Consider the following 57,671-nt stretch of genomic DNA (forward strand, 5'->3'; position numbering starts at 1 on the left):
CCTTCTTCATCTCATTGGGGACGGATGAATAATCGGCGCTCAGGTCCGCATGGCCTTTTCCGGTCTGTACGATGATCAGGCTGTGGTTCTGTGAGCCAAAGTCAAAATCTATCTTCTCCACTGCCGGTGCGCTGGGTTCCACGAAGTCAATGGTAATCAGCCCGCCCACCGCGCAGGCCATCTGGTCCAGAAGGCCTGAGGCCTTGTCCCAGTAGTTATTCTCGGAGTATTTGCCAATATGGGCATAGGCCACGGTATCCATACGGCCCTCATTGAAAAATGTATTCAGCATGGAACACAGGAGCATCTCAAAGGATGCGGATGAACTGACGCCTGCCGCGCTGATGACATTGCTTGTTATATATGCATTAAATCCGCCCACCGAATACCCGGACTCCTCAAATCCCTTTAAAAGGCCCTTTACCAGGTCCACGGTCCCCGCCTTTTTCTCACTGGGTTCCAGATGGTTCAGATCGATGGTAAAGTCCTGGTTGTATGTCTCACTTACAATATGTACATGGCTGGAGCTGTTTTTTGCGGCAACGCCCACGCAATCCAGGTTAATGCTTCCCGCCAGCACCTTGCCGTGATTGTGGTCCGTATGGTTTCCGCTGATTTCCGTGCGTCCCGGTGAGGAAAATAAGAGCACGTCCCCGCTGTCCCCAAAGGTCTTCTCATATCCTTTCAGCAGTTCCTGATACCGCGCCACGTTCCCTGCCACGGCATCCTCTCCGTATAACTTAGCCAGAAGTGTTTTAGCGCCTTCACTTTCCATCATCTGAATGGTCTCATTTACCTTCATGCCTTACCTCTCCTTTATCATACACAAAATCAGGGGCGGGCACCCCTGTCTGGGATTAGTTTATCACAGCATGGCCTGTGCCCACAATAGAATATTTTATGTCTTTGTATCAATTTTTATGGAAATGCCCCCGGTTTCCTGCTATAATCCAAAAATGAAAAATCTAAAAAGGCGGTGCCCCTGATATGGACTGGAACGGTAAACCCTATCATTCCCTGGACTATGAGTTAAAAAAACAATTTGGCCAAAAAGTGTATAAGCTTTCCTTAAACGGCGGCATGACCTGCCCGGGCCGTGACGGGACCCTTGGCAGCGGCCCATGTATCTTCTGCAGCGCAGGAGGCTCCGGGGACTTTGCCGCACCTGTGATGGATTCTGTCCATGAACAGATTGAAGCTGCCAAGCTGCAGGTGCAAAGGAAAATGTCCGGCCCTGGTTCCTATATCGCCTATTTCCAGTCCTATACCAACACCTATGCCCCGCTGTCCCATCTCAGGGCCATATTCACAGACGCTATCCGCCACCCTGACATCGCTGCCCTGTCCGTTGCAACCAGGCCGGACTGCCTGGGGCCTGAAGTGGTGGATCTGCTGCGGGAACTTAATTCAATAAAACCGGTGTGGGTGGAACTTGGACTGCAGACCATCCACGAATCCACGGCCTGTTTCATCCGCAGGGGCTATCCCCTGCCTGTCTTCGAATCCGCCCTTCTCCGGCTTAAGGAGGCAGGGATTACGGTCATTGTCCACGTTATCCTGGGACTTCCTGGTGAAACCAGGGAAATGATGCTTGAGACGGTAAGGTATCTGGCGAAGGGTGTGGTGGATGGCATCAAGCTTCAGCTGCTCCACATCCTGAACGGCACGGACCTGGCCAGGATTTACCGGGATACCCCCTTTCCGGTGCTGTCCATGGAGGAATACCTTGACCTTGTGATTGACTGTGTGGAACTGCTCCCCCCTGACATGACCATTCACCGGATTACAGGGGACGGTCCCAAAAAGCTTTTGGTTTCCCCGCTGTGGAGCGGGAATAAGCGACTTGTGCTGAACAGCCTTCACCGGCGTTTTAAGGAAAGGGATACGTGGCAGGGAAAGCATTTTCCTCTATGAATCCCAATTTTTAGGGAATGAAACCCTTGTGCTGAAAAGCAATTCGTCGTATACTATAACATAATGCGAAAAATCAGGAGGACATAGTATGGACAAAATTAAGATGACCACCCCCATCGTAGAGATGGACGGCGATGAGATGACAAGGATTCTCTGGCAGATGATTAAGGACAACCTGCTTCTGCCGTACATAGATCTGAAGACAGAGTACTACGACCTTGGCCTGGAATACAGGGATGAAACCGATGACCAGGTAACCATCGATTCTGCCAACGCCACCAAGAAGTACGGTGTGGCCGTCAAGTGCGCCACCATCACCCCCAACGCTGCCCGTGTGGAGGAATATCATCTGAAGGAAATGTGGAAAAGTCCAAACGCCACCATCCGTGCCATCCTGGACGGCACCGTGTTCCGTGCCCCCATTGTGGTGAAGGGGATTGAGCCATGCGTAAAGTGCTGGAAAAAGCCCATCACCATTGCAAGACACGCTTACGGCGATGTCTATAAGGCGTCTGAGATGAAGATTCCGGGACCCGGGAAGGTAGAGCTGGTATACACGGCTGAGGACGGAACGGAGAGCCGTGAACTGATCCACAGCTTTAACTGCCCGGGAATCGTACAGGGCATGCACAATGTGAACAGATCCATTGAAAGCTTTGCCAGAAGCTGTTTCAACTATGCCCTTGATACCAGACAGGACCTGTGGTTTGCCACCAAGGATACCATTTCCAAAAAGTATGACCATACCTTCAAGGATATTTTCCAGGATATTTTTGATGCGGAATACACAAAGAAATTCGAGGACGCCGGAATCACTTATTTCTACACCCTGATTGATGACGCGGTTGCCCGTGTCATGAAGTCCGAGGGCGGCTATATCTGGGCCTGCAAGAACTATGACGGTGATGTGATGAGCGATATGATTTCCTCTGCCTTCGGTTCCCTGGCCATGATGACCTCTGTCCTGGTGTCACCGGACGGCAACTTTGAGTATGAGGCCGCCCACGGCACCGTACAGCGTCATTACTATAAGCACTTAAAGGGCGAGGAAACCTCCACCAACTCCGTTGCCACCATCTTCGCATGGACAGGCGCCCTTCGTAAGCGCGGCGAACTGGACGGCAATAAGGAACTGATGGAATTTGCAGACAGGCTGGAGAAGGCCACCTTGGATACCATTGAGGAAGGCGAGATGACCAAGGACCTGGCCCTGATCACAACCAATCCAAATCCGGTTGTACTGAACAGCGAGGACTTTATAAAGGCGATTGCGCGCAGGCTATAGATATTGGTATTTTCAAATTAAATTAAAAATAATAAAACAGTGTGCATGGCGTATGGATATTATATCAGCCAGGCACACTGTTCTTCGTTTGAAAGATATTCCCAACCTATTGCTGTACAGAGCTATTGCTGTACAGAGCTACGGACGCTTTAGCACTGAGGGCGGCGCCTGGTTCACCCAATCTCACCAGTCGGGATACTTGCCGGGGAAGCGTATCTAAGAACAACCCGCTGACTGCAATATCCCATAGGGATTTCAGTTTCTTTATCCACTATTTCAATCCAAATGTTAACATCATGATCGTTGCAAAATTGTGACAGCTCATAAGCAGATAGGCCTTCCCCGGTAAAATCCATATTGTAATCCCGATCGTATTCAAGTGGATAGACCACGGTTTCCTTCAAGGACATGATTTAACCATCCGGATATATTATGCCGCGAAGCCATATCTCATGACCGGCAGGATTAATATTACATTTTGAACTGGGTAAGCGGAATGTGCCTACACTGTCATCTAAAATATAACACAGTTTACCATGATGGTATTCACTTTCATAGAGAGGAACCGGTTCGCCTTCAATCGCTATGGATGCGTTTTCATTCCAGCACCGGATGCCATTATTACTGACTGCTTTCGGCCCGGCATTACATTTTCCATCCTTGTCCACCTGGTATCCATCCGGGGTTATTGTGTCAGAAAGCATATATCCATTATGATCAAAATAGTAGCATTCGGATTGTATTAGAATCCATTCATCATATGGATAAGAGCCATCATCATATTGATACCACCAGCCATTGGCGTCCTTTTGCCACTGTCCGGCAAATGCGGTAAAACTCATACTGATTGATAATAATGCGGTTAGGATGATTCTTTTCATAGTTACCCCCTTATTGATTAAAAAGAGATTATTGCTTCCATCCGCCGGGAAGTACTGCACGTATGCCCTTTACTTCCCTTCCGGCTGTCTCCCGGTTCCTACCCACTGATTATCTCTTCTACCAGCGCCTGCACATGTATCTTCATGGTATCCAGACATGGCACCGGGGAAATCCGGTCATTGAGGGCCAGCGGCAGTTCGGTGCAGCCCAGAATGACGGCCTGTATGCCATCTTCCTCCACCATCCTCCTTATGATCCTCACAAGCCCTTCCTGTGTCTCTTCCCTGACATCCGCAAATTCCAGTTCCGTGTATATTTTCTCATTGATATATTCCATCTCATCTTCCCGGGGACTTATGACCTGGATGCCGCTTTCTTCAAAAGGCCTTTGAAAAAAGCTGCCTTTCATGGTAAATATTGTCCCCATCAGCCCCAGTCTTGTCAGTCCCCGCCTGTTTGCTTCCCCACAGGCAGCTTCGATGATACTTACCAGAGGGATGGGCGTCTGCTTCTTCAGCTGGTCAAATACGATATGGGGCGTGTTGGCGGACAGTGCGCCGACCTCCGCCCCGGCCGCCGCAAGGTTCCTGACTGCGGCCAGCAGGTAAGCGGTCAGCTCCTCGTAGCGCCCTTCGTTGCAGAACCTCTGGATGTCAAATACATTCACACTTTCCAGTGAAAGAAAAGGCAGTACATTTTCTCCCATCCTCTCACGGACCCCATAGATGATCCCCCTGTAATAGGGAACCGTGGATTCCGGTCCCATCCCACCCACCAATCCCAATTTTTTCATGGCATATACCTCCGTATACTCTGCCTTTATCCATATGGCTGGATGAAGCATCCAGGGTGTGTCTGAACATACATTCCCGCCTTCTGCCCTAAGGAATCCACAGGAATCCACCAAAGGTACCCACTTAGGGTAAAGCACGCCCTGGCCCAGATCAGCTGAACCATACTGGAATTCCGGCTTTTTATGTCTATAGATACAGGATACTACTGACACCAGCTGTTTTCAAGCTGAAATGCGATTGAAATGTACCCCAAATAAAGCTATAATGGATAACATCACGATACGTTAAAGGAGAAGGATATGGATTACAGGACATATTTAAAGAACTATCCCGATAAGGATGGCCGTTTTGGCCCTTACGGCGGCGCTTACCTGACCGATGAGCTGGTTCCTGCTTTTGAGGAAATCGCAGACGCCTACCAGACCATCTGCCACTCTTCCCAGTTCATCAATGAACTGCGCAGGATACGCAAGGAGTTCCAGGGCAGGCCCACGCCGGTTTACCACTGTGAGCGTCTGTCCAAGAAAATCGGGAACTGCCAGATTTACCTGAAGCGGGAGGATTTAAACCATACCGGCGCCCATAAGCTGAACCACTGCATGGGCGAGGGCCTCCTCGCCAAGTTCATGGGCAAGAAGCGTCTGATTGCAGAAACAGGCGCGGGGCAGCACGGCGTGGCCCTGGCAACGGCCGCCGCCTTCTTTGGCCTGGAATGCGAGATACACATGGGTGAAGTTGACATTGCAAAGCAGGCCCCCAATGTTACCAGGATGAAGATTCTGGGGGCAAAGGTCGTACCGGTCACCCATGGCCTTAAGACCTTAAAGGAAGCAGTGGATTCTGCATTTGAATCCTATGCCAAAAACTACAAGGACTCCATCTACTGCATCGGTTCCGCTTTAGGCCCGCATCCCTTCCCACTGATGGTGCGGGATTTCCAGTCGGTTGTGGGATATGAGGCCAGGGACCAGTTCTATGAGATGACAGGCATGTTCCCGGATGAAGTGTGCGCCTGCGTGGGAGGAGGCAGCAACTCCATCGGCATGTTCATCCCGTTTTTAGATGACCCGGTAGACATTACCGGAATTGAACCTCTTGGAAGAGGTGAAAAGCTGGGCGACCATGCAGCTTCCATGAAATTCGGCGAGAAGGGCATCATGCACGGCTTTGAAAGCATCATGTTAAAAGATGAAAATGGTGAACCGGCTCCGGTTTATTCCATTGCCAGCGGCCTGGATTACCCATCCGTGGGACCGGAACACGCGTTCCTCCATGACCTTGGACGGGTCAGATACGAGACGGTCAGCGACGAGGAAGCCATGGAAGCATTTTTCAAATTATCCCGGTACGAAGGAATCATCCCGGCCATTGAAAGCTCCCATGCCGTTGCCTACGCCATGCGCAGGGCAAAAGAGATGAGGCAGGGTTCCATCCTGGTATGCTTAAGCGGCAGGGGCGACAAGGATATTGATTATGTGGTTGAGCATTATGGTTATGGGGAACAGTTTTTAGATGGACAGGAATAAATCATGCCAGATGCATGAAAATGGACAGGAGGCCTGAAGGGGCCTCCTGTTTTCCATATAATTCCTATTTTCGGATATTAAAATATACCTGGCCTGCTTCCAGGGGGACACCTTTGGCAGCATACATCTCGCTGACCGTGACAAGCTGGTAACCCTGGGCAACCAGTTGTGGGACCGCTGCCTCAAAGGCTTCCGCCGTGGATGGATAAAGATCATGCATCAGTATGATGCTCCCATCCTTTGCCTGGGATAACAAGGTGGAAAGAATGGCGTCCTTATCCTTACTGGACCAGTCTTCCGTATCAATATTCCACTGAATCATGGGATAGGATACAAGCCCTGATACCTGTCCCTTAAATGCGCCGTAAGGCACCCGTACCAGTTTGGGCCGGAAGCCGGTCACTGCCTCCACTGCGTCATTGGTCATCTCTACCTGGGAAATGACTTCCTCCGGAGCAAGATTTTCCAGGTTTTTATGGTTATATGTATGGTTTCCGATTTCGGACCCGGAGTTGTGGATCCGTTTCAGGGTATCTTTATAATCATTGACACGGCTTCCAACAATAAAGAAGGTGGCCCTGCCTCCATAGGCATCCAATACGTCCAAGATCCTCTGATCCACCTTTGTGAAAGGACCGTCATCAAAGGTAAATGCAATCATGGGTTTTGACGCATCCACAGGCCCTGGGATTGAGGACAGTTTTCCTGAGGGATCAACGCTTTCTGCCGATGGTGCGGCGGCTGATGGACCTGCCGCCACAGCTGGTCCATATTCATTGCCGGATCCTCCCAGCGGCTCAATGGTCTTAAGGTCCGGCGCCGTGACTTTCTCAGCGCCATCTGAAACAGCAGTTCCCGGCGCAGCGCCTGAGACAGCCCCCGTGAAAGGCGGAAGGTTTTGATTCCGGCCAGGGCCTGTGAGTTCAGCTTTTGCCTTGGAATTGCCGTTTTTGGGATTCGCACTATTAGGATTCGTACTATTGGGATCCGTACTATTGGGATTCACACTATTGTGATCTGTACTATTTGAACCTGTATTATTTATACCTGTATTATTTGTATCCGTATTGTTTGTATCCGTATTATTTATGTCTGTACTATTTGCGTCCGTGCTATTTGAATTTGCCTGATCCGCATCTGTGCGGTTTTTGTCCGTATCTGTACGGTCCGTACCCGTCCCTTCTGCGTCACCGCTGTCCGTATCCGATTGACTGGTTCCTATACCGCCGCCGGAATTACCGTTTCCATCCTCACCGCTTCCACCTGGCCCGGCAGTTCCGTTTCCTCCCATAATTCTTCCATTCCCCTCTCCCCCGTTCATGCCTGCCCCGATTACGGCTGTCCAGGCAGAGGAAAAGAAACCATGGTCCCCGGCGGACAAGTTCTTTCCGTAGTAAAATAGTTGTGCCACACAGAACACGGCCACCAGTACCAGGGTAAGCTTTCCTCCCAACTGCAGGGTTGAGTGGACGCCTTCCCTGCGGATTTTGGCACGGCGTGTTCTGCTGGGCTGCCTGCGCGGTTTGAAGCCGGCAGGTTTCTTCTTGTATAAGGATTTTGTATGGGCAGCTTTATTTGCCTTTTTCTTTGTGTTATAAATCATCTATATTTATCTCCTGTATAACCTAATGCCGCCTTGGCATAACGATACTGTTATGAGGCACGCTGCCGCCGATACAGATATCAGGCACCCTATTCACAGTTATTTGCGCAACGCGGTACTGGGTTAATCACTTTACTCTATTAGACGGAAAAACATGTGAAAAAGTTTCACATCTACGAAAATAATGCTGATTCCAGACCAGCCTTTCCATTGTAATCATATGCAGGGATTCTGTCTATGGATTTAATGAAATTGAAAGAATAGTTTCAGAAAGAGGAGTAGGGAATCTCCGGCTATCAAGCCTGGAATCCTGGAATCGTACAAAATAAAAAGGCCCGAATCATTCCATATTTATCAGGAATCATCCGAGGCCAATATTTTCTTAATTTCAGGATGTGTGACACATATATACCAGCAGGGACATCCAGTCCACATGACGGGTCAGGACAATCGGCAGCCGGGCGCATGGCGCTTCAGCTCAAACAACACCGGGCACACTGCACTCCAGCGCAAACAACATCGGACATATTGCGCTCCAACGCAAATATCACCGGACACATTGTACTCCAATACAATCAGCAGTCCGGGGACATGGCTACCCGCCCGCCCCGGACTGCTTCGGGAATGATGCTTCCCGGCCTATTCTTCAGACAATGCCTTTATCTCCTCATTAACCATGACATCATAAGATATGCTGGTCATATACTGGTAAAACTCCTGCTTTTTTGCATCTTCGGTTATGGCGCGCGTATATCCGCCGGAGGAAGTACCTGGCACCATCTCAAGTGAGAGCGCCTCCCCGTCCCAGTCAGCCTTAAGGAGCGCTGTCCTGGGAATGCTGCTGCCGAATATGAAATTACCAAGACTGTATATAATGGGCTTCCCTTTATAATATTCCATTCCCTGAAGCACATGGGGGTGGCTGCCGATTACCATGTCGGCCCCCGCGTCAATATACTGTTTCCCCATGGTCCTCTGGTACTCTTGGGGGCGTTCATCCCGCTCAATTCCCCAGTGCACATATACGATAACAAAATCGCATGCTTCTTTGGCTTTCTTTATCTCTTCCAGCAGCAGGGCCGGGTCATAGGTGGTCAGCATACCCGGGCCATTGGCAGTGGCATTCCACGAACCCACGGGGATTACCCTGGATGCTCCCAGAAAGCCGATTTTCTTTCCTTTTATTTCCATGATGACCGGCTTTTTTGCCTCATCCAGGTTGGCGCCTGCGCCTACCCTGAATATTCCGGCCTGATCCAGTGTATCACATGTGTCCAGCAGGGCATCGGTCCCAAAATCCAGGGCATGGTTGTTGGCAAGGGTCACGATGTCGATTCCCAGTTCCTGGAATATGGATACCTTCTCCGGAGGCAGGCGGAAGGTGAACTGTTTATCCGCCGCTGCCGCTCCCCTGTTGCTGAATGGAAATTCCTCATTTACCATGAATACATCGCTGCTGTCAATGATGGAACGGAACGTCCCATCCACCACACCGCTTATATTCCCGGCCTTATCATAGGCGCCCAGTACATGGTCTGATAAAAGTATGTCCCCTGCGAACACAAAGTGGATGACAGGGTCCTCTGCCCCATCCACACCAGGCTCCCCATTGTCCATGTCCTGGTCCTGTCCGTTTGCGGCTGTTCCCAGACCATCTTCCAGGGAAGCCCCATCCGTTCCAGACCCCTGGCCGTCCCCTGCTTTTGCCAGCTGTCCCTCAGATGCAGGGTCCCATGGCCCGTCGCTGTCCCAGGGTCCGTTCCCGCCCCGGTTTCCATGCAGGCTGTCCCCATCCTCCGGCCTGCCTTCCGCCTGAACCGGATTCCCTGATCCGCCGGACATTTCCATATCCGGTGCGCTGTCCTTGAAGGAGCCTATATCCTCCGCCTTCACGTATCTGTTATGGGTGGCGCTCCACACAAGATATCCGGTTATTCCTGCCAGCATGATTCCAAGGATAATCACGGCTGTCAGCATTATGTTCCTTCTGTTCATTCAAAACCTCTTACGTCAAATTGCCAGGATGATTCCTCCGTCATTGGCATATACAGTGGCTACCCCGGCCGCGGTTGTAACCAGAACGTCTTTAAACTGCCCTCTCTTCATCAGCTCTGTCCTTGTATACTCTGCCCGCTCCGCGTTGTTCACATGGCAGACCACCGCCACCTTATCCTTTGTATCTCCTGCTTCTTTTACCGCGATATCGCACATGCGCTGGAGCGCCTTGTTGATTCCCCTGGCCTGGTCCAGCTTGATGATGACGCCTGCATCGGCGCCCATGACCGGCTTGATATTAAGTGCGGTTGCAAAAAATGCCTGCAGCCCTGAAAGCCTTCCGTTCTTGCGCAGTGTATCCAGGCTCTCCAGGACAAAGTAGGTATGCATCCTGTCCCTGAACGCAAGGGCTTTCTCAAGGACCTGGTCAAATTCCAGCCCGGCTTCACACAGGCTCTGGATGAACAGACCAATATTAAGCTCGCCTGAGGACGCGGATAATGAGTCGATGACGGCTACCTGCTTTTTCTGGGCCTGTTCGCCCTTTTCCGCCTGCTCTTCCTCATACAGCTTCTTGGCCAGCGCCGCTGAATTATAACTGCCGCTCAGATGTCCTGACAGGGTGATTACAAATACTCCCTCTGCATCCGCCGCCTCATACGCTTCCTTAAATGTCTCCGGCGAAGGGCATGCTGTCTTCGGGCATTCCGGGCAGGCCTTTACCATATCTATGAATTTCTTCTGGTCAAATGTCTCATCATCCACCACGGTTGCATTACCGACCTGCAGTGTAAGCGGTATCATCTGGAATCTGGAATCCTTCTTTAACTCATCTGTCAAATCAAGACAGCTGTCTCCAATAATTTTGTAGGTCATACAAAAGTCCTCCGGTTTCTTATCCATGCTTTTAACATGTAGTATTGATTACTACTTATTATAACAGTATGCATTATAAAATGCAATCCTTAATGTAGGCAATCAATGACCGAAGGACAGACAGCACGGCATCCCTGTCCTTGCGGGCAGGAGGGACCCTGCGCCATGCCTGTTCCAGGGTGATATAGGCTGCACCGGATAGTGTGGACTCCCGGCAGACCCTGAACCCCTGTGCATCCATCTGGACCATCCATGAGGTGCCGTGGCACCAGCAGTTTATATCAGGCAGGCAGATATCGTCCGTCCTGTCTGCAAGAAACAGCCGGTAGGAGGGGAATTGTTCCATGCGCCCAGCTAATTCCTCCAGTCCCCTGGCATAGTGAAACGGGGAAATAACCACCTGGCGGCCGCAGATAAGCGACAGGCTGGTGCTTACAAAACGTGTGCGGATACGGCATTTCATCTCATCCAGCTGCAGGATCTGGATGATTTCCTCCCCGGTTCCCGGCAGATGGTTTTCCTCTGGATCTCCTCCCGGAGGCTGGCCTACCGGCAGACTCCCACCCGCCGGCTGGCATCCCGTCAATTGCCCTTCCGTCATCCGGCGCAGGAACCGGTTCACCTGCCTGCACCGCAGTGCGGCAAGCCCTGATACCCCATTTTCCTGAAGGATGTCATCCATCAGGTTTTCCCCCACTGTCATGAATGCAGGCGCGGGAAGATAGGATAAAAGCTTTTCCCCTTCCCGGGCAAGGCCGTCCAGGCCGCTGATTGATTCATGTTCCATATCAATGGTAAGCTCCGTGAACATGGGGCGGCAGCTGGCCAGCACCATATGGAACACGTTCCTGTGCTGGAGGATGGAATATGCGTCCGTATAGACCGTGGTGGAGGTCTGGTCCGTGGCCATTGACATCCCGGTGACACTCATTGCATGTTCCAGGATGAAAAAGGAAAACCAGTATATATTTTCGTCATAATACTGATGATAATACCAGTGTGCATTGCGATGGAACATAAGAGGGCTGCACAGCTGGAAAAACGATACGAACCCGTCAACGGAAACAGAAAAATGCAACGCGGCCCGGAAGGTGAATCCCCGGTCTAAAAGCTTAAGCATCCGCCTGACCCAGGTCCTGGCAAAATCCATATCCTCCAGCAGCCAACGGCTCTGTTCCGAATCCACATATAGCATTTCCCCCGGATGTTCCATGGCCTCGGCCACATCCAAAAGGTCGGATATTGCCTGCCGCCTTCCTTCCGTGCTGGTATAGACAGCTATCTCCGCCGTGCACACTGCCTCTGTCCGCAGGGTAAATGCCCTGGGTACCGTAAAATGGCGGTCAGTCAGGACCCGCCTTAAAAGGACGGCCTCATCCATTGGCGCCGCCTCGTCCTCCAGTGGGATCAGGGAGCGCAGGGCATCGCACAGGGCTGTCCTGTCCTGCTCCAGAAGCATTTCACAGATATCCTCAAAATACACGGACTTTACATTCAGGCGGCGGTTTCCGCTGCGCCATTTGCTGACCAGGCTGGCATCCACATGAAGCCTGCGCGCCAGGCCTGCCGTGGAAAGCCCCAGCCTGTCCATAAGATAGCCCAGGGTAGACAGTTTTTTCTCAGTCATGGTAATCTCCTCCTCATGATATTCCTGTTTTTACATGGCAGGCAGCTGTCACGGTACACGGTCTGACAAAAGGCCTGAATCCCTTTCCAAATGAATCTGACATTGTTATACTATAGGCATGACAGCGATATGCACAAAAATATAATTATATTTCGGGCATAATTAGTTATTTTTATTTTTTGTGTGCCTGGTCCGGAACAGGCTTCGCACCAGTCATAGGTTAAAAGCCATAGTCTAAAAAATAAGTGTCAATAATATGCGTTCAAAAGGAAAGGAGTACATACTTCATGGCAGAAAACAAGGATTATAAGTTTGTGGACCATTATGAGTTTGATGAGGAACTTCTTAAAAAGGCATTTGCTGAGGCACGTAAAATCTATAAAGAGCGTGGTTTCATGCGCAAGATGGGTTTTGGAAAGGCTCCCGCCATCACCACCGTGGACATGGCAAGGGCATGGATGAGTGAAGGCCATCCATTTACCTGCGACCACTCCGAAGAGGTCTGTGCCAATGCCCTGAAGGTGCTGGAAGCCGGACGTAAGTCTGGTGTACCCATTTTCCATACAACCACGGGATATATCGGCAAGCAGCAGTGGGACCTTCCCCGCTGGGATGAGAAAATCCCCATGAGCGCCCTGGACATCAACTCCGAATGGCTGGAAATCGACCCTAAACTGAAACCGCTTCCCGAGGAGCCTGTCATCCATAAGAAATACGCCTCTAATTTCTTCGGGACCCACCTTGCCCAGACACTTAACTTCCTGGGCGTGGACACCTTGATTGTCATGGGAGCAACCTCCTGTGCCTGTGTACGCCATACGGTCATGGATTCCACCGGCTATGGATTTAAGACCATTGTACCGGAAGGCACTGTGGGCGACCGTGTTCCCGGCGTCATTGAGTGGAACCTGTTTGATATGGAGGCAAAATTCGCGGACGTGGTTCCTGTTGACGAGGTTGTCAGGTATCTGGAGGGAATCGATTCCAGCGTATACACCAAACACGAAAGGTCCTTGGACCAGTAATGATTGATTCCTGGCGTATCATGCATCCATGAAAGGAGTTAACATGAGCCTTCTGATTAAAAATGGAACCATTGTCACAGCTACCAGCGAATTCACAGGCGACCTCTACATTGAGGGAGAAACCATCCGGCAGATTGGATTCAATCTGAAGGTGGATGCGGACCGGATTGTGGATGCCACAGGCAGATACATACTGCCGGGAGGCGTGGACGAACATGTCCACTACGGCTCCTTTGGAGGGCGGCTTTTTGAGACCGCCGAGGCAGCGGCCGTGGGCGGGACCACAACCATTGTGGACTTTGCGCCGCAGGAAAAGGATGTGCCCCTTTTAGACGCCATCCGCCGCCAGGCCGCCAAGGCGGAACATATCTCCTCTGTGGATTTTGCATTTCATGCAGTCATCATGGACCCCAAGGAATCTGTTTTTGAGGAAGTCAGGCATCTGCCCGAGGTGGGCGTGGCCACACTGAAACTGTTCATGGCATACAAAGGCACTTCTTTTTACTGCGACGACGAGGCAATCCTAAACGCCATGATGCGGGCCAAAGAGGCCGGTGTCACCATGATGGTCCATGCGGAAAATGCAGATATCATCACCATCCTGACGAACCATTATTTAAGCCAGGGCAAGACCGCCCCGGTCTACCACTATCATGCCCGTCCCCCCATTGCGGAGGAAGAGGCAACCGGCCGTGCAATCGCACTGGCCAAGGCGGCTGACTGTCCGCTTTTCGTGGTCCATGTAAGCGCCAAGGAAGCCATGGAAGCAATCCGTGAAGCACACAGCCAGGGCTGGCCCATCTTTGGAGAAACCTGTACCCATTATCTGACCCTTACCACTGATTATCTTGACAAGCCTGGCTTTGAGGGAGCCAAGTACATATGCTCGCCGCCGCTCAGGCCCCAGGAGCACGTGGATGCCATGTGGCATGCCGTGCGGGAAGGCTGGCTTACCGCCGTGGGTTCTGACCATTGTGCCCTGGACGGCGGTTACGAGGGGGCCAAGAAAAAGGGAACCAATTTCTCCAATGTCCCCAATGGCTGCCCCGGCGTCCAGGACCGTCTGGCCCTGCTGTGGACCTATGGTGTGTGCACGGGAAAAATCACACGGCAGAAATTCGTGGAATTATTTGCAACCAATCCCGCCAAGGTGGTGGGGCTTCCCGGCAAAGGCGGGCTGCGGGTGGGGGCTGACGCGGACATTGTCATCTTCGACCCAGACTGGAAAGGCGTCATCACCAACAAGGACAGCCTTCATGGAATTGATTATGAGCCATTTGAAGGATTCGAGATTCAGGGCCGTCCTGAGCAGGTTTATCTGCGCGGCAGGCTGGTAGCCCAAAAAGGTGTGTTCGTAGGCGAACGCGGCAAGGGACAATGGCAGAAATGCCGGCCCTACGGCCTGTGCTACGATTATTATCACAAATAACTGACCCCTGCATAGTATCCATATGCCAAAATAGGGTGTTGCAAAAGGCGGCCCTTCCACACTGCGCATGATCTGCTGTTTAGCAGGTACTGATTCCGCGGTGGAGGCTGCCATCCTGCAACACCCCATTTTATTTGACATTACTTTACTGCAATGGCTTCAATCTCGCAGAGCACGCCCTTGGGCAATGTCTTCACAGCCACACAGCTCCTGGCCGGCTTGGACACAAAATAGGATGCATACACCTGGTTAAATACTGCGAAGTCATCCATGTCCGCCAGGAAACAGGTGGTCTTGAATACCTTGTCAAACCCGCTGCCCGCTGCTTCCAGGATAGCGCCCACGTTCCTGCAGCTCTGTCCTGCCTGCGCCTCGATTCCCTGAGGGATGGTGCCGTCAGCCGGATCCACGGGAATCTGGCCCGATGTATAAACCAGGCCGTTCACCTCAAAGCCCTGGGAATATGGTCCGATTGCTCCGGGCGCCTTCTCTGTACTGATGATGTCCATGTTAAAATACCTCCTCCTGCATTTTATGTTATCGCGTTCACATTCAACTGTATTCAGTATAGCAGATATGCCGCCTGACTGCAAGAACAATTGGAAATACACTGTTTTTTCCTCTGTTTTTTATGGACATCCACTTTCTCCGGTGCTATAATGATACTGATTTTTGCGTCCTTACATTCAACTGAAATAACCAATCATCAATTAATCCATATAATAAGAGGTGCAGAAATGTCAGATACGAATAAAGCCGCGGAATCCCTTCCGCTTTACCACATTGACCATACATTATACCAGGGCCGCCCGGCTGACCTTACAGGCCGTCTGGAGAAAGAAATCCGTGCATATGACCTGCTGGATTCCCTTGGTGTGCCTTATACCAGGGTGGACCATGACGCCCTTCCCACCATCGAAGCATGTCTCAAAGTGGACCAGCTTCTGGGCGCTGAAATCTGCAAGAACCTGTTCCTGCGCAATGCGCAGAAAACCGATTTCTACCTGCTTCTCATGCCCGGGAATAAAAAGTTCAAGACCGCAGTGCTTTCCAAACAGATTGGAAGCGCCCGCCTTTCCTTTGGGGAACCTGATTTCATGGAACAGTTCATGGACCTTACACCTGGCTCCGTCACGGTTCTGGGCCTGATGAACGATAAGGAAAACCGGGTACGGCTGCTGATTGACAAGGACGTGCTGGACAGCGAATTCTTTGGCTGCCATCCCTGTATGAATACGTCCAGCATTTTGCTGCGCACCAGGGATTTGATTGATAAAATACTGCCTGCCATGGGGCATCCCTATACAGTTGTGGATCTGCCGTATGCGGAGTGAGGGCAGGATTCCTTATTTACAAAAAAACAACCATCCCTTTTTGGAGACTGGTTGTCTATAGTCTGAAGCTTGCCCTATCCAAGGGCTTTTTGATATTCATTCCTTCAGATAAACAGTTAACATAGCAGAACTGTTTATCTGAAGGCCAAGTATATCTTAACTTATGGGGTAAGGCCTTTTAATCCATATTAAATCACTTTTTTTTGACGAAATAATTATATAAAAGTAATGCCACTAATATGGCCGGTGAAAATAAAATAATGTTAATAAGAACCTGAAGGAATTTTCCTACAATGATAGTCCAAAGAAATTGTATTCCCATATAAAGTGGTCCTTTCACTTTTCTTTATCAATATCACATATCGTAATTCAAATAGCACTGTATCTTGTTATAATTTTCCTGGTTATCCACAAAACTTATTGTTTGTGTGAAATATACGTTTGCCGCCAGTCCATTAACTAGAAATCCAACATATCCAGTAGTATCATACCATATATCTGCATATACAACATTTGTCGTTGCGGAGGTTTTATCAACAGTACAATACTGAGCCGGAATAGCTGATACACTTCCATCATATGCGGAAAACCTAATAAATCCACCTGGAGCAAAAATCCCTATTCTTTTACATTTACAGATTTATCATCGTAACCACTCCTTTACATATAAAGATTAATTCTTAAGAAAATATATTTTGTATTACATTTATCTCAACTATCGGTCACCTAAACGATTGCTTTTGCATTGTATAAAATCATATCATGCTATCGTAGTATTATATCATAGAAATAAAAATTAAAAAAGATGAGTCCTCAATAATACAGAATAACGAACAGCATATATTCATTGCATGGCTAAATCATTGAAAACTAAAGCATGGACATTCCCCGTTTATTTATATTATTCGCATCTCATACATCCAAACAACCCATTCATTGGAACACTCCCCTTTTCCTTTAGCATACCCCAATTATGAAGTTGTTTATAATTATATTTACCTATACGATAAAGCCGATTCCATCTCAAGGCATTTTTGTTAATTTCCCAAGAGCTAAGTCCCTGATTTACTCTTACGAGGAAGTGTGATAGAATGGAACATAGGATATACGAAATCAGATGTCGGAGGATTGGATATGAAAAAATTAGATATTAAGAGTCTGGCAATAGGATTTATCATTGGGACAGTGGGAATAACCACTGCTTTTGCGGCAAACGGCATTAAGTCAGCAGATTTAAGTACTGCCAAGGTAACACTGGACGGGGCTGCTGTCCCGCTCACTAAACCTTTAGTTGCGGTTACAGCGGATAATGAGACGGACCCAAGCCTTTACATGCCTGTCAGTGAATTACTTGAATATCTTGGATATACCGTAACATGGGATGGGACGAAGGATACGGTCCATTTAGTTTCCAACGGCAGCCGCCCTCACGAAATAATCGGCAATGTTGTTACCGATGGAAATACCGTCATGAATCTAAGCAATAAAAATGCCTTTAATATATCCGAGTCAGGTTCATTCCAAGCTGAAGACAATCAGGTCTTAACCTTAAATATCACATCCACCATTAAAGGCGGGTCCGTTGATTTATTTTTATTCGACCCCAATAATAAAGAACAGAGGATTACAATCGGTTCTGCGGATGCAGCAAAGGAGATTGCCTTATCAAAAGGCATCTGGCAGTATAATTGCAGCGGGATGTTTAACGAGGGCGGGAACATAAGGATTGTAGGAACAGTTAAGTAACCACACCGGAATCATGTGATACGGACGAAACGGAACATCAGCAACGCCAAGGGGCCGGAAAAACGGAGTTAATCAAACTTCATTTTTCCGGCCCCTTTTGGCAGTGATGACTGTGCACGGATTTTCAGGAAAACAAGGCATCAGGAAATGATGAGTGGAAAGCTTATCCGTGTCAGGAAAAAGCCGTCCTCCTGTCCGATATAAAAACTCCCGCCATGGTCCTCGATGATTTTTGCGCAGGTCTTAAGGCCGATTCCTGTGCTTTCCTTTACATCTGCATCCCCTGCCACATAGTTGCCGAAACAGATGATAAGACAATCTTCCCGCTGTTCATAGGATACGGTTACCGGGCGGTTCCTGTCCGCGTATTTTAACAGATTGGAAAAAATATTTCCGAATACCCGGCGGCACAGATTGATGTCCGCCAAAAGCCTGCAATTGATTTCATCGGAACTGCGCCTGATGTCAAAGCCCTCGCTCTCCATGTCAAAAAGACTCTCTTCCACAATCTGGCCCAGGAATTCAGCTCCATTGACCTCTTCTTTCTCAAGCTCCTCCCGTTCCCTTCCGTACACAATGAAATACTCAAACAATTTATCGGAAAGCTCCTTAATCTGGTATGCCTTTTCCCGGATGGAATTCAGATACTTTTTCTGCTGCCCGCCATCCCCCTCCTTTCCCATCTGGAGTATGTCCACATAACCTAACAGGGAAGTCAGGGGGGTGCGCAGGTCATGGGACATGGCGGTGACAAGTTCGCGGTTCGCCTTTCCCGCTTCCTCCTCCTTCTGCTGCCGTTCCTTGATGGCACAGCGCATGGCATCGATTTCCGATGCCAGGGAGGCAAGCTCATCCTTTCCCTTCACCGTAATCCGGTAATCCAGGTCCCCTCCTTTCAGTATCTGTATCTCCTGTTCCATCAAATCTATGTACCTGATTTTCCCGCGGATCAGCATGACCAGTATCAGGGCAAACGCTGTCATGGATATCACGCCGCCCAGCACACTGGCAGCGGCATAGTAGCCGTACTCCACATAATAGCTGACTCCTGCCTGGGCTGTCCCGTCTGTAAATTGCACTTCATAGAGCCATGAAGTATCTTCCCATTCATTCATTTCCGGGACCATCACCATCACCTTGGCGTCATTGCTGTAACGGAACCTGCCGTCTTTATAGATGGTAATGAGAAGGTTCTTCTCGCCTGACGCCCACTTGTCCAGCATCTTACTGTCATCCGTGGACAGTCCATTCCCTGTCACATATGCCTGGAGCCGTCCCACACATGCCTGCTCCCTCATGATCATTCTGGTTTCACTGAAACAAACCCGGTCCAGTATGCCAAATAGCACTGTATTAAGGGCCATATACAGGGCCAGTGAAACAAGGGCCGACGCCACTGCCGCCATGGTAAGCTCTGTCCCCAGCCTGCTGAAACTTCTTCTTTTACTCAATGCGGTACCCCTTTCCCCATACATTGACAATATATTTGGGATTCTTCGGATCTGCCTCAAGTTTCTTTCGAAGATTCCTGATATGGACCATCACCGTATTATTGGCGCTGTAATAATAGGCTTCCCCCCAGACGCTCTCATAGATGTTCTCAATGGTAAACAGTTTGCCCCGGTTGGACGCCAGCAGTAAAAGGATACGGTATTCCAGGTCCGTGAGAAGAATCTCCCCGCCATTTTTCATGACCTCGTTAAATGATTTCTGAATCACCAGATCCTTAACAGCTATGGATTCCTCTCCGTCCTCCTCCTTTCCTTTATATACATGATACCGGCGTATCATGGCCTTTACCCTGGCCGCCAGCTCCGCATAGGAAAATGGTTTGGAAAGATAGTCGTCACCGCCTGCCCCGAATCCCATGGTCTTGTCAGAATCCTGGGTGCGGGCCGTAAGGAACAGGATGGGGGTGTTTAACCTTCTGCGTATCTCTGCGCAGGCTGAGAATCCATTACGTCCCGGCATCATCACATCCAGTATGATCAGGTCGAATGTATCGTCTGCCATGGACGCCGCCTGCTCCCCGTTCTCTGCCTCCACAACCTGGTATCCCTCGCTCTCCAGCAGGATCCTCACTACCTCGCGTATCTCCGGATCGTCATCTGCAAATAAAATCTTCCGCTTGTCCAACCTGACACCTCTCTTCATGATTGCATGTTTTTGTTCCATATCCCTGCCATGGATATCCCAGCATGGTAAAACTATTTTCTATTATATCTCAGATGCCCTGTCTCTTCCACCAAAACAGTCAGATATATACAGCTGTTTCCATTCCTTCTGTCCAGCCGTTCCCTCCTGTCAGTCATGTTTGATTGCCTCCAGCGCCGAAATCCTTACTGCTTTGCCGGCCGGGTAATAACCTGCCCCCACGCCGACCGCAATGGAAAACAGGATTGCAAACAGGGACAGCCACCAAGGTATCACGGACAGCCTGGAGGGGGCGCCCGCCATGCCCGCGTCCATGACAAGTCCCATGTCCATGGCTGAGGATGACATGCCTCCCGATGTCATATTCATGATGAAAGATATGGCATAACTGAATACAGTCCCTGTCACTCCTCCTAAAAACCCGATAAAGCCTGCTTCCAGCAGGAATATCTTCCTTATGTCCCTGACAAAACACCCCAGAGACTTCATGACACCGATTTCCCTGGTCCGCTCAGATATGGACATGATCATGGTGTTGGTGATTCCCAGGGCTGCCACGAACAGGGAAATCGCTCCCAGGCCGCCCAGCATCATCTGCTTCTGCCTGGCCTCCTGTTCCATGGGCTTGCGGATGGTCTCCATGGAGCTGGTCCTAAATCCCATGCGTTTTATTTCCATCTCCACCTCTGCCACCTGATTCATATCCTTAACCTTCACCAAAGCACCTGAATACCCTTTTTTCCACTCCGGCTTCTTACCGCTCAGCTTAGCCTGCTGGTCCAGTAAGGTCTTAAGCATTTCCAGGTCCATGACAAGTCCCATGGATGTCTCCTCCCCTTTTCCGAAATCCTCCTTCATTCTACCCGCGGCTTCCAGCTGGCGCGTGATTTTCTTATCATCCTCCTTATCGCTGCTGATATCCAGTGTATAGGATGTTTTCAAAGGGTCAAAATATGGCTGGGGCTTTACGGGCATTCCCCTTTCATCCAGGTTATCATATCCGCTGTACATATCAACTGTATTCCTGCCAGGGGGCCTCTTGGTGTCCTCAAACATATAGGCAAAATTCTCCCCCACAAAGACACCGTCCCTTCCCGCCTTGTCCCACGCCCCTTCTGTCAGCTTATATCCCATTGATTCAGCCGCCTTCACGTCAATGCCCACAATGGTGGCGTAAGTGGATCTGTAACGCCGGTTCCTACCCGCATACAGGGTCAGGGGTATATTTTCCGCTGTTAGTTTTGGGGTGGCTGCTTCCACCGACTCCATTTCCTTTAAACGCCGGATTGCCTTGTTATCCAGCTTTGCCGAACGGCCCCCTTTACCCGCCGGATATACGTTGATGATGGTAAGGTCCCCCATCTGGGCCAGCATGCTCTTCTGCGCCTCCTTCATTCCGATTCCAATGGATATCATGATGACCACGGAGCAGCAGCCTATGATGACTCCCAATACGGTGAGAAAGGTCCTGCTCTTGTGGCGGGTCAGGTTCTGGATACATATGGTGAGTAAGTCCTTTGTTTTCATGATCTGTCTTCCTCGTTTTCTGTAAGCCGGTTTCCAGACCGGGCGTCCTCCGGTTCATCCCAGCTATCCCGGATCTGGCTGTCCTCTGATCCGTCCCAGCCGTCCTGTTCCTGGACGGCCTTCACACCATCCCAGTCAGTCTGTTCCCGGCTGCCCTCTTCTTCATCCCAGCCATCCTGTTCCCGGCTGCCCTCTTCTTCATCCCAGCCAGCCTCTCCCTGGCTGTCCTCTTCTTCATCCCAGCCAGCCTGTTTCCGGCTGCCCTCTTCTTCATTCCAGCCAGCCTCTCCCTGGCTGCCCTCTTCTTCATCCCAGCCAGCCTGTTCCCGGCTGCCCTCTTCTTCATTCCAGCCAGCCTGTCCCTGGCTATCCTCTTCTTCATCCCAGCCATCCTCTCCCTGGCTGTCTTCCAACATATCCCATTCAGTCTGTCCCTGGCTCCTGTTCCGGGCATTCAATCCCCTGGATTTTTTCCTCTTTATCCACAGAATCCCTGCAAGCAGCACCGCGGTAAGAATAACCGCCGGCAATTTCCAGTCTGGTTTTCTTCCTCCGTCCATTTCCCCATCCATCATATCAGGGCCAGCCGTTTCCTCGGCAGCACCTTCCTTTACCTCGAATGTCACAGGAATCTCCATTGTCCTTACCTCCATGGACTCATCCTCATATGTCACCTTTACCTTGCCCTCAAAGGTTCCTGCTTTTTTCGGGGTTGCGATGAAATCAATGGTCCCGCTCTTTCCTGCATCAAAATTCCCCAGGTTCAGGCTTCTGTCAATAACCTGGATGTCGCCTTCCAGACTGGCCTCCACATTGTACACCTGCCCCCTGCCCTTGTTCACATAAGGAAGGGAGATGGTGGTCTCCTCATTCTGGCGGATTTCTTCCACAAAAGAAGGCGGACTTACCTGGAACCGGTCAGGCTGGTAAACCGGTACTGCAATGGTTTCAGTAGCAGTGGACTGCTTTCTCTCCGTCTTATCAATATACTCATATTTACACGATATGGTTATCTTAGGGGACTGTATTTTGGAATCTTTTGTCTGGAACAATGCCTGGACATCCACCTGCTGATTTTTTCTCTCCCCCGGCCCCATCTTTGGAACATAAAACGTGTTGGAGGATGAATTAATGGATAGCCCTTCCCCTGTTTCCAGGGAAATGACCACATTTTCAATGGGCGAACCCTGGCTGGTATTCATGAATTCCATGTTCAGATGAAACACCTGCCCTGCTGAGACTTTATCTCCATATGTATAATTAGTCAGTATGATATTAGGTGTGGGGGCTCCCGGTATGGTTGTCCTGCCATTGGTAGGCACCACAATCCTCTCAGAGTATGTGCCCTGGACCGTTCCCTTATCTGTATCATAGTCAAACTTCAATGTAACTCCCAAAAGCTGGGATGCAGCGGATGACAGCTCGGAGCCTGCCTTAAGGTTCACGGGCACATCCACGGACTGCCCCGGGCCTATATCCCCTATCTGCCGTGTATCCGTTGCCTCCAAAAGGGATATCTGGTCATTTGGTTCAAAGGTAGCTGTAAGATTCCGGATACCTTTGGCTGTGTCGGTATTTTCCATCTTTAAAAGGATCTGGAACGGCTGGCCGGAATTAACCGGACCCATGGGGCCTCTGTCTATCCGCAGTATGGGCTGGCCTGTGGCCGTGCCTCCTTTTACAGGCAGAAGAACCTTCTGGGCAGAGGTGGCCGGCGTCAGTTGTCCTCCTGAATAGTAGTTGTATTTTAATTCTAAATCAATGAGCTGGCTGGGGCCGGATATATCCTGTCCCGCAATCAGGTTGAATTTGACGTTTTCAGTCCTTCCCGTGTCCAGGCGGCTGACGATTCTGGCGTTGGTATCATCGCCAATGAACAGGGAGGTTCCCGGTGATACGTTTACCACCATATCCTCGATATCCGCATCTTTGCTGGTGTTCTCAAGTTCCACTTCCAGGGTGAAGCGGTCTCCTGGGCCTACAGGGTTCTGCGGTGAGATTCGCCTGACCCTTATGATTGGCTGTCCTGTGGTGTTTCCTGTATCCCCGTTTTCCCTGGGAGCAGACTCCTCGCATTCCGAAATGTTCACCTCCAGCTGTTCCGGGGGGATTCCCGAACTTTTAAATCCCACCTTCAGCCTCAAGACATCTCCCTTCCCCGTGTATGTAAGCTTTGAAAATGTAACTGTAAGCTCCAGGTCATCCTCCTTATCCGATGTAATCTTTACCTTTGGATTTTCCCCATTCCGGAAGCTGTCGCTCATCTTGGTCACGGTTACCCCCCGTTTTCCCACCTCGCTTGTCTTGATTCCATTGCTTCTTAAATTGACCACCACTTTTGCCTGACGCCCTTTGCGCAGCACATCCAGGGTGTCCTTTGAACCGCCCAGTGCAAAAATATCATATCCGCCCACCCAAAGGCTGCCGCTTCCAGCTTCTCCATCGTCCGGCTTATTGGAGCCTTCCGTATTGCCGTTGTTTCCCCCGCTGCCGCCCTGGTTTTCTCCGCCCTGGCCCGCACCGCCGGAATCAGAGCCTGAACCGCCCGTCTCCCTGCCTGGCTGAAATGTTCCTGCCCCTCCGGCTTCCGTTCCTCCTGTTCCTGCCCCTCCGGCTTCCGTTCCTCCTGTCCCTGCCCCTCCGCCCCCATCCCTTCCATCTGTCCCTTCTGCGGCAATAGCTTCCCGTATTGCCAGGCTGCCCATCTCCTCCGCCATGACGCTGCCACACATTCCTATTATCAAAATAGCTGCAATCGCCACGGCCGCTGCTCTTTTTATCATTCTTTTCATTATTCCTTTCATCTCCATCGTCACTGTCCCTTCCTTTCATCTCCCGTTATGACGCCATCCACCAGCGTCACAATCCGGTCTGCATACTTGGACATACCCGGGTCATGGGTCACCAGTATGATGGTCTGGTTGAATCTTCTGGCAAATCCCATGACCATGTCCATGATCTCCGCTGTTGTCTTTGTGTCCAGATTACCGGTAGGTTCATCTGCAAACACCACCTCAGGCCTGGATACAAATGCCCTGGCAATCCCCGCCCTCTGCTGCTGTCCTCCGGACATCTGGGAGGGATAATGGTGAAGTCTGTGTGAAAGTCCTACACGTCTTAACAGATCTTCTGCCATAGCCTCACGCCGCTTCCGGTCCACTCCCTTAAACATAAGGGGCATGGCCACATTTTCAACCGCTGTCATGGACGGCAGCAGATTATAGGACTGAAAGATAAAGCTCATATGCTCCTGACGGAAGGCGGCCAGTTCCTCCTCACCCATACGGGAGATACTTTTCCCGCGGATGAACACCTGCCCTTGCGTGGGTTTCTCCATCCCGGCCAGCTGGTTCAAAAGCGTACTCTTTCCAGAACCCGACGTGCCGAAAATACAGCATACCTCTCCTTTATAGATTTTCAGATTAATCCTTTTGAGGGCTACCACTTCCTCGTCCCCCATCCGGTAAACCTTGCGCACGTTCTTAACATATATGATTGGTTTTCCATGTTCCATCATCTTGTCACTCCTCTTTTCATAGGTCTATGATAAAAAATAATCTCATGGAAATTGCATCATATAAATCTTAAGAAATCTTAATTTCACAATACTTAATTTCACAATAACCTGTATTTTGGGATGGTCTTTTGCTATAATCATTCCATGTTAAAGGATAACTGCCTGTAAAAAGAAAGAGGTGAGGGAATGAAGGGCGCGATTCTTGAAAAAGGTGAAGCAGGTCATACCTATCTGAAAAAACTGTTCCAGTCGGTTCAACATGTCCAGAAGGACTATAACTGGCTCATCACGGACTGTCAGTGTTGCACCCGGACCGAAGCCTTTTACCAGCGGATATTTCAGTATGACCGGTATGGATGGCTTTCAGGCGAAGAACTGACCTGCATGGTTGAGACGGAGGATTTCCAGTGGATCTGGGCTGTCCTCTCCGGTTTTCCCAGACATATATCCCTGGCTCAGGTGCTGGAATATGACCTGCCTTACGCTGACATGTATCCTGGATTCTGGACCAATCCTGTCTCCATCCAGCATCCCCTGGCCGAGGTGGAAATTGTTTCCTGGGACAGTTCCTGTACCCTTGTCATAAGCCGGAACCATAAGATTGTATCGGATTTCATGGATGGATTTCCGCTTAGCAGGGATTTGTCCCTGTATAATGGACAAAACGGAATATTGGATGAGACAGATGAACTGGAACACTGGCTTTTACAGCACAGATAACAGATACCCCAAATCCTTTTACGCGTTGGAATGGGCATGATGTAAGAAGGAAGCCCTGTTTCGGAAGGGGTACTGATTGTGGATAAAATCCCATTTCAGAAAAGTGTCCCCTATTGGAACATACATTTTGGTACGTACATTTGGGTACGTACATTTGGGTGCGTACATTTTAGAACATACATTTGTGAACATACAGATTGGACCACACCGGAGGAAACGGAGGGACAATCAGTTGCACCACGGGAGAACTATCATGTTTTCATCTATTTGAACCTGAAGACTACAGGAATCAATATGGAAAATCAGCAAAAATATGAACCTGGTTTTCAGAAAAAAAGTGACTTTAAAAAGGGGCATATGCTTGAATGGATTGGGAGTAAAATAAGTATTTTCATAAATGAATCCGGCAGGATGAAGCATACATGCAATCCCAGCCCATATTACGGACCATGTTTCCAGAACAGCATAAAAGCCGCCCTCCGGCGGCTTCTGTCAAATAAAACATTTTCTTACAGCATTTCCCTATATCAGGTACTCCCCCATGGTCTGATACCCCAATCCCTGCCTGCCCATGATTCCCATCATGTTTTCCCGCCATGACGGGGGCATGCTCCAGGACAGGCCGCAGCCAGCGGATATCTGCCTTGGCACCGGTATCAGGCGTCCCGGGATATCCTCTTTGCGGCAGACTGTCTCCATGGCGATGGCCTCTGCCGTTGTATGGAATGTTATGACCAGTCTCAGTTCTTTTTTCCTCATATCCTCCACCCCGTCTTCCCGGTGCCGGGCGGCGCCGGTACTACTCAATGATCAGCCTGTATCCCCGTCCGTCCGGTTCCACCGTCACCTTTTTACCCTGGCTGATTCCATATTTCCTCACGTTCTCTTTTGTATGGTTTTCGCTTACCAGGACCTGGATTGGTCCGCTGCCATGGGTTTTCAGCGCATTGGCTGTCAGAAGGACAGGTTCCGGGCAGGATAAGCCTCTTGCATCTACTTCATACGCCATAATATTGTCCCCTTTCTTATATCTGTTCTTTTCTTGGTACAAACCCGATTACAAACAGGACCGCGATACATACGATAACCGCTGCTTTTCCCGCGCCCTGAAGCCCTCCGGCCACTGCCGGGGATGTCTCTGTGGCCGCTGCTGCTGCCGCGGCTGCAAATCCAAAGTTATGGCAGCAGGCAGCCCCCACAAAAAGCCCCAGGAATGTCACTGCGGAGTCTGAGGAACCCTGCCCTGCCAGAATCAGCTGCCTTAATGGGCATCCCCCTGCCAATACCGCTGCAAACCCCACTGCATACATTCCAAGTATGTTCCACAGATGCTGGGAGTGCGCCACCGGCTGGCCGTCAAAGGACAGCCTGAAGCCTCCTGACGCCATGTTATAGATAAGCATGACCACAAAAAAACCGCCAATGATGGTAAGCAGGTCATAATTCCTCATCAGGAATAAATCCCTGAAACCGCCTGCAAAGCAGGTCCTGCAGCGCTGTGACACCATACCGAAAGCCAGACCGCCTGCAAGGGAAATCAGTACCGGAGCGTGCATACTGCCCGGTCCCTTCTCACTGACCGCCATGACTCCTGTGGCAACACTGGCAATCAAAACCACCACCAGGAAGGAGGGAAGGATGTAACCGCTGTAAGCCCTTGTCTCATAGGCGCGCCCAAGGCTGAATCCCCGCTTTAAGGCCACGGTGCCTGTGACAGTCCCAAGCCCGAAACCGACGAGGGCCACATATGCATTCAGGTCGCCAGCCGCCATCCGGATGACCATCCTCAGGGGGCATCCCAGGAATGCCAGGGAACCTATCATCATGATGACCCCCAGCAGGAACCGTATCATGGGTGAAGAACCGGCCGTGGAGCGGTATTCCCTTGTTGCCATGGATAGGATGAATGCCCCCAGCACAATGCCCACGATTTCCGGCCTCACATATTGTACAACCGCTGCCTGATGGAACTTCATGGCCCCCGCCGTATCCCGTATGAAGCAGGCAATACAGATTGCCATATTTCTGGGATTTCCCATCAGTGCCAGCAGCGCCCCAACCACTCCCAGCACTCCGCCATACATCATCAGTTTTCTTTTGGAATCAATATTACCCATAGTGTGTATCCCCCCTGTTTTTATGATTGATATCTTACATTGATCCGGCAATTTCCCTTACCGCCAGCACGGCCTGGTCCATCTCTTCCTCCGTGTTATAATAGGACATGGAAAAACGGACCGCTCCCTGCCCCACGGTTCCCAGCGCCTGGTGCATCAGGGGCGCGCAGTGGGCCCCTGCCCTGGTATAAATCCCATAATCCATTGCAAGTCCATCCGATACCTCACCCGAATCATAGTCCCGGATATTCAATGCCACCACCGGCGCGTGAAGGTCCATGTGGGAAAAATCCCCGTATACGGTGACTCCTGGGATACCCGAAACCCCTTGGTAGAAACGTCCCATCAGCATCTGCTCCCTGCCGCGGATTGTCTCCATCCCGGTTTCCTTTATAAACTCCAGGGCAGCATGAAGCCCTGCAATGCCATGCCCGTTAACCGTGCCTGCTTCCAGTGCCTCCGGCATGTCTGTGGGATGTATCTCCGAATAGCTGTGGGTCCCGCTTCCCCCTGCCATCAGAGGACGTATGGAAATGCCTTCCCGTACACATATCCCCCCAGTCCCCTGTGGGCCCATCAGGCTTTTGTGTCCGGTAAAGCAGAGCACGTCAATCCCCATCTTCTCCATGTCTATGTCAAATACCCCTGCTGTCTGGGATGCGTCCAGTATGAACACCAGGGATGCCCTCCGGCAGATTTCCCCCACCCTGGCAATATCCACCAGGTTCCCCGTAAGGTTGGATGCATGGGTGCATATGATTCCCTTTGTGTTTGCCCGGATGGCTGCCTCCATGTCCTCATACCGTATGTTTCCCAGGCTGTCGGCCCTGACAATGGTCAGTTCCACGCCATTTTCCCTCATCATGTACAGGGGCCGGAGCACGGAATTGTGTTCCAGCATGGTGGTAATCACATGGTCGCCCGGTGAAAAGATGCCCCGGACAGCCATGTTCAGGCTGGCGGTTGAGTTGGCGGTGAATGCCACCTGCAGGGGATTGCCAAGACCGAACAGTTCCGACACAAGAACCCTTGTATCATATATGGTCCTGGCAGCACCCAGGGATGCCTGATGGCTTCCCCTGCCTGAATTCCCCATATGGCGCATGGCATCGGCCACTGCCTGGATGACCGCCTCAGGCTTATGGTAAGTGGTTGCCCCATTATCCAGATAAATCATTTCCCTGTCTCCTTTCGCTGTGGGCATCCGGTAAGGTTATGATATCAGGACCCGTTTCTCCCCCACCATCTTCGTTATCTTTTTCTTATCCATGAATTCCAGCATCTGCACCGCGTATTTACGGGATGTGCCACACATATCCCTAAACTCGCCCAGGGATATCTCCCCATTCTCTGTCAGATAATCCTTCAGCCTTGCAAGTACCTGTCCATAGGCGGCGCTGTCCATATAGGACGCCGGGTTCAGCTTCACCAGCTTCCCGTTCTTATGCATGTCTGCAATGATCTGCTTTGCCCGGTTCTTATCCTTGAACTGGTTCAACACATCCACGGTAAGGGGCGCTTCAATCCCGGCCTGGGCGTATATGGTCCCTATCTGCTCCAGCATGCCTTTTAGCTCCCTGGAATACTGGGTGGAAAAATCCTTGCCGGACACATAGGTTCCTTGGGTCCTGACTACCATGCGTTTGACCAGCTCTGCCAGCAGAACGGCGCCTTTCCTCATGTCATTCAGCCGGAATTCCTCGCTGAGCCTGGACTTGAATTCCTCCTTATCCATGCCTTCGTTGATGGGGTTCTCCCTGTGATAACCGGACAGCAGCCTGTCCGCATAGTCTGCGATTGTCTTCCAGTAATCCATATGGATGACGGATTCATCGGATAGTATGAGGATGTGCTTACTGTCTTTTAAAGTGCTGATCATATGGCTGGCCCGGGATTTCGGCATATCCATATCCGCTGCAATCCGTCCCACGGACGGGAAACGCCTGCTTTCTTCCTTAATCATCAGCTCCATGACCTCCTGGTCCGTGCCTGTTTCCTTTTTACGCAGGGCTTCGATGGCTTCCTCATCCCCCCTCCTGTGTTTATAAGGGGATGCATCCAGCACGATGCCGCCTCCGAATGTCTCCACCGGTGAAAGGAAGCGGATGATGAACCTGTCATTCCTCTTAAGCACCACAGGTTCATCAAACCTGATCTGTGCATAGGCGCTTTCCCCATGGCCGATACGGTCCTTATCCATCAGGACTGCCTTTGCAATGGTCTGTGCCGCCCCATAGTTGAGATGGATTCTGTCCCCGGTCTTAAGTTCCCTGTCACTGGTCTGGAAAATGGACAGTTTCACATCCACCAGGGTGGATGTAACGAGAGAACCTGGAAATGCAAGCACATCCCCTCTTTGCAGTTCCTCTTTTTTCACATTCAGGAGGTTCAGGGCCGTGCGCTGTCCCGCATATGCGGCGTCTTCCCGCTGGCCGTGGGACTGGATTCCCCTGATTTTAATGGGGCGTTCCCGGGGATACAGCATGACCTCCTGTCCTGTCTGCACCATTCCCTCCTGCAGGGTTCCCGTAATCACGGTCCCAAATCCTTCCGTTGTGAACACCCGGTCCACGGGAAGGCGGAACAGCTCCGGCTCCGAACTCCGGCTTCCCAGGTCTGAGACCATCCGGATGATTGTGTCATGGAGAAGTCCGATGTTCTCCCCTGTATAGGATGACACCCGGAGGACCGGGGCATGTTCCAGGAAACTTCCCCGGACCATATCCTCCACGTCGGCCTCCACCATTTCAGCCCATTCCTCATCCACCATATCGCTTTTTGTCAGCACCAGGATTCCCTGTTTGATGTGAAGCATTTTCAATATCTCAAAATGCTCCGTGGTCTGGGGCATGACACCCTCATCCAGTGCAATGACCATCAGTACCAGGTCGATTCCCCCGATGCCTGCAAGCATGTTCTTAACGAACTTCTCATGGCCCGGCACATCGATGATCCCAATATGTAGTCCGGCATCATTGGGCAGGTTGGCAAATCCCAGGTCAATGGTGATTCCCCTCTTTTTTTCCTCCTTCAGCCTGTCTGTGTCAAAACCGGAAAGCGCCTTAATCAGGCAGGTCTTTCCATGGTCCACATGTCCAGCCGTCCCCACAATGATATTCTGCATTATATTTCACCGCCTTTCATGTGAGGAAATATCTCCGCCTCATGGGGCAATGTCCCTGCCTCATGGCTCAATGTCCCTGCCTCGTGGTTCAACGTCCCTGTCCCATCCGCCGGCGCCCCCTCTGCCACGGACAGAAACGCCTCCACTGCCAGAGGAAATTCCTCATCTGCAAGGGTCCTCACATCCACCAGCACCCTGTCATGGTTGACCCGTACAATCAGGGGGACCGGGGCCTTTCTCAGCTTCCGCTCCAGCTTCTGGGCGGGCAGTTCCTCCTTCCATACGCCTATCCCATATCCCTCCAGTTCACAGGTAGGCGCGCTTCCCCCGCCCACCTGGTCCGTACAGGATTCTATCTCATAATGGAAATCCGGGCATGCGGCTTTTAGCATGTCTGCCAGCCGTCCGGCCCTTTCCTTCAGCTCGTGGGGCCGTGCGCATATCATCTTAAGCACCGGTATTTCCTTTACCGACGCCTCCCGGTCAATGTACTGTGCAAAAGTTGCCTCCAGGGCTGCCAGGGTCATCTTATCCACCCGGAATGCCCTTGCAAGCGGGTGCTTCTTCATTCTGTCTATGTATTCCTTTTTCCCGATGATGATACCTGCCTGCGGGCCTCCTAACAGCTTGTCACCGGAGAACAGGACCACATCCGCCCCGTCCTTCAGGGCATCTGTCACTGTTGGCTCATCCAGACCATACCATCTCAGATCCGTCATCAGCCCGCTGCCCATATCATAAATCACAGGAAGGCCCAGTTCCTTTCCCAGAGCCGACATCTGCTTAAGCCCCACATCCTCCGTGAACCCCACAATCCGGTAATTGGATGTATGGACCTTCATGAAGCATCCGGTCACCCCTTCTTCATAGGCGTTCCGGTAATCGGATATCCTGGTCTTATTGGTGGCCCCCACTTCCCTGAGGATGGCGCCGGACTCGCCCATCACATCGGGAATCCGGAAGGAGCCGCCCACTTCCACCAGTTCGCCTCTTGAGACAACCACTTCCTTCCCCCTGGCCAGGGCTGCCAGGACCAGCATGGTGGCTGCCGCGTTATTGTTCACAGCCATGGCTGCCTCGGCCCCTGTCACTTTCTTTACAATATCCTCCACAATCAGGTGGCGGCTTCCCCTTGTCCCTGACTTCAGGTCGTATTCCAGGGTGCAGTATGCATCCATCACATCCATCACTGCCTGGGATGCCTCCCTGCTGAGCCTGGCCCGTCCCAGATTGGTATGGAGCACTACCCCCGTTGCATTAAGGACCCTTCTCAATGGCTTTTTCTTCTTTTCCGTCAGTATGGCGGTTATCCTGTCCATGATTTCATCCTGGGTCAGGACCCTGTCAGCCGTCCCCTCCAGAATGGCTGTCCTCAAATCCCCCACCGCGTCCCTTACTGTCTCCACTATCAATGGCCTTGGCATGGTTTCATAAAATAAAACGAGGCGCTTATCCTGCAGCACCTCGTCCACTTTAGGAAGCCCGCGCAGAAGCACATGTCTGTCCCCCATCGGTCTACCTCCTTAGTTGTACCGGAACGCGGACTGTGTCCAGCCCGTCCGCGGTACCTGCTGCATAATTAGCAAAACGGAGGTGGTGGGAATCGAACCCACCCGTGAAGCTCTTAACTCCACACAACGGTTTTGAAGACCGCGGGGCGCACCAGCTACCCAACTTCCTCCCAATTATAAAGCGATACTATTCAATTGTATGCTTTGACCTGGATGTGCCAAACTCCAGAGCAGGGCACACCCGAACGGAGATGGTGGGAATCGAACCCACCCGTGAAGCTCCTAACTCCACACAACGGTTTTGAAGACCGCGGGGCGCACCAGCTACCCAACTTTCTCCCTAAAAGCTTAGATTCATCCATGGGATGCAGCTCATGGCGGATGCGGCGGGCGGGGGGGGGATATCCTCTCCCCCGCGCATCCCATAACTAAAATCAATCTATATATCCTGCTTCCTTCAATATACCTGCTGCTTTTTCCAGGTTGGCCTCGGAAATCTGGACAATGGGTCCTGTACATCCCATGCCGCTTTCCGCATAGATGCCTGCCTTCCATAAGGTCATCACCGCGTCATCCAGGTCCATGACCTCGATGCCCGGGATGGCCGCTGTCACCACTTCCTTGGGCGGGCAGGCCACTTCCTCTGCCTCCTCCTGCCTTGCCGGGGCGCTCCTGGCTAACAGGGTGTCCAATCCGGCCTTTCTGGCAGCCGCATATTCCGCGGCGGCAACCGCCTTCCAATCGCCTGCAATCAGGCTGGCTGCATATTCCATTGCCCCTGCAATCACAGGCGCGCCGGAGGCCCTGGATACAATCATGACCAGCTTGTCATAGCCTTCGCCGATGCCAGGCCCGTATCCATATCCGGTTGCCTCATACTGGCCGCCGGTGGTGTAGGAGGAAAACATCTTCATCATCAGGTTGCCGGTAAGGGAGTCCATCACAACCACATCCGCAGTACCCATCAGCAGGTCGTTGCCCCTCATCTCCACGCCCTTGTCCGCCCTTGCGGATTGTGCCAGCCGGATGTCATATCCATTTTCCTTCAGGGCCTTTAATATCTTCTCACATGCCCTGGCCCCGTCTATGTTGGCAATCCCCACGGTCGGGTTTTGGATGCCGTCAGCCTTGGCTGCAATGATTCCTGCAATGGCATTCCTGACCAGGGCAGATACCCTGTCCGTGTCCGAGGTTCCCGTGGTATTGGCAATATACATGGGCTTTCCCTTTGCGGGGGTGATTACCTTGCCCACGGTTGACACACCGATGGGGAATGGATAGTGCATGGTCACGGCTGCCTGGGCATCTCCTGAGGCCAGGGCAAGTTCCATGGCCTTGTGGGCATCCGGGCCGTCTAAGACCGTTACCCCAATCCCCTTTCTGGCAGCCAGGTTAAGGGCCAGATCCGTGTCTTCCTGTCCGTGCTCGCTGCCCTCCAGTGCGAATACCACCTTCGTGCCGCAGCAGGACACAGCCCTTGCCAATGAGGAATGTGTACGTTCCGCCTTTTCGTTTCCGGCCTTTACGTTTCCAGCCTTTTCGTTCCCGGCCTTTCCTTCCCCGGTTTCCACTTCCCCGGCATTTACCCTTCCATCCTTCACGCCTTCCGCTGCCCCATCCCCCTCGTTGGCTTCCACCACAAAGGAAACCCCGTCAAACAGGTTGGTCATGCGGCCCAGGAACAGGGAACCCTTGCCCACAATCATGGCGCGTTTTGTCCTGCCCTCCATGCATTCCTTTACAAGAGGCCCAAGATACGGGACTCCGGATGGAATATGGCCCTGGGTGGGCGCCCAGCCGGTCATTCCGTGTTTTTTTACAAAGGACGGGATATCGGCCCGTTCAATCTGCTTTTTCATGACGGCCAGGGCTGCAATCATCTTATAATTGGCTTCCGGCACATCCCCTGCTCCCGCTGGTTTGGTGATGTCCGGATTCTGAAGCTCCGGCGCATACTTGTCGATATCCGTGAATTTAAGCCCCGCCTTCTCAAGGGGTTCCGCCACCAGGGAGCTGATGACCATCTGAGGCGCTGAACCGGTTCCAATCTTATGGCAGCCCACTATATCCGTTCGTATCTGGGGATGGATCCCATCGTCCTCAGATACCAGTACGGAGAATCCTGCAATGCAATCCTCCAGGATTGGAAGCCCTTTCTTCACATGGTCCTTGCCGTTCATTCCCAGCTTGGCGGTACAGCCTCCGGCCGTGACAATGACATTTTTAAATGTCCCTGATTTGACCAGGGCCGCCGCATGTATCATGGCATGGGCAGGTCCTGCGCAGAAACCGCGCACATCGGAGCCGGTGGCGTTTTTATATCCCGCTATCTCAGCCGATGCCTTGGCAAAGTTGCCTCCGCCCCTCTGGTTCATGTCCCCGCAGGCTTCCTCGCAGCAGTCAATCACATATTCCACATCATCGGGATTGAACTCATTCTTAAGTTTAAGTTCAATCAGGGAAATGACGTTGGATGCCTTGGACACCAGATTTTCAAGCATCACATGGGCGGACAGGTTCACATCCACATCATGGGCGCGCTTTACAACGCCTGCCAGTTCTTCCCTGCGGATATAAAGCCCCTCGGAATGCTCTTCCCTTACAAGCCGTTCCAGTTCTTCCCTGGACCCGTTATTCTTAAGAAGCCCTTCCAGCTGCTCCTGTGTGAACATCCCGCGTTTTTCCAGCTTATCCTTCACGGTACGCGCAAAGCCTTCCTCCAGCATGACCAGTTCGAACACATCACAGATGTGCATGACCCCGTAAAATTCATCTTCAGGGAGGATGCAGCCAAACGGACCATTTTCCTTTGGTTCCTTCCACTTTTTATCATAATATGGGAACGGTGTTTCCCCCAGTTCCTCATGGGACGCATTCCCTATGTAAACCTGGTTTGGGATATAGGAAAGCACATCCTCATATTCCCTCAGGTGTCCCGGCAGTTCCACCAGATACCCGGAATCCGGGTTCACAACCCGCTCTGTTGTCTGTGTGGTGCCGTTATATATAACCATATCCGGGGTGGCAGCCAATGTATAGCTGGTCCCCTTAATAACCGGATAACCTTTCATTCTGTATGTCCCCCAATTTTCATGAACACCGTGTGTACGGTCCGGTCTGTCCCTTCCTGGATTCCTGTATCATACAGGCGCCTTCGGGACAGCCCCGTCCGGATGGGAACAGGCCCGGGCAGCTAAGCTGCGCGGCCTGGCCTGTTCCGGGTACGCTCCTGCAATCCTCAGTGAGGCCACGGATTAATATTTGCCGTAGTCCTTGCGGATTTTCTCCACTTCCTCATGGATTGCCGGAACATCCATAACCATTTCCATCATTCCCACCTGTTCATCATAAACAGCAGGGTCTGCCTCTGCCTTTACTTCATCTTCGCAAATGTGATATACATTTAGTCCCAACTGGACTCCTGCTAAAGGACCTGCGTAAGTGGGGTCGCCTGCCGTAACGGTTTCAGCGGCCAGGCCGGCTGCTTCTGCTTCTGCAGCACCCAGAAGAACAACGATGTTCTCTGGTCCGTATTCCTCACTTAACTTTAAAACCCTTTTCTGGTTTTCCAGATCCATAGCACCCGCGGACGTTCAGACAAAGCATTCCGTAGAGGAGTAGGCTATCTTTGCGCCGGCTGTCTTCGCACACTCTTCTATGGCCGGTCCCGGTACGCCGTCACGGTCACCGATGATAATAGCGTACTTGTCTTTTAAAACTGCCATTTCATTTCCTCCTATTTCATTTTATTTATGCATAAGCCTTTGCTGGCTTTAAGCATACTTCTTAATCATTTCCTCACAGGAATCAGGGGTTGCATCCTCCTTCACCCTGGAATCAACCATCACTCCATCCTTATAGATGGCGATGACCGGAAGCCCCAGGACCTTCTGGGAGATGGCAAGCCTTCTTGCCTTTGTGGTGTTTAAGGAACAGAACTTAATCGTCTTGCCGTACACCTCTTCAAACCCATGGATATGGGGCATAAGGGCTGCACAGGGCACACATCCGTCGCCGTAAAAATCCACCAGGATATATCCTTCTGCCTTCAGCACTTCTTCCTCAAAATTTTCCTTTGTCAAATCGGTCACGTTCATATCCTCCTATTTTTCAGATTGCGTTGTATTTATCCCACCTGTATGTAATCGCGATAACTTTCGTCTATATTATACATGGTAGTCCATACTTAATCAAGTACTTTTGCGTATTTTTTACTAATTTCACCCGTCACTGCATATCCGCCACATAGTGTTCGGCCTGACATGCGGCTATGGCGCCGTCAGCCGCGGCCGTCACCACCTGGCGCAGGGATTTCACCCTCACGTCGCCGGCCGCAAATACTCCTTCGATATTGGTATGCATGTCTTCATCCGTCCTGATGTACCCGTTTTCCATGGCCAGCCCGCTGTCCTCCAGAAGTCCGGTGTTGGGCAGATACCCGATGAATCCGAAAAGCCCGAACATCCCGTCGTCCGGGTCGGCAAGGACCTCGGTGAGCTGGCCTGTCTTCACATTCCGCACCACCATCCGGTCAAGGATCCCGTCACCGCTAACCTCGTCCACCACACTGTCCCACATGAAATGCAGCTTCTCATTCCTGAACGCCTTTTCCTGGATGGACTGGGCAGCCCTCAGCTGGTCCCTTCTGTGGATTACCGTCACCTTCCTGGCAAATTTAGTGAGATAAATGGCTTCCTCAATGGCGGAGTCACCGCCGCCCACCACATAGACCTCCATATCCTCGTAGAAATTGGCATCGCACGTGGCACAGAAGGAAATGCCTTTGCCCAGGAAGTCCTTTTCATTCCTGCATCCAATGGGCCTTGGATGGGCTCCTGTTGCAAGAATCACGGTTTTCCCCTCGTAGACATTGCCCTTTGAATCAATCAGCCGCTTTACCGCCCCTTCAAGCTCCGTCTTTTCAATGGCCGCGCTGACCCTGTGCACACCGAATTTCTCCACCTGCTTCGTCATACGCGCAATCAGGGTTGCCCCGGATTCCTCCGCCTCAACCATCTGGCCCGGATAATTCTCAATGTCCGATGTGATGGCAATCTGGCCCCCGTCCTGGCTCCTCTCAATCAAAAGGGTGTTCAGACGGTACCTGCCGCCGTAAAGGCCTGCCGCAAGACCTGCGGGGCCTGCGCCCAGGATGATTAAATCATATATGGTTCCCATTTTTCCCTGCCTCCTGAAACTTAATGTAATCCCGGACAAATGTCCTTGACAAAATGCCGGAATTGAATATGATAGAAAATAGCATCTGCCAGCATCTGGCAGATAAATCCACAACATAAGGAGTACTGCTCATGACAGACATTAAACTTACAGAGCTCACCGGTTCCTGCGGCGGCTGAGCGTCCAAGATAGGGCCAGACACCCTCGCGCAGGTCCTGCGCGGTTTACCAACCTTTCACGATAACCGGCTGTTAGTGGGCTATGACACTGCGGATGATGCCGCTGTCTATGAACTTTCCCCTGATATGGCCTTAATCCAGACCGTGGACATCTTCCCCCCGGCCGTGGACGACCCCTACGAATACGGCCTGATTGCAGCCGCCAACTCGTTGTCCGATGTATGGGCCATGGGCGGGGAACCCAGGCTGTGCATGAACATATTGATGTTTCCGGACTCCCTCCCTCCCGAAGCGGTCAACGCCATACTCCGGGGCGGGTGCGATAAGGTGGCTGAGGCCGGGGCCATCCTGGTAGGCGGCCACACCCTCAAGGACGACATTCCCAAGTATGGCCTTTGCGTCTCGGGCCTGGTCCCCCCCAACCGTATCCTCCGCAACAACACGGTACGGGAAGGGGATGTACTGATCCTCACAAAACCCCTGGGTACCGGAATCCTGACAACCGCTGACCGCGGCGGCCTTTTAACCCGGGCAGAACACCAGGCCATGGTAAGATCCATGACCACGCTGAACAAGTACGCTGCGAACGCGGTGCGCAGTCTTGACGGAATCCATGCCTGCACGGATGTCACTGGTTTTTCCCTGCTGGGACACAGCTTCGAGATGTGCGCGGGCACAGGGCTTACCGCTGTCATAGACAGCGCCAGGGTCCCCCTGCTCCCCGGAGCGGACACCTATGCGTCCATGGGGCTGGTTCCTGCCGCGGCTTACCAGAACATGGGACACCTGAAGGAAAAGGTCTCCCTTCCCGGCAGCCTCGCATCCCACATCCATGACCTGCTCTTTGACCCTCAGACTTCCGGGGGCCTGCTGTACAGCGTTGCCCGCGGGGAAGCAGGACGCATCATGGAAGCCATCCTTAAGGCATGCCCTGAAGCTACTGTCATAGGACATGTGGAACGGGATTGCGGTTTTCCGGTAACTGTCCTATAACGGTCATCCTCTGATCCAGTAACCGGATCCTTATCTGTAATGTACGGGCAGCATGCCTGCCCTACATTTCCCTGCAGCAGTCCAGCAGGCCGCCAAGGAAGTTCCTGATCCGGACATTGCCGTGCTTTTCACTTTTCCCCCGGATATAGTTCATCTCCTTTTTCATCTGTTCAAAGCTGTAAAGCCTTCCTGCGTATTCATTGAATACAGGGTCCGCATAATCATCCAGGCCCCTGGCGGCCAGATTGTAAATGCCGTCCGAGGCAGCCCTGCGGATACGCTGCTCCACGCTCTTGGAATTCTGTTTCATCCTTCTGCACAGTTCCCGGATTGTAATGTCCCCAAATTCCAGTTCCTGTTCAATCATATAGCTGATGATGCGGATGATATCCTTGCTTCCCGCCTCATTCAGTATTCCGATTTCCTGGAGGATTCCCTTCAGATGCCTGACGGAAAGACTTAAGCTTATTCCTCCGTCCGCCTCCCCTGGCCGGCCGTCTTCCCCGCCAGGGTCCGGTGTGCCCATGACGCCGCTCCTGGCCTGTTTAAGGATCCACTGCATATTCTTGACCATTTCCATACTGCGCAGGGTGTTCCTGATTTCCGCCATGTTCACCGGTTTGTGCAGCAGCAGTTCAGCACCTCCCTCATACGCCCTCTGGACGGTTTCCATATCATGGGCCTGTGACAGCATGATGATGGACGCTGCCGGAAGTGTCTCCTTTATCCTGCGTATGCATGTGACGGCCTTAAGTTCAGGAAGGGGTAAATCCGCCAGAATCACATCCGGACGGATTCCGGGAATCCGCCTGCAGGCATCGTCCCAGCCTGCCGATACGCCGGCAACCTCCCCCAGCTCCTCCCCTTCAATCATATGGGTCAGTTCCCTGCGCGAGTAGCTGTCGCAGTCTATAAGATAGATTTTCATTTTTTATGTATGAACGTATCTTTTATATTCTTCCACAACATGAATAATATCAATACAGCGCCCACATATCCATTGAGCACGTAAATCACATTGACCAGGACCCTGAACGGGAGGAAGAGTCCTACCAGAAGCCCCACAACGCCTAAAATAACCGTTAGGATCTTAAACCGGGCTGTCCCCTCTTTGGCAAACCTGGCGCATGGGTTATATAAAAGAGGAACCGCTGTCGTATAGATGCCTGCAAATACCACAACCGCGAATATGGAGGCAAATGGCTTAAAAATCCGTTCTGCCAGGATCAGGTTGGGGATATCCGCATTCCACACAAAAATCCCGCTGTTGCTGATGCCGGAGGTATTGATATTGGCAATCTGAGCAAACATGATCAGGATGATGGCCACACACACAGCCAGTGTTCCCAGATAAACTCCGTATTCCACATCTTTCTTTTTATTGTTGGCCCCCAGGGCCGCTGTAAAGCTGGCAAACCACAAAAGTACGAAGCCTGCGTAGGACAGACTGGAAATCATCCAGTTAGGCCCTGCGTTCTTGATGGTTTCACCGCCCGCCTGTGCAAAAGCGCCGCTGTGTATGATATCCAGACCGGCGTTAATCTGGCCGCCGTCCCTTAAAAGGGTTACCACACCGATTCCGATGCACAGTACAACGATGGCCGGTCCTACCATACCGATCTTGTCTACCAGTGAATTCAGCCCGCCTACCACGGTAAAGATGGCCAGGGCTGCCAGGATCACGCCTCCCACCACAAAGGGAAGGCCATACTGCTGGTTCAGGGTGGATGCCGCTCCACCTACCATGACAAAGAATGACATATAACAGAAAACAGTTGAATAATAATCCATGAATGTCCCAATATATTTTCCGCAATAAAATTTGTAAACGTCATTCCCTTTCTCAAATCTTTCCTCTGCGCCTGCCTTTGCAAAATTGTAATTGTAGTATACAAAGCAGACTGCAAATAGTAATACCGTCAGGATTCCCTGCACTCCGTATGCAGTAAAATATTGAATGATTTCCTGTCCTGTGGCAAATCCTGAGCCGATGGTAAATGCAATGACTGCCCCCGCAAGTATCATTACCCGGCCCCAGTTAACTTTATTATCATTTTCCATATGCCTTCTCCTCTTAGCAGACCTGGCTGCCGCAGGGGCACGGCAGTCCCCGGGACACAGCCGCTTTGGCCGTGCCCGGGAGCGTGTCTGAACATTGCCTTCTGCCACGCTGCAGCAGCCTTCAGCAATTATTTTTCAAACACTGTCTGTCCTTCCACTGGTGTCTGCAGGGCTTTTAATGCCCTCCTCACCATGGATAAGCGGAGTTTGTAGCTGTCTGTCTCACCCTGTGGCGGGTCGCCCAGTGGGTAGGGGATACCTATGCCAGGGATGATACGGTTGGCACCGATTGTCAGGGAGATAGGAACAACGGTTGCCATATGAACTACAGGAAGGCCATACTTTTCGATACCTTTAACCATCGTTGCACCGCAACGAGTACAGGTCCCTCAGGTGGAGACGAGGATGACCCCGTCCACATGTTCATCAACAAACATTTTTCCAATCTCGGTCCCGAACCTGGCCGCTGACGCGGTCGCTGTCCCGGTACCGGTAGTAGCGCAGAAATAGTTGACAAGCTCGCCGAACTCGCCTTCCTTTTCCAGCTCTCTTAGCGCATCCAGGGGAACCACCACATTGGGGTCCGCGATGGCAAACTGGCGGTCATATCCGCCATGGATGGATGTAAAATCATCGGCTGAAAGCCGGTCCATACCCGTAATATCGTATTTGCCCCACTTGGTGGCATTACTGGATTCGATATGGTCCGGGTTGCCTGTGGGCACGATACCGCCCGAGGTGACAACCGCGATTTTGGCTTTCTTTATATCCTTAATGGGAGCAGCAGGCTCAACCCGGTCAAACTTGGGCATGGGCAGGTCTGTCTCAAATGCCTCGCCTTTTAATTTCTTGACCAGCATCTCAACCGCGCGCTCAGAACCTCTCTTCTCAGCAAAGTAGTTGACGCGGATTCCTCTTTCAAGATATCCTTCTTCGGAAGGTCCCAGTATCTCCTGTCCCTCAGCCAGCTTCTTAACCAGGGCCGACATCACAGGAAGCACCTTGGGCATGCCCGCTGCGGAATTAGGGGTTCCCACAATGATAAGGTCCTTGCGGAACATATCCACGCCCGGGTTCTCCTCATACATTCCGGTGATGACCGGTATCATGAGGCGCTCTTCCACGGCCTTGCAGATCGTGCCGCAGGCCACGCCGTAACGTCCTGCGTTAAATGCAGGTCCTGCCACGAACACGTCCGGTTCATACTTCTTCACCATCTCTATGACGGCATCGGTTGCCGCGTCCAGGTTTTCCCCAAAATAGTTGTCACCGCAGATAACGGTGGCCGCAATTTCATAATCGCTTCCCAGTGCGGCCCTAAGTCCCATGCCTGGCCCCACGGCGCCTTCACGGACTTCCGGCATATGGTCGGCTTTTTCCTCGCCGCCAATACCAGCAAAGAACTGGTTAATATAATGTACGACTTTATATTTCGCCATGTTTCCATCTCCTTTGATTGATTTAGTATCCTCTTGCTGCCAGCTTGTTAAAGCCATTGGCAATGGTGGAGGCTATGATGATCTGAAGCTCTGCCTCAAAGCTGCCGTCCGGGTTCTTACAGCCATCCCAGCCGCCAATCTGCATCTCGATGAACTCCTGGGTTCCGATGACCTTATCCATGGCCGGGAACATAAGGGTTGCATTGCCCTGTCCGCAGGATGCCAGCGCATCCGCTTCCTGGCACACATCCGCCAGGGACTGGGACTTGCCGTCCTTGCCGGGGAACTCATCCGTAATCAGGACCACCTTGGTTCCTGCATTCTCCACCTTGCGGCAGTTCATCATCAGGTCCGTATCAGGATTGCCATACCCCTCTTCCGTAATCAGGACACCGTCCAGTCCCATCCAGTTACACAGCTTGGCAACCATATCGGAATGGCGCTCCTTGTCAGCAAGGAACACATTCTCATTGGTCAGGATGACGCCCATGAAGTTGATATCCTTGCCATGATGCTTATAGCAGTCCTCAATGACCGGATTGTGGAAATGATGGTAGGTGGTAACCTTGTCACAGGGCGCCACGCAGTTGCCGGAAACAATGGCCCCATCCATGATTTCTGTCGGATACATGAAGGTGGGGACGAACTGCTTGGCATCCACGCCATAGTAATATGTATCGTGAAGAAGTCCCTGGGACTGCAGCATGTGGATATATCCCACCTTGGGAAGGTCCGGATACATGGCCGCCTGCTCAAATACCGGTCTTGTCTCATAGGTGATGATCTCGTCCGGCTCCAGGTCCCTTCCGGCTTCCCCGAGATAGGCCGCTACCTTTAATCCGGCCATGCGGGCCGCCTTCTCGTACACATGGGTCTCCAGGCCGTCGGCCGGTTCCACCACCACGCACAGGTTATTGGTCTTGGAGAACGGACAGTAATCCGCGGCAGGACCGCTCATATCAATCACGCCTTCCTGGAACCCCACAATCTTACCTGCTGTAATGACACAGCAACCCTCCAGTGCATGGGTCCGTCCACTGCCCACCTGAGGGCTTACCTTCCCGATTACACCTGGAAAAATCTCTCCGCCTCCGCTGACCTTGACTCTTGGCTCAATCACGTCCTTTACCGGCGTGATCCTCACGGACTCGCCTGGCCTTGCGATGTCAACATGGCAGCCAGCCAGCTTGTCATCTTCCAGGACAAGCGTTTCAACTTCCTCTTTGCTGACATAAAGGACCCCGTCCTTCACGTGAGTCTTGTCATCGAATCGGATATCTTTTATAAAGATTTTTCCCAATTCAAGCTTCATATGAAATACCTCCCACTTCTTTATATTTTACTGCCACCCGCCGGCATTACTTCACCCACTCCAGCAAAATGACAGCACTTTTACAGTTGACAATATTTGGTGTTTGTGTAAAAATGATACTTTTAAAATAGTAATCGCGATAACTTATGGCTATAATATAGCATATGTTATCGCGATTATCAATGGTTTTAATGAAGTCTTTTGTTACTTTTTGTAGCATCCACCTTTTTCGTCATTTTGTTATATTTTTGACATTGTTTTTGTACATATTTACCATTGGGGCTATTTAGGAGTAAAGTCACTGGCATAAAGCTGGGTTATCTCCTTGCTCTCCGATATGAACCGGTCCACCAGTTCCGGTATTGCCTCAGGTTCCACCCCGTGCTCCTGGACAAACTTAAAATATCCCAGAAACAGGGTACAGAGAATGTGATTCAGCTTTCCTGCATTTTCCTCTGTGATTTTCCCCTCTTTCACAAGACGCCTGCAGATATAATAGTCGCGGTCATAATACCCTGGGATTTCCAGCATCTCCTTTATCAGGGGACTGACGCGGATGATGGCATCCGGGAACATTTCATAATATTCCTTCAGCGCCTCCCCCAGGTCCCGGTTGATATTGCGGTAGAACACGGACTCAAACGCTTCCGGTTTGCGGAAAGCCTCCGTTGCATAGGAACGCCATATGCCGAAATGTACGTCCCATATGTCCTTCCATTCCTTCTCCCGGATGGAAAGGTCCAGGATATACTCGTTCAGGGCATCCAGCTGCGCATAGAACAAAAGCTCGTCCAGGTTGTCAAAGTACCGGTACATGCTGGCGGACGAACACCCAAGTTCCGTTGCCATGCGGCGTATACTGACCGCCCCCACTCCTTCTTCCTTGATGATCCTGCTGGCCAATTCCACATAATCTTTTCTGCTTAAGTCCTTAAAATAGGACGTTCCTGACTTCTTCATCATCGTTCCCCCACGCTCTGCTCCCTGTCCATCCCTACAGCCTTGGGATGACATTTTCAATCATCGATAAGTCAATGGTCTTGTAGTCATAGGCTATCTTCCCATCATACTCAGGGACTTTCTTAATGGCATTCCATTTCCCATAGGTCTCTATGGCCTTTTCTATGAGGCACACATCCTCCCCATCCACGGACCCTGATTCGCCGTACAGCAGTATGGTCCTGTAGGGCGTCTGGTTGGGCTTTAAGCTGGACGCCTGGGGATGGGTCAGAAGCTTATGCCCCCTGTGGATTAAATCCCTGGCCTTCTTAAGCACCTCCTCATAGGAATCCAGCATGAATACCTGGCCCACGCTTTCCTCCCACTTTTTTACAGCCCGGTCATTGTTGGTGACCAGGATGCATTTTCCTAAATCAAACATTGTAATCCCCTCCTTTGTTTTTGGACTGCGCATGTAAATGCTTTTAATATCTTACATCATATTCGTGGTTCAGTCAATTTCCCCGGCGGGTTTGTCTGGGCTATATTTTCCTAGGGCGTGTTTGAAAATTGCTTTCCGTCAGCTGTGCGTCCCACTTTGTGGGAGATTTGGTCCCGATGATGGAGGCGTAGCGGGCTACGCTGACTGAATCGGGGCCAAATATACCGCGAAGTGGGGCGTGCAGATGGCGGGAATGAATTTTCAAACAGGCCCTAGCAGAAAGGCTGCGCCGGACCTGGACCGAAGCAGCCTTTGTTGTATGGATATTTGTGTTTTAGAGCATTCCCAGGGCTTTGGGCAGGAAAAGTGAGATTTGCGGGAAGAGGCTTAAAATCAGAAGGGTAAATAAAAGCGCACCAATCCATGGAATCAGCGCCTTTGTCAGCCTGATGATTGATATGTCCCCAATCCGTGAAATCACAAACAGTACCATTCCAAAAGGCGGGGTCAGCAGGCCAATCATAAGGTTCAGAACCATCACTACCCCAAAGTGGACCGGATTTATCCCCATTGCCTGAATCAGCGGATTCAGTAATGGCATCAGTATTGTAATGGCGGAAATAGGTTCCATAAAGCATCCCACGATTAACAGGAACACATTCAGTATCAGCATCATAACAATTGGCGATGAGATGGAACCTGTCAACAGTTCCAAAAGCTGCTGGGGTATCTGGGCCCGGATCAAAACATTGCCGTACAGTGCAGATGTGGCAAGTATTAATCCGATGGTAGCACTGTCCTTCACCGTCTCCCTTAACACATCTGTCAATTGCTTCATGTTCATTTCCTTATATACAAATACCGAAAGGATAAAGGAATATACCACCGCCACAACAGCTGCTTCCGTAGCCGTAAAATATCCGCTGTAAATACCTCCGATAATGATAATAGGGGTCATCAGAGGCAGGATTCCCTCTTTCAGGCTGATAAAGAGCGCTTTTACCGTAGGGAAAGGCTCCCTGGGATAATTATTCTTTACCGCATAAACAGTTACCACAACCATCATAACAGCTGCCATTAAAAGTCCGGGAAGAATACCTGCCATAAATAGTGCTCCAACTGAAGCCGAGGCCATCATACCATATACCACCATAGGAAGGCTTGGTGGTATGATGGGACCAATGGTTGATGAAGCAGACGTTACTGCACAGGCAAAGTCAGTATCAAAGCCATGATCCTTCATGGCCTTAATCTCAATGGCCCCCAAACCACCTGCATCGGATACCGCAGTCCCTGACATACCTGCAAAAATAATACTGGATACCACATTCACATGGCCAAGTCCGCCGGGCAGGAAACCAATGATGACCTTTGCGAAGTTAAACAGGCGGTTGGTTATCCCTCCCGTATTCATCAGCTTTCCGGCCAGCAGGAATAGCGGAACCGCCAGCATGGTAAATGAGTTGATACCAGAAACTGTCATCTGAGCCAGTGTGTTAATCTGTATGGTCCCGTACTGCATCAGCATAAGTACCACCGCCGTGATTCCCAGACTGAAGGCAACCGGAACGCCTAGTATGAACAAGCCAATAAGAAGAACCAGAAATACAATCCCATTCATCTATTACCACCTTCCTTCCCAAATGCCAGCCCCAGACAGCGTACCATATGGGATATACAGAAACAAAACATCATCACCCCGGAAAACAGCACTACACCATACAAATAACTGTGTTTGAACCACATCAGGGAAGCCGCTGCAACATCACCGCTGGTCTTGATGGTTTCATAGGTACCCCGCGAAAATAAAAGAAGGAAAATACCGGATGCCAGATATGTAACTGCCTGAATCAGATACCTGACCCTGGGATGAAAGCGGTTTAACAGGACATCAATCATAATATGGTTCTCATCTTTAGCAGCAAGGATGGAACCTAAAAATGTTATATAAACAAAGGAAAACCTGGCCATTTCCTCAGTCCATGGGGTCGCAATATTAATCCTCCTGCATATTACCTGTAAAAATACAAACAATACCATGGCCACCACCAGGATGATAGAAAGGCAGTCAATTGCCTTATATAGTAAATTCAATGCTTTTCTGGCCATCATGCACCTCCCTTATGAGAAATCCCGTTGGCAAAGCCAACGGGGACATCCTATTCAGCATAACCCATCACTTCATCATAAGTGGTTACCGTCCACATTGTCTCAAATAAATCCTTTAAAACGGGTTCAGCAGCAGCCCTGAACGCATCCACATCCGGTTCCACTACCGTACAGCCGTTATCAACCATCTCCTGAAGGAACTGTCCTGATAATATTTCCGCCTGCTCATTGGCATATTCCATTGCCTGGTCCGCACACTCCTGGAAAAGAGCCTTTGTTTCCTCGTCCATGGCATCATACTGTTTCCTGCTGATATAAATCCAGGTAGGTTCATAGATATGATGTGTATTAATCACATATTTCTGCACCTCATACAGCTTGTTGGTTGCAAACTGCTCATAAGGTCCTTCGGACGCTTCTACCACATTGGTCTGAAGCGCACTGTAAAGCTCTGTCAATGCAACGGAGGTGGTCAGGGCCCCCACCCCTTTCCAGAATGCAACCCAGGATGTTATTTCTGACACCCTGAACTTGATATTCTTAAGGTCTGCTGGCGTCTTTATTTCCTTATTGGCAGTTGTCTCCCTGATTCCCCTGCGGTTCATGGCCAGGGCATGGATATTATTTTCATCCAGCTTTTTATACAGGCCTTCACCGATTTCACTTCCAAGCACGGCATCCAGATGGTCCCAATCCTTAATCATATAAGGAGCAGACAAAAACTGATACTCCGGCGCATACATATCAATGGGTTGGATTCCTCCTACAACCATGGGAATCTCGTCTGCTGCCAAGGCAGTGAAATTATCCTTCTCCGTACCTAAAGAGCCATTGGTAAATATATTAATCTTAATGGCCCCACTGCTCTTATCCTCAATCAGTTCTTTGAATCTGGCTGCTCCAAGGGCTGGCGCTGACTTTGCATCATAAACAGTTGCCAGGTCGATGTTCATCTTAGGAAATGCCATCTTTGAATCTGCATCCCCCGTTTCATGATTGGCTGCTTTCGTTTCTTTTGACGCTGCGGCCGTCTCCTTGCCCCCTGTTGTTGAACTGCTGCATCCTGTAAGCCCGATTGCCATGGAAACTGCAAGTCCCAATGCTATTATACGTTTCATACTGCTTCCTCCTTTGAATGAAATTATTTTATAATACCGGTGTAAACGGTATATCTGCTTAAAACATCTTCATTTATCTCAATCCCCAGCCCGGCCCCGTCCGGTACGTACACGCAGTTATCCCGGAAGTCAAAAGGCTGCACAAGAAGTTCATCCCGAAGCGGATTAAAGTTCCTGTCATATTCCATAGCCGGTTCATTCTGCATCGCCACCGGATTGGCTGTATGGGGTACGCAAGCCAAGGATGCGATTGCTGATAACGCCACTGCCAGGGCCACGCCTGATCCCCATACATGGGGTACAACCATAACACCATAAGAAGTGGCAACCGCCACGATATTCATGAATTCCGTCAACCCTCCGCATACACAGATATCCGGTTGGGCAATGTCAATACATCCTTTTCCAATAAAATCCTTAAACCCATACCTGGTATATTCGCATTCGCCGCCTGCAATGGCAACATCCAGGGCCTTTCTGACTGCAATATATCCCTCCCTGTCCTCAGGCGGCACAGGTTCTTCGAAAAAATCAATCCCCTGTTCTTCCAGATAACGCCCCATCTTAATGGCTGAAAAACTGTTATATGCGTGGTTCGCATCTACAAATATCCTTACATCCTTCCCAACTGCCTCCCGGATAGCCCTTACCCTGAGATAATCCTGTTCAACAGGAAGAAGCCCCACTTTAATCTTCAGCATCTGAAACCCCTGCCTGATGTAAGATCGTGCCTCCTCCTGAAGTTCTTTAAGCTTATCCTTCACATCCAGATAATCCTCTCCCCGATAATAACATCCGGTAGCATACGTCTTAACCTTATCCCTGAAACGTCCTCCTAATAAACTGCTGACCGGAAGCCCCAGCGCCTTTCCGCAAATATCCCACAGCGCAATATCTATAGCACTGATTGCCTCTATGTATGACCCCTTCTGGCCAAAATCCCTTGTCAAAGCATACATCTGGTTCCACAAAACCCCCTTCTCAAACGGATTCCTGCCTATAAGAAGCGGTGCCAGTATATGTTCCACACACGAACATACCGGTTCAGCAGGGCCATACTGCCCTCCCTCTCCCCATCCACATATTCCCTCATCTGTCTCTATCCTGACCAGAAAACTATTCCTCTCCGGGAATTGGCACTGCGATGAAAAGAATCTTTTCTCCCCCAAAGGAACCTTCAATATATAGGTTTTAACCGCTCTGATTTTCATGGCCTTCTCCTTTCGTACACCGATTGTATACAATCAGTATACGATTTAAAATATAATTTGTCAACACTATCTGTAAAGATTATATCAATAATATTTCAGACCTGAATTTATAAAGGATTTTTTAACATCCTCCATAGTGCTGAACAAATGCTTCCGCATCAGTTCCTCCGCCTGTCCGGCATCCCCTGCCTTCATGGCCTCAAGAATCCTTAAATGCTCCTCACAGGACTGTCTGAATCTTCCTGGTACATTAATGGAATAATTATGAAGCCACTGATTCTGTTCACTGATATTCTTTAAAATCTGACGTATCCTCCTGTTCCCTCCTATCTCAATGGATATCTGGTGCAGCTTCTGGCCTTCCTGACCAAACTCCTGCCCATCTCCCTGCTGGCATTTCTCCATTCCCCTGTTAATGTCCTCTTCAATGACTTTTAGATTATCCTGATTGATTATCCTGGTGGCACAATTAACACAATATCCCTCCAAGACAGCCCTTACTGTGTATATCTCATCAATATCGTTCTCCGAAAGCTGCCTGACAAAACATCCCCGGTAAGGCATGATAACTACAAAATTCTCATTCTCCAGCCTGCGCAGCGCCTGTCTCACCGGAGTCCTGCTGACCTCATACTTCTGGGCCAGTTCCTCTTCTACCAACGGTGCACCAAAATGCAGACGCAGGTTAATGATCTCATTCTTCAGCTCCTCATATATGTAATCTGACCGCCCCTGGCTGCCCTCCTTAGATTTCTCTTTCACAATCATTACCTCCTAATAAACAGTTCGTATACTATTAGTATACACTATTTCTCCGAATTTGGAAGTACATTACTAAATAAATCACCCCCCGCCAATTCAATTGATGCCAGTGACCCGTGAATCATCCTGATTCCGGGTCACCGCCCCACATCCCAAGTTTTATCCAAAAGCAGCTTATCGTCATCTCTCTATATACTGGATTGCCACACACCGCGGCCCGCCCTGTGCCACAAACACAGGACTCAGCTCCAGTATGTGGATTTCCAGGCCGGGAAACAGTTCCGCAAACAGTTCCTTCATCCGGCGGGCCTCCTCTGCCGCTGCTGCATGGGATATATACAACAGGTGCCGCTCCCCCAGATTCTTATCCTGCAGATATCGGATGATGCTGTCCACTGCCCCGGACATGGTCCGCTTTACCCCGAATTTATCCAGCTTCTTCCCGTCCGCGGTCAGCTTGACAATGGGTTTCAGCTTTAAGAGGGAACCCACGGCGGCTGCCACGGGCGTCAGTCTGCCGCCCCGCCTCAGGAAGGAAAAGTCCTGGGGTATCAGGAAGGATTCCGTCCTGTCTGCCGCCGCCTTAAGCCAGTCCAGGATTTCATCCCTGGTCCTTCCCTCCTCTGCCATCTTCCTGGCCTGGTCCACCATGTAACGGTGGGGGCCGCACAATGTCCTGCTGTTGAAGACGGTGATCTGTTCCCGGTTTTTTGCCATCTCCCTGGCGCCTTCAGCACTCTGATAGGTTCCGGACAGGCCGTCGGCCATGGATATATTGAGAATGGGCTGGTCCTTGTACTGCTCATAGGCATCCAACACATCACCGATGGGCGGCTGGGATGAGGTGGGGATCTGCCCAGCCTCAATCCGCCTGTAAAAATCCTGCATATCCATCTGAAGGTCCCGCCCGTGGCAGTCCCCAATGCTGACACAGAGGGGGATGGATTCAATCCCTGCGTCCCGCCCTTCCTTAACCGTATAAAGTGTTGATGAATCTGTAATGATCTTGACCATATCAATCCCCCTGGAGTTATTATCTGGTATTCAATACTATGTATTAAAGTTTATAGTATTGACATGATATAGTCAAGACATATTTCGACATTTTCCCGCATTCCTGCTGGCAAATTATAGCAATCCGTTGTGCACTGTTTTCAGACAATCTGCTCCAATATGGATGGGTCCTTTATCTTCCTGTCTTCTGCCAGAAGCACGATCTTGGACATGATTTCCGCTGTCTTGGGGTCCTCATCCACAAACGGAAGGAAGAGCCTGCCCCTGGACTGGCTGTGGACCGGAAGGATGTTGAGCATGGCCCCGCCTGCCTGGTGGATCACGCCGCTGCCCAGATGGACCGTGTACTCTCCCCTGGCGCCTTTTATCATTGCATGGCTGTCCTTTAATGTGACATTGGAAATGCCAAAGAGCGGCAGGTTGAATTCCACGATTGCCCTGCGCATCTCTATGGTGGAATGGCTGGTTTCCGGGTCCACGCCGCCTGCATGGGCCACGCTGACCGCCAGGTCCACATCCCTCATGACCTCGCTGTATATAAGGTCCGGCACCTTGTCAATCTCAAGGGATTCAAAGGTTTTCCGGTCCGAGAACTCCACCCACTCCAGGGTGGGCGCTTCCACATCACTGGGCGAGAACCAGTCGGCCAGCGCATATATCCTGGCTATGATGTCCTCTTTATAATAGACCTTCTGAAGCCCTTCCTCGTAATCCGCTATCCAGCGCCTTCCACGCAGCACAGCCACGGTCTTCTGAGGCTGGATCTGGTTGCCTGCAAACATCCTGGAGTATTTCTGCCCCTGTTCCTCGGGCAGTTTCACGTACAGTTCCCTGAATACCTGCTTAAAGGGCTGTCTGACGCAGTTGTCAAACAGATATTTCTGGTATCCATGCCATACTCCCTGGCGGTATAAATCCAGGGGATGGGCAATCCGCAGCAGGTCTGTTCCCTTCAGCGGCGTACGTGTCCCATCATAGGACACCAGGCAGGGGCTTATATTCCCCGGCTGGCCCTGTGCCGCATGTTCCTGCATTTCCATGAATCCCAGCTTGCCACCGGACACAAACACAAGCGGCGCCAATATGGCCCTGACCACCGGGTTTGCATAAAGCATGGACACCTCATCCACGGTGAATAGGGTCTGGCTTTCCATGGATTCCTCCATCATTTTCCTGGTCCTGGAATACTGGTCCTTCAGCTTTTTGTGGACGGCCTTGAGTTCCATCACATATGCATCCTTACCCAGCCTGGAGGGGATGGATTTCAGGGCCTTGCCCGGGCCAGGTCCCGTGACGGCGGACTTACCTGTATCAGTTCCTGGCGCCGCGGCCTTGCGGCAAAGGATTTCACTCTTCCCGTCCTCCCTGATTTCCAGTTTCACCAGTACATCGTCCACCTGTCTCCATTCCATGTATTCCCTGAACTGTTCCATGAGCCGTGTTTCCATGTTAAGGGTCAGCCGGGTCACATCCTCAAATCCCGCGTTCACGCTTAAGTTGGTCAGGGCTGTCTCCGCCGCCTTTGTCTCGCTGGCCCGTCTCTGCGCCCCGAACTGGCGGCTTTCCTTCAGGAACTGCTGGATATACTGGTAGCGGTCTACCATGTCCCGGTTCCCGTCTTCCCCAAAGGGAACAAGCCCCAGACTCATCAGCAGGTCCTTGTTGCGCCTGGCCCCTATCTCATTTTTCAGTTCCTCCACACCCACCCGTCCGGCAGCGGCGTCCGCGTACTTCCTGGCCCTGGAATGCTTCTGTCCGTCTGAAATATACTTAGCCGCATCATAAAGCAGGCTGAAATGCTCCTCTCCCAGCTGGCCGTAGGCTTCCCTGAACCAGTTGACATCGAATGCGCCGTTCTGAAGTTCCTCCGGGCTTAAGGGGGTGTATTTTGCAAAAATGGCCTTCTTCCTGTCATCGAAATTCTCATCCATATGGGCCATGAAATAATAGCATCCGCTTTTTAATCCCTTCCAGCCAAGATATCCTTCTATGATATCAATCCACTGGGGCGCATACATGGCCACCTCCACCAGGCGGCTTTCCTTGATTTCCGTTTCCTTCAGTAGCTGTCCCAGGGTCTCTGGCGTATCGTCTTCTGCCGGATAACAGGATTTTAAAAGCCCGCTGAGCACTTCCTTCTTGGTATATATCCGGCTGCCTCCATACCAGCCATAATAGGAATTCCGGTCCAGCGTGTCCTTTCCCAGGGCCATGAGGATACGGACCAGGTACCGTGCCCCGCAGATATAGGTGATTCCTCCCATGAACCTGGAATAACAGGTTTCGCTGTCCCCGCGGCGCAGCTCCACATCCACCATCTGAGGCACGATTTTGTCATAAATCTCCTTGCAGAGACGGCCTTCTTGCGTGTGCTCCAGCATGTAGGCATTGCCCTTTTCCTGTATCTGGTTATAATATGCCTCGCCAAAGAACTGGATTGTGTTCCACCTGTTCCTCGTCATGGCGCATTCACCGTGGACGAACTGGGTCAGCACCTGAAGGTTCCTGGTGGTATCCAGGTATTCGAATACTGCCTTTATGAGGATATCCATGGGAATCATGGACATGAGGTACGCCTTCATGAACCAGGACATGCCAATGGGTGTCATTGGCTCCCGGCGGTCTGTGAGGAACTGGCCGGTATCTGAGGTGTCACGGCATTTTAACTCAAAACCATATGCTGTTTCAAATGCCAGCCTGAATTCCTGGTCTGTCTGCCAGTACTTAAGGCCCTCAAAGTAACGGTCAAGAAGAGGCAGGCGGTTCATATAGCAGGAAGTGTCATACATACTATTGTTCCATCCCCTGTACTGGTATGTGACCTTCTTGTTCTTCTGGTTTACCACTGCAGACAGGGCCTGGATGACTGCCAGGCTCTCCTTAAACAGGCTGGCCCTGTCCAGATAATCCGTCCTGTAGTTCAGGCGTATGGACCTGACCTGGTCCATGTATACCAGGGACAGGGGTTCCGGCTTAAACGGGGGCTTTCCCCAAACGGCGCGGTAGAATACGGCTCCTGCATCATACGCATGGCCTTGGATGAAAAGCAGGGCTTCCATCTCCATCAGGACCTCATGGCTTTTGATTTCATTTTCATAGAATTCCCTGAATTCCTTTGCCAGGGGGTAATTCTCCAGATGATAGGAATAGTCCTTTGCATCCTTTAAGAAATGGTATCCGTTCCCGAGAAGCTGTGCCTCGCCGCTCCTGTCAAGGTACTCATAGTCCCTATACTGTCCAACCAGGCTGTCCAGCTTCTTAAGGATGAGGATGACATCCTTTTCCTTAAGGGGAAGGCACTGTTCCAGTACCTGAGGGTCCGGGGTTCCCATAGGAAGCGCCGCGCTGGCGGCAGGGTCGTACAGACCATAGCCGTTCTCCCGGGATATATCTGCCTTGGTCCCTGCACTGCCTGTCAGTTCCTCTATGAGGATTTTTTCCTTGTCCGTGGGCGCTTTTATGGCAAGGGGCAGTTCCCTCACTTCCTGGTACAGTTTATCCTTATCCTTCATCCTGCTCAGGCGCATCATCATGTCCAGGGCGGCCGTGCGCTTTTCTTCCCTTTTGTCAGACAGAAGACGGGTCACCGAAGCCTTTAACCGTGCATCGTCCTGTTCCATCAATAGGTCGATCAGCCTTCCCCTCAGCCCGCTGCGCTTATACCGCAGCATATCCTCCAGAATCATATAGTCCGCTTCCTCAAGCTTCAGTTTCATTACGATTGCATAAGCCCTTTGGGCTGTGTATTCTTCTGCATTGCCCACGTATCCCAGAAGGATTTCCCTCTGCTTCCGGTTCCCTGGTTCATACAGGAGAAGGTTGATGAGCTGGCTCCTGCAGGAATACCCGCCCTGGCTGGTGATTTCCCCTAAAAGGCCTGCCATGTATGTAATCTTCTCCTCGTCCTGCAGGATATACGCCAGGAGGGCCAGCTGTCCAAGGACCATTCCCGGACTTAATTCCACCTTATACCACGGAAAGATGCAGGGGTCATAAACCAGTCCCTTATTTGGCATCCTTTTATAAATATCCAGGAACACGGCATACAGTGCCCCTGCTTCTTCCCTGCTCCCATAAATATCATCCGGCACGGGTTTCCTGGGCGTCAGCAGCTCCCGCCCGTAAAAGGTCCGGTCCGTGAACATCCTGGATAAATCACTGTGAAACCTGCAGGTAAATGCAGGCATGAAGCAGGCAGCCAGTTCCAGGTCCTCCCCCTGTTCCAGGAGCACTTTTTTCGCCACCATGCTTTTATAATTGTCATCCTGCAGGGACTGGTTGTAATACGAAGCGGCCAGCTTCTGCGGTTTCGTGCCATGGTCAATGAGCGCCTTCATGGTATCCATGGCATCATATATTTCCCAGAACCCCTTTGCCCACAATGCCACGCTGATGGCAATGGAATCATTGGATTTAAGCTGTCCGTCGCAGAACTTGCTGTCCCTCAGACAGCTTCCCATAAGCCCCAGAAGCTTACCGCTTATGCGGTCCGCGCTGTTCTCGTCAAATATACCGATCCAGGTGGATACTGCCCGCTTAACAGAGGCAAAGCGGATCAGGTCATTGTCCTCTATGACCTTCAGGAGAAGCAGGAATGCGGGGATGGTACCTTCATCCATGGACTCGCAGATGGCCTGGCGCAGGCCTTCCTGTAACTTTGCGGCCACTAAAAGGTCTGCCAGCAGCTTATGAAGCCCTTCGTTATCTGAGCGGAGGATTCCAAGTATCATCTGGCGGTCCAGGTAAGCCGTGTTATTATCGCTGAGGATTAGTTCCTTCAGGGTATCTATGACCTTCTGGTTCCCACGGTCGATTTCAGCTGCATATACCAGGTCAAATCCATTCATGAAACAGGACTCCGACTTTATGTAGTCCAGCATCTCCGGCTCCAGCTGTCTTAACATCAGGCGGCTGATGTCCCCGCCGCAGTAGAAGATCCGTTCATATGTATTAAGAAGCCCAATGGCACGGCGCATCTGCGGCCCGTACCCCCGTGTACGCACCGTCCTGCGGCAATATCCCGTGGAATAGGGGAACCGATTCAGTTTATCAATGATGTAGAGATAGGAATCCTGGTAATCCTTTGGCACAAACGCGTCCAGAATCCCTCCATGAACCCTTTTTTGCAGTATCAGCCCCTTCTTTTCAAACCACTGGCTGGGCCTTTTATCATCGGCAGCGTAATACTCACTTACTGCACTGTCAACCATCGGGATATTACCGTTCCTGTATCCCCTGCTTAAGGACTTTATCTCCTCTGCCAGCTTCTTCTCATCCCCCTTGAGTTTCCCGGTCCTGGCATCCAGCTTCCTGTCCCTCAGCTCCGTAATCTTCCTTCTGGTGTTGTAATCATAATCAGCCATCTCACCACATCCTTCCCGCCAGCATGGTCAGCCTGACAAATGTAAGGCTGCTCCCTTCTGTCAGCAATATCTTCTCTTCCAGTTGTTCAAGCGCCCTGTCATCCAGGAAAATCCTGTATATACCGTCCTCAAAGGACTGGATTGCATGATCCACCGCCGATTCCAGGTCAGCCTTCCTGTCCCCGTAATTCACGCCAAAGCCCACCTTGCCGGAAGCTGCCTGGTCATTGATCTCATCGCTGGTCAGGCAGCGCAGCAGCTCCTTATCATCCATCCTCTGGTTATAGAGCGCCACACATGCAGTGGTCATGGCTTCTATCAGTTCCCTGACGTTCCCCGGATGTCCGGGAATCTCATATACGGCTTCCTGGACCTGGTGTTTGCTTTTTCCTATCTTTTTGATGTTGACCTTCAGCTTCACGGATATTCCTCCCCGATTTTTTCTTCTTCTGACCCACCGGATGATTCAGTGCATCAGCTTCAATCATACAGTCTATTCTACCATATAATCCCAGTCCATACCACTCCATTTGCGGCCTTCAGACAGGCTGGTCAGCTCCCGGTCACAGTTCCCGATTACAGCTCCCGGTTACAACTCCCGGTCACAGTTCCCTCCCATTGGTCTCAATTACCCTGCGGTACCAGTAAAAGCTGTCCTTTTTAATGCGCGCCAGGTCCTTTAAGTCATGTTCATCCCGGTTCACATACACAAAACCATACCGTTTCCGGAAGCCCTGATGGGAACTGAGCAGGTCCATAAAAGACCAGGGGGAATATCCGAACAGATCCACGCCGTCCCCAATGGCCTGGGAACATGCCTCAATATGCTGTCTGAGATAGTCTAT

The 57,671-nt window shown here is 51.0% G+C and carries 49 protein-coding genes, 2 tRNA genes and 1 pseudogene (2 of these 52 running past the window's edge); 11 read left to right on the forward strand and 41 right to left on the reverse strand.

All coding sequences use genetic code 11. The features are described from left to right. Positions 1-802, reverse strand: partial view of a galactokinase gene (locus tag LK536_RS40480; RefSeq protein WP_025486974.1) — the 5' portion only. The gene continues 494 nt to the left of window position 1, outside the view; only the first 802 of its 1,296 coding nucleotides appear in the window; its start codon is at positions 800-802; its stop codon lies beyond the left edge, outside the window. A gap of 185 nt (positions 803-987) precedes the next feature. On the opposite strand from LK536_RS40480, the gene mnmL reads away from it, so the two are divergent. Next, entirely contained in the window at positions 988-1,914 is a 927-nt protein-coding gene (gene mnmL / locus LK536_RS40485) for a tRNA modification radical SAM protein MnmL/YtqA (protein ID WP_227795982.1), read from the forward strand. A gap of 88 nt (positions 1,915-2,002) precedes the next feature. After that, positions 2,003-3,199 carry an NADP-dependent isocitrate dehydrogenase gene (locus tag LK536_RS40490; protein WP_227795981.1) on the forward strand — a complete coding sequence of 399 codons (1,197 nt, stop codon included), beginning with the start codon at positions 2,003-2,005 and terminating at the stop codon, positions 3,197-3,199. 413 nt (positions 3,200-3,612) lie between these two features. Here the strand turns inward: LK536_RS40490 and LK536_RS40495 are convergent, their stop codons facing one another. Together LK536_RS40495 and LK536_RS40500 are read right to left on the reverse strand one after the other, a co-directional pair. Beyond that, positions 3,613-4,080 (reverse strand): hypothetical protein, encoded by a 468-nt coding sequence (locus tag LK536_RS40495; RefSeq protein ID WP_227795980.1) that lies wholly within the window; start codon positions 4,078-4,080, stop codon positions 3,613-3,615. 98 nt (positions 4,081-4,178) lie between these two features. Further along, positions 4,179-4,874, reverse strand: a complete 696-nt coding sequence (locus LK536_RS40500) for an aspartate/glutamate racemase family protein (RefSeq protein ID WP_008716867.1) — start codon at positions 4,872-4,874, stop codon at positions 4,179-4,181. Between the two features lie 300 nt (positions 4,875-5,174). Between LK536_RS40500 and trpB the strand changes: the two genes are divergently transcribed. After that, positions 5,175-6,401: a tryptophan synthase subunit beta gene (gene trpB / locus LK536_RS40505; RefSeq protein ID WP_008716869.1), complete on the forward strand. Its 1,227-nt coding sequence runs from the start codon at positions 5,175-5,177 to the stop codon at positions 6,399-6,401. Between the two features lie 64 nt (positions 6,402-6,465). Here trpB and LK536_RS40510 read toward each other — a convergent pair whose 3' ends face one another. The 4 genes from LK536_RS40510 to LK536_RS40525 form a co-directional block, all read right to left on the reverse strand. Then, positions 6,466-8,004 carry a polysaccharide deacetylase family protein gene (locus LK536_RS40510; protein WP_227795979.1) on the reverse strand — a complete coding sequence of 513 codons (1,539 nt, stop codon included), beginning with the start codon at positions 8,002-8,004 and terminating at the stop codon, positions 6,466-6,468. A gap of 639 nt (positions 8,005-8,643) precedes the next feature. Continuing rightward, a complete protein-coding gene (locus LK536_RS40515; RefSeq protein ID WP_227795978.1) occupies positions 8,644-9,999 on the reverse strand; it encodes a CapA family protein in 1,356 nt (451 codons plus the stop codon). Positions 10,000-10,014: 15 nt separating this feature from the next. Then, the gene (locus LK536_RS40520; RefSeq protein WP_008716874.1) at positions 10,015-10,875 is read right to left on the reverse strand and encodes a DegV family protein; all 861 of its coding nucleotides are present in this window, start codon (positions 10,873-10,875) and stop codon (positions 10,015-10,017) included. A 73-nt stretch (positions 10,876-10,948) separates the two neighbouring features. Then, a complete protein-coding gene (locus LK536_RS40525) occupies positions 10,949-12,502 on the reverse strand; it encodes a helix-turn-helix domain-containing protein (RefSeq protein WP_227795977.1) in 1,554 nt (517 codons plus the stop codon). A gap of 287 nt (positions 12,503-12,789) precedes the next feature. On the opposite strand from LK536_RS40525, the gene LK536_RS40530 reads away from it, so the two are divergent. Continuing rightward, positions 12,790-13,527 (forward strand): isochorismatase family protein, encoded by a 738-nt coding sequence (locus tag LK536_RS40530; RefSeq protein WP_008716878.1) that lies wholly within the window; start codon positions 12,790-12,792, stop codon positions 13,525-13,527. A gap of 28 nt (positions 13,528-13,555) precedes the next feature. Next, entirely contained in the window at positions 13,556-14,956 is a 1,401-nt protein-coding gene (gene hydA / locus LK536_RS40535; protein ID WP_506092126.1) for a dihydropyrimidinase, read from the forward strand. 140 nt (positions 14,957-15,096) lie between these two features. Here the strand turns inward: hydA and LK536_RS40540 are convergent, their stop codons facing one another. Continuing rightward, positions 15,097-15,465 (reverse strand): RidA family protein, encoded by a 369-nt coding sequence (locus LK536_RS40540; RefSeq protein ID WP_008716881.1) that lies wholly within the window; start codon positions 15,463-15,465, stop codon positions 15,097-15,099. A gap of 228 nt (positions 15,466-15,693) precedes the next feature. Here LK536_RS40540 and LK536_RS40545 point away from each other — a divergent pair, with 228 nt between their 5' ends. Beyond that, entirely contained in the window at positions 15,694-16,290 is a 597-nt protein-coding gene (locus tag LK536_RS40545) for a prolyl-tRNA synthetase associated domain-containing protein (protein WP_227795976.1), read from the forward strand. 1,083 nt (positions 16,291-17,373) lie between these two features. Beyond that, a complete protein-coding gene (locus tag LK536_RS40550) occupies positions 17,374-18,036 on the forward strand; it encodes a stalk domain-containing protein (RefSeq protein ID WP_227795975.1) in 663 nt (220 codons plus the stop codon). Positions 18,037-18,176: 140 nt separating this feature from the next. On the opposite strand, the gene LK536_RS40555 is transcribed toward LK536_RS40550, so the two are convergent. The 5 genes from LK536_RS40555 to LK536_RS40575 form a co-directional block, all read right to left on the reverse strand. Beyond that, positions 18,177-19,487, reverse strand: a complete 1,311-nt coding sequence (locus LK536_RS40555) for a HAMP domain-containing sensor histidine kinase (protein ID WP_227795974.1) — start codon at positions 19,485-19,487, stop codon at positions 18,177-18,179. After that, a complete protein-coding gene (locus LK536_RS40560) occupies positions 19,480-20,211 on the reverse strand; it encodes a response regulator transcription factor (protein WP_120057931.1) in 732 nt (243 codons plus the stop codon). Before LK536_RS40560 ends, LK536_RS40555 begins: the two co-directional genes overlap by 8 nt. Positions 20,212-20,340: 129 nt before the next feature. Continuing rightward, on the reverse strand, positions 20,341-21,717 hold the full coding sequence (locus LK536_RS40565; RefSeq protein ID WP_227795973.1) for an ABC transporter permease: 1,377 nt from the start codon (positions 21,715-21,717) through the stop codon (positions 20,341-20,343). Continuing rightward, positions 21,714-24,500, reverse strand: a complete 2,787-nt coding sequence (locus LK536_RS40570) for a hypothetical protein (protein WP_227795972.1) — start codon at positions 24,498-24,500, stop codon at positions 21,714-21,716. Before LK536_RS40570 ends, LK536_RS40565 begins: the two co-directional genes overlap by 4 nt. Positions 24,501-24,529: 29 nt before the next feature. Continuing rightward, the gene (locus LK536_RS40575; protein WP_227796038.1) at positions 24,530-25,231 is read right to left on the reverse strand and encodes an ABC transporter ATP-binding protein; all 702 of its coding nucleotides are present in this window, start codon (positions 25,229-25,231) and stop codon (positions 24,530-24,532) included. Positions 25,232-25,420: 189 nt separating this feature from the next. Between LK536_RS40575 and LK536_RS40580 the strand changes: the two genes are divergently transcribed. Next, positions 25,421-25,954, forward strand: a complete 534-nt coding sequence (locus LK536_RS40580) for a hypothetical protein (protein WP_227795971.1) — start codon at positions 25,421-25,423, stop codon at positions 25,952-25,954. A 522-nt stretch (positions 25,955-26,476) separates the two neighbouring features. On the opposite strand, the gene LK536_RS40585 is transcribed toward LK536_RS40580, so the two are convergent. The 12 genes from LK536_RS40585 to trxB form a co-directional block, all read right to left on the reverse strand. Then, positions 26,477-26,713 (reverse strand): putative Se/S carrier protein, encoded by a 237-nt coding sequence (locus LK536_RS40585; protein WP_008716910.1) that lies wholly within the window; start codon positions 26,711-26,713, stop codon positions 26,477-26,479. A 40-nt stretch (positions 26,714-26,753) separates the two neighbouring features. Further along, positions 26,754-26,963 (reverse strand): sulfurtransferase TusA family protein, encoded by a 210-nt coding sequence (locus tag LK536_RS40590; protein ID WP_025486958.1) that lies wholly within the window; start codon positions 26,961-26,963, stop codon positions 26,754-26,756. Between the two features lie 16 nt (positions 26,964-26,979). Next, entirely contained in the window at positions 26,980-28,071 is a 1,092-nt protein-coding gene (gene yedE, locus LK536_RS40595) for a YedE family putative selenium transporter (RefSeq protein WP_227795970.1), read from the reverse strand. A gap of 34 nt (positions 28,072-28,105) precedes the next feature. Further along, positions 28,106-29,248: an aminotransferase class V-fold PLP-dependent enzyme gene (locus tag LK536_RS40600; RefSeq protein WP_227795969.1), complete on the reverse strand. Its 1,143-nt coding sequence runs from the start codon at positions 29,246-29,248 to the stop codon at positions 28,106-28,108. Positions 29,249-29,284: 36 nt separating this feature from the next. After that, entirely contained in the window at positions 29,285-31,195 is a 1,911-nt protein-coding gene (gene selB, locus LK536_RS40605) for a selenocysteine-specific translation elongation factor (RefSeq protein WP_227795968.1), read from the reverse strand. Continuing rightward, positions 31,195-32,706, reverse strand: coding sequence for an L-seryl-tRNA(Sec) selenium transferase (gene selA, locus LK536_RS40610; RefSeq protein WP_227795967.1), 1,512 nt, complete (start codon positions 32,704-32,706; stop codon positions 31,195-31,197). The genes selB and selA overlap by 1 nt, the downstream gene beginning before the upstream one ends. A 77-nt stretch (positions 32,707-32,783) precedes the next feature. Further along, a tRNA-Sec gene (locus LK536_RS40615) sits at positions 32,784-32,877 on the reverse strand. A gap of 75 nt (positions 32,878-32,952) precedes the next feature. Next, positions 32,953-33,046, reverse strand: a tRNA-Sec gene (locus tag LK536_RS40620). 94 nt (positions 33,047-33,140) lie between these two features. Beyond that, the gene (gene grdC, locus LK536_RS40625) at positions 33,141-35,777 is read right to left on the reverse strand and encodes a glycine/sarcosine/betaine reductase complex component C subunit beta (RefSeq protein WP_329602224.1); all 2,637 of its coding nucleotides are present in this window, start codon (positions 35,775-35,777) and stop codon (positions 33,141-33,143) included. 183 nt (positions 35,778-35,960) lie between these two features. After that, positions 35,961-36,431 carry a glycine/sarcosine/betaine reductase complex selenoprotein A gene (grdA, locus tag LK536_RS40630; protein WP_081739274.1) on the reverse strand — a complete coding sequence of 157 codons (471 nt, stop codon included), beginning with the start codon at positions 36,429-36,431 and terminating at the stop codon, positions 35,961-35,963. A gap of 48 nt (positions 36,432-36,479) precedes the next feature. Further along, positions 36,480-36,797 carry a thioredoxin TrxA gene (gene trxA, locus LK536_RS40635; protein WP_025486951.1) on the reverse strand — a complete coding sequence of 106 codons (318 nt, stop codon included), beginning with the start codon at positions 36,795-36,797 and terminating at the stop codon, positions 36,480-36,482. Positions 36,798-36,933: 136 nt separating this feature from the next. After that, positions 36,934-37,884 carry a thioredoxin-disulfide reductase gene (gene trxB, locus LK536_RS40640; protein WP_120057923.1) on the reverse strand — a complete coding sequence of 317 codons (951 nt, stop codon included), beginning with the start codon at positions 37,882-37,884 and terminating at the stop codon, positions 36,934-36,936. A 131-nt stretch (positions 37,885-38,015) separates the two neighbouring features. Here trxB and selD point away from each other — a divergent pair, with 131 nt between their 5' ends. Beyond that, positions 38,016-39,056, forward strand: coding sequence for a selenide, water dikinase SelD (selD, locus tag LK536_RS40645; RefSeq protein ID WP_331472169.1), 1,041 nt, complete (start codon positions 38,016-38,018; stop codon positions 39,054-39,056). Positions 39,057-39,117: 61 nt separating this feature from the next. Here the strand turns inward: selD and LK536_RS40650 are convergent, their stop codons facing one another. The 6 genes from LK536_RS40650 to LK536_RS40675 form a co-directional block, all read right to left on the reverse strand. Beyond that, positions 39,118-39,984, reverse strand: a complete 867-nt coding sequence (locus LK536_RS40650) for a DNA-binding domain-containing protein (RefSeq protein ID WP_227795966.1) — start codon at positions 39,982-39,984, stop codon at positions 39,118-39,120. Beyond that, a complete protein-coding gene (locus LK536_RS40655; RefSeq protein ID WP_008716939.1) occupies positions 39,981-41,117 on the reverse strand; it encodes a YkvI family membrane protein in 1,137 nt (378 codons plus the stop codon). The genes LK536_RS40650 and LK536_RS40655 overlap by 4 nt, the downstream gene beginning before the upstream one ends. Positions 41,118-41,245: 128 nt before the next feature. Further along, positions 41,246-42,556 (reverse strand): sarcosine reductase complex component B subunit beta, encoded by a 1,311-nt coding sequence (grdF, locus tag LK536_RS40660; RefSeq protein ID WP_081739272.1) that lies wholly within the window; start codon positions 42,554-42,556, stop codon positions 41,246-41,248. 22 nt (positions 42,557-42,578) lie between these two features. Then, positions 42,579-43,868, reverse strand: coding sequence for a sarcosine reductase complex component B subunit alpha (gene grdG, locus LK536_RS40665; protein ID WP_008716943.1), 1,290 nt, complete (start codon positions 43,866-43,868; stop codon positions 42,579-42,581). Between the two features lie 282 nt (positions 43,869-44,150). Beyond that, the gene (locus LK536_RS40670) at positions 44,151-44,828 is read right to left on the reverse strand and encodes a TetR/AcrR family transcriptional regulator (RefSeq protein WP_008716947.1); all 678 of its coding nucleotides are present in this window, start codon (positions 44,826-44,828) and stop codon (positions 44,151-44,153) included. 34 nt (positions 44,829-44,862) lie between these two features. After that, complete coding sequence (locus LK536_RS40675; protein ID WP_227795965.1) at positions 44,863-45,249, reverse strand: GrdX family protein; 387 nt, start codon at positions 45,247-45,249, stop codon at positions 44,863-44,865. A gap of 37 nt (positions 45,250-45,286) precedes the next feature. On the opposite strand from LK536_RS40675, the gene LK536_RS40680 reads away from it, so the two are divergent. Beyond that, a complete protein-coding gene (locus LK536_RS40680) occupies positions 45,287-45,457 on the forward strand; it encodes a DUF6783 domain-containing protein (RefSeq protein WP_506092127.1) in 171 nt (56 codons plus the stop codon). On the opposite strand, the pseudogene LK536_RS40685 reads toward LK536_RS40680, so the two are convergent. Continuing rightward, a pseudogene (locus LK536_RS40685) lies at positions 45,419-45,514 on the reverse strand (DUF6783 domain-containing protein); the annotation flags it as partial. The gene LK536_RS40680 and the pseudogene LK536_RS40685 sit on opposite strands and share 39 nt — an antisense overlap. Between LK536_RS40685 and LK536_RS40690 the strand changes: the two are divergent. Then, positions 45,488-45,619: a hypothetical protein gene (locus LK536_RS40690; RefSeq protein ID WP_506092128.1), complete on the forward strand. Its 132-nt coding sequence runs from the start codon at positions 45,488-45,490 to the stop codon at positions 45,617-45,619. The pseudogene LK536_RS40685 and the gene LK536_RS40690 overlap by 27 nt on opposite strands. On the opposite strand, the gene LK536_RS40695 is transcribed toward LK536_RS40690, so the two are convergent. The 9 genes from LK536_RS40695 to LK536_RS40735 form a co-directional block, all read right to left on the reverse strand. Then, entirely contained in the window at positions 45,584-46,870 is a 1,287-nt protein-coding gene (locus LK536_RS40695) for a TRAP transporter large permease (protein ID WP_025486945.1), read from the reverse strand. The genes LK536_RS40690 and LK536_RS40695 overlap by 36 nt on opposite strands. Next, a complete protein-coding gene (locus LK536_RS40700) occupies positions 46,867-47,358 on the reverse strand; it encodes a TRAP transporter small permease (RefSeq protein ID WP_025486944.1) in 492 nt (163 codons plus the stop codon). The genes LK536_RS40695 and LK536_RS40700 overlap by 4 nt, the downstream gene beginning before the upstream one ends. Positions 47,359-47,408: 50 nt before the next feature. Next, positions 47,409-48,476, reverse strand: a complete 1,068-nt coding sequence (locus LK536_RS40705) for a TRAP transporter substrate-binding protein (RefSeq protein WP_227795964.1) — start codon at positions 48,474-48,476, stop codon at positions 47,409-47,411. A 23-nt stretch (positions 48,477-48,499) separates the two neighbouring features. Further along, on the reverse strand, positions 48,500-49,687 hold the full coding sequence (locus tag LK536_RS40710; protein ID WP_025486942.1) for a mandelate racemase/muconate lactonizing enzyme family protein: 1,188 nt from the start codon (positions 49,685-49,687) through the stop codon (positions 48,500-48,502). Positions 49,688-49,771: 84 nt separating this feature from the next. After that, the gene (locus LK536_RS40715; protein WP_162158557.1) at positions 49,772-50,449 is read right to left on the reverse strand and encodes a GntR family transcriptional regulator; all 678 of its coding nucleotides are present in this window, start codon (positions 50,447-50,449) and stop codon (positions 49,772-49,774) included. 180 nt (positions 50,450-50,629) lie between these two features. Beyond that, positions 50,630-51,463 carry a DegV family protein gene (locus LK536_RS40720; RefSeq protein WP_120057920.1) on the reverse strand — a complete coding sequence of 278 codons (834 nt, stop codon included), beginning with the start codon at positions 51,461-51,463 and terminating at the stop codon, positions 50,630-50,632. Between the two features lie 140 nt (positions 51,464-51,603). Next, complete coding sequence (locus LK536_RS40725; RefSeq protein WP_227795963.1) at positions 51,604-56,826, reverse strand: DUF4132 domain-containing protein; 5,223 nt, start codon at positions 56,824-56,826, stop codon at positions 51,604-51,606. A 1-nt stretch (position 56,827) separates the two neighbouring features. Next, entirely contained in the window at positions 56,828-57,247 is a 420-nt protein-coding gene (locus tag LK536_RS40730; protein WP_008716955.1) for a hypothetical protein, read from the reverse strand. Positions 57,248-57,428: 181 nt separating this feature from the next. Continuing rightward, on the reverse strand, positions 57,429-57,671 hold the 3' portion of the coding sequence (locus LK536_RS40735; RefSeq protein WP_331472168.1) for a glycoside hydrolase family 1 protein. The gene runs 1,257 nt beyond the window's last position; 243 of the gene's 1,500 nt are visible here — the last part of the coding sequence; its start codon lies off the right edge, out of view — the gene reads right to left on this strand; the stop codon is at positions 57,429-57,431.

The sequence above is a fragment of the Clostridium pacaense genome, assembly GCF_020709765.2.
In the GTDB taxonomy this organism is placed as follows: domain Bacteria; phylum Bacillota; class Clostridia; order Lachnospirales; family Lachnospiraceae; genus Enterocloster; species Enterocloster hominis.

Excerpts from the sequence above, each read along its gene's own strand:
- LK536_RS40580 (WP_227795971.1), top strand. The coding sequence starts at position 25,421 with ATGAAGGGCGCGATTCTTGAAAAAGGTGAAGCAGGTCATACCTATCTG.
- hydA (WP_506092126.1), top strand. The coding sequence starts at position 13,556 with ATGAAAGGAGTTAACATGAGCCTTCTGATTAAAAATGGAACCATTGTC.
- LK536_RS40655 (WP_008716939.1), bottom strand. The coding sequence starts at position 41,117 with ATGGAAAATGATAATAAAGTTAACTGGGGCCGGGTAATGATACTTGCG.
- LK536_RS40530 (WP_008716878.1), top strand. The coding sequence starts at position 12,790 with ATGGCAGAAAACAAGGATTATAAGTTTGTGGACCATTATGAGTTTGAT.
- LK536_RS40695 (WP_025486945.1), bottom strand. The coding sequence starts at position 46,870 with ATGAATGGGATTGTATTTCTGGTTCTTCTTATTGGCTTGTTCATACTA.
- LK536_RS40710 (WP_025486942.1), bottom strand. The coding sequence starts at position 49,687 with ATGAAAATCAGAGCGGTTAAAACCTATATATTGAAGGTTCCTTTGGGG.
- LK536_RS40680 (WP_506092127.1), top strand. The coding sequence starts at position 45,287 with ATGCTTTTAATATCTTACATCATATTCGTGGTTCAGTCAATTTCCCCG.
- LK536_RS40500 (WP_008716867.1), bottom strand. The coding sequence starts at position 4,874 with ATGAAAAAATTGGGATTGGTGGGTGGGATGGGACCGGAATCCACGGTT.
- LK536_RS40540 (WP_008716881.1), bottom strand. The coding sequence starts at position 15,465 with ATGGACATCATCAGTACAGAGAAGGCGCCCGGAGCAATCGGACCATAT.
- LK536_RS40575 (WP_227796038.1), bottom strand. The coding sequence starts at position 25,231 with ATGGAACATGGAAAACCAATCATATATGTTAAGAACGTGCGCAAGGTT.
- grdG (WP_008716943.1), bottom strand. The coding sequence starts at position 43,868 with ATGAAGCTTGAATTGGGAAAAATCTTTATAAAAGATATCCGATTCGAT.
- LK536_RS40720 (WP_120057920.1), bottom strand. The coding sequence starts at position 51,463 with ATGGTCAAGATCATTACAGATTCATCAACACTTTATACGGTTAAGGAA.
- yedE (WP_227795970.1), bottom strand. The coding sequence starts at position 28,071 with ATGGGTAATATTGATTCCAAAAGAAAACTGATGATGTATGGCGGAGTG.
- LK536_RS40585 (WP_008716910.1), bottom strand. The coding sequence starts at position 26,713 with ATGAGGAAAAAAGAACTGAGACTGGTCATAACATTCCATACAACGGCA.
- LK536_RS40725 (WP_227795963.1), bottom strand. The coding sequence starts at position 56,826 with ATGGCTGATTATGATTACAACACCAGAAGGAAGATTACGGAGCTGAGG.
- selB (WP_227795968.1), bottom strand. The coding sequence starts at position 31,195 with ATGCAGAATATCATTGTGGGGACGGCTGGACATGTGGACCATGGAAAG.
- LK536_RS40565 (WP_227795973.1), bottom strand. The coding sequence starts at position 21,717 with ATGAAAACAAAGGACTTACTCACCATATGTATCCAGAACCTGACCCGC.
- LK536_RS40515 (WP_227795978.1), bottom strand. The coding sequence starts at position 9,999 with ATGAACAGAAGGAACATAATGCTGACAGCCGTGATTATCCTTGGAATC.
- LK536_RS40600 (WP_227795969.1), bottom strand. The coding sequence starts at position 29,248 with ATGATTTATCTGGATAATGGGGCAACCACTTACCATAAGCCTGAGGCG.
- LK536_RS40560 (WP_120057931.1), bottom strand. The coding sequence starts at position 20,211 with ATGGAACAAAAACATGCAATCATGAAGAGAGGTGTCAGGTTGGACAAG.
- selA (WP_227795967.1), bottom strand. The coding sequence starts at position 32,706 with ATGGGGGACAGACATGTGCTTCTGCGCGGGCTTCCTAAAGTGGACGAG.
- LK536_RS40700 (WP_025486944.1), bottom strand. The coding sequence starts at position 47,358 with ATGGCCAGAAAAGCATTGAATTTACTATATAAGGCAATTGACTGCCTT.
- LK536_RS40590 (WP_025486958.1), bottom strand. The coding sequence starts at position 26,963 with ATGGCGTATGAAGTAGATGCAAGAGGCTTATCCTGCCCGGAACCTGTC.
- trpB (WP_008716869.1), top strand. The coding sequence starts at position 5,175 with ATGGATTACAGGACATATTTAAAGAACTATCCCGATAAGGATGGCCGT.
- LK536_RS40520 (WP_008716874.1), bottom strand. The coding sequence starts at position 10,875 with ATGACCTACAAAATTATTGGAGACAGCTGTCTTGATTTGACAGATGAG.
- LK536_RS40670 (WP_008716947.1), bottom strand. The coding sequence starts at position 44,828 with ATGAAGAAGTCAGGAACGTCCTATTTTAAGGACTTAAGCAGAAAAGAT.
- LK536_RS40705 (WP_227795964.1), bottom strand. The coding sequence starts at position 48,476 with ATGAAACGTATAATAGCATTGGGACTTGCAGTTTCCATGGCAATCGGG.
- LK536_RS40650 (WP_227795966.1), bottom strand. The coding sequence starts at position 39,984 with ATGAAAATCTATCTTATAGACTGCGACAGCTACTCGCGCAGGGAACTG.
- LK536_RS40675 (WP_227795965.1), bottom strand. The coding sequence starts at position 45,249 with ATGTTTGATTTAGGAAAATGCATCCTGGTCACCAACAATGACCGGGCT.
- LK536_RS40490 (WP_227795981.1), top strand. The coding sequence starts at position 2,003 with ATGGACAAAATTAAGATGACCACCCCCATCGTAGAGATGGACGGCGAT.
- grdC (WP_329602224.1), bottom strand. The coding sequence starts at position 35,777 with ATGAAAGGTTATCCGGTTATTAAGGGGACCAGCTATACATTGGCTGCC.
- mnmL (WP_227795982.1), top strand. The coding sequence starts at position 988 with ATGGACTGGAACGGTAAACCCTATCATTCCCTGGACTATGAGTTAAAA.
- trxB (WP_120057923.1), bottom strand. The coding sequence starts at position 37,884 with ATGGGAACCATATATGATTTAATCATCCTGGGCGCAGGCCCCGCAGGT.
- LK536_RS40545 (WP_227795976.1), top strand. The coding sequence starts at position 15,694 with ATGTCAGATACGAATAAAGCCGCGGAATCCCTTCCGCTTTACCACATT.
- LK536_RS40510 (WP_227795979.1), bottom strand. The coding sequence starts at position 8,004 with ATGATTTATAACACAAAGAAAAAGGCAAATAAAGCTGCCCATACAAAA.
- LK536_RS40495 (WP_227795980.1), bottom strand. The coding sequence starts at position 4,080 with ATGAAAAGAATCATCCTAACCGCATTATTATCAATCAGTATGAGTTTT.
- LK536_RS40570 (WP_227795972.1), bottom strand. The coding sequence starts at position 24,500 with ATGATAAAAAGAGCAGCGGCCGTGGCGATTGCAGCTATTTTGATAATA.
- LK536_RS40525 (WP_227795977.1), bottom strand. The coding sequence starts at position 12,502 with ATGACTGAGAAAAAACTGTCTACCCTGGGCTATCTTATGGACAGGCTG.